The sequence below is a fragment of the Kitasatospora sp. NPDC058032 genome, assembly GCF_042885845.1.
Classification (GTDB): Bacteria; Actinomycetota; Actinomycetes; order Streptomycetales; family Streptomycetaceae; genus Kitasatospora.
In genome coordinates this window covers 359,175-401,058 of the sequence record NZ_JBHVRK010000007.1, presented here as the reverse complement: position 1 = coordinate 401,058, position 41,884 = coordinate 359,175, and the positions used below count along the sequence as shown (strand labels likewise).

Below are 41,884 nucleotides of genomic sequence, written 5' to 3'. Positions count from 1 at the left end.
GAGGTTGCCGAGTTGTACCTGACGGCGACCAGCGCGGACAAGGCGGAGGTGTCGCGGGTGGCGACGGCGCTGCTGCGTCTGGGGCAGCTCGGGGCGGCGCTGGGCGTGCACCTGGTCATCGCCGGCCAGCGGTTCGGCTCCGACCTCGGTCCGAGTGCGACATCGTTGCGGGCGCAGTTGGCGGGGCGGGTGTGCTTTCGGGTCGCTGACAAGGGCACGGCGGAGATGACCCTGGGTGACCTCGACCCTGGCGCGGTGGACGCGGTGCAGGCGATCCCGCTCTCGATGCCCGGTGTCGCGGTGGCTTACGGTGCGGCTGGCGGCGGTTGGATGCGGGCCCGCTCCCACCTGGTGACCCCGGAGCAGGCGCAGGAGACTGCGCGGCGGTTCGCCCATCTGACCCCGGCCGTCGGCCAGTTGTACGCCGGGGGTGCCGCGTGAACTTCGCGATCCCGTTGACGGCGTTCCTGTTCGTGATCGTCGTGATGATGGTCCGCTCGCGTGAGCTGAAGATCTGGCAGGTGATCTTGGTGGCGGTGTTCGGGTTCTTCCTGGCCCGCACCAACCTGGCCGATCCGATCGAGGCGGCGGTGCGGTGGTTCGTCACCGGCCTGACCCACTCCGGCGACCCGTCGACGCCCGTGGTCCCCAACGGCCCGGCCATCACCATTGAACCCGCCGTGCCGCCCGCTGCCCCGCCCGTTGTCCCGCCCGCCGTCGTCGGTCCTCCGACAGCCTGACCCGCCGCCGCCCGCTTCTTTGATCGAACTGGAGTTCCCATGGATCGACCACGACCACAGCCCTCCGCGTCCGCGTCGTCCGTTGCCCTCGGTCATGCCGGGTTCTGCCCGGTGTGGCCGGGGCGGCCCGTCTTTCCCTGGAGCCATCCCCCATGAACAGCGGTCTTCTTGGTGATCCTTCGGCCCGTCTCGCCTACCTCGGTCTGGACGAGCGGCTGCGTGCCCTCAATGAGGTGGACCGGGACTTGGTTCGCCTTGGGCAGATGCCGGGCTTGTCCCGGTGGTTGGAACAGGTGGCGGCGACCGGTGGGTGTGCCCGGCCGGTGTACCTGAGGGGCATGTCGGAGACGTTCGACGTCGTCTCGGGTGAGCTGGTGCGCCGGTACAGCACGGAGGGTGAGCCCGGGGAACGCCTTGCCTTGCGGTGCAGGAACCGTCGTTCCTCGCGGTGCGGGCCGTGCTCGTGGCTGCATCAGGGTGACAGCTGGCACCTGGTGCACGCCGGTCTCGCCGGAGGCAAGGGTGTGCCGGCGGAGGTGCGTTCGCACCCGACGGTGTTCCTGACGCTGACGGCGCCGTCCTTCGGCCGGGTCCACCGTGCGGGCCGCTGCCACCCGCAGCGCCCTGGGCTCTGCGCTCATGGGCAGGCGTTGGGGTGCGGGCGGGTCCATCCGGAGAACGGCGCTCTCGTGGGTGGGCCGTTGTGTGTGGAGTGCTACGACTACCCGGGGCACGTGCTGTGGAACGTCCACGCGGGGGCGTTGTGGAAGGCCTTCACCGACAACGTGTATCACCACTTGGCGGCGCTGGCCGGGGTGGGCCGGTCGGCGGTTCGGCGCTTGGTGCGGGTGTCGGCGGTCAAGGTGGCGGAGTACCAACGCCGTGGCGTCGTGCACTTCCACGCGGTTGTTCGCCTCGACGGCCCGGCCGGCCCGGCTGACTGGCCGCCCTCGTGGGCAACGGCTGGTGTCCTGGTGGAGGCGGTCCGTACGGCGGTCGGGGCGGTCGCGCTGACGGCTCCGGCCTCGGCGGCCTACGGGGAGCGGCGGCTCCGGTTCGGCGTGCAGGTGGATGTGCACGAACTCCGCGGTGAGGTGGATTCCCCGGAGACGGGTGAACGGGTGGCCGCTTACGTGGCGAAGTACACCACGAAGGGTGCTGAGGCTGCGGGCGCGGTCGACCGGCGGGTGACGAGTGCGGCGGAGATCCGGCTTCTGCGGGTGTCGGCGCACATGCGGGCGCTGGTCGGGGCCTGCTGGCGGCTGGGTGGTCTGCCGGAGTTGGCGCACCTGCGGTTGAGGGCCTGGGCTCACATGCTCGGCTTCCGGGGTCACTGTCTGACCAAGACCCGGTCCTACTCGACGACGTACCGCAGTTTGCGGGCGGAGCGGGGGGACTATGTCCGTGGTGCGCCTGCTCCCGAGGGTGAGGTGACCGTGGGCTCCTGGCGGTTCGCCGGAACAGGGCACCGGCCCGGGGAGGCTCTGATCGCTGAGCAGATCGCCGCTGACCTTGAGCGGACCCGAGAGATCACCCGCGACCACCTGCCCCCAGGGTGGGTGGGTGGGGCGCGGAGAGAGCCCCCAGGGGCTGACACGGCGGGGCACACGGGGGTGGATCATGGAGGGTGAGGTGGTGGGGCGCGCCTCGGCCCTCGTCCGTGGCGATCAGGCGCTCTGGCATATCTCCGATCTGACGGCGGCTTCGGCCGCAGAGGTGGTTGGTCTGCTCGGCGGCGTACCGTGCGAGGGCTCGGCCGGCTGGGACGTGGTCACGGCTTCAGCAAGGCTGCGAGCGGAGGTGATCGCGGCCGATGACAATCGACTGCGGTTCTGCCTGGCTGGAGCGACGGGGTTGGGTCCGTTCGAACTTCGGCTTTCTCCTTGGGGGCTGGCCGGCGTTCTCGGCGATCGAGCAGCCAGGCTTCTGGCGGTCCTTCCTGTGGCGGTGCACCTCTCCTTGAAGGTGGCTGAGTTCACCACCCTGACCGGTCGGATGGTGCGGCTGGCTGCGCCACTTCTGGAACTGGCCGTGTGAACAAGAGAGGGGCCCCGCCGGATACATTGATCGCGGGGCACCCCTCGCTGTGTGCTAGGAAGCGAAGCTGTACGGGTTGTTTCCGGTGATCACCAGCCGGTTCTTGGCGCCCCGGGGGTTGAGTACCACCTGAACGCCAAACTCGGCCAGCAACTCGCGCTTTGCCACGTCATCACTGGCCACCTGCCATACATCGGCAATGCGGCGGCCGGTCGGCATCATCCGCATGCCCGGCTCACGATCGGGAAGGGCTGCAAGCTCCTTGATCTGCTCGCCGAGCTGCCGGTTGCGCTCGTAGAACCACGCCTCCCGCTCCGGGTCGTCGTAGACGCCGGCCTCGCGGTCCTTCAGCAAGCGATTGCGATCCGCCTTGAGCGTTACGATCTGTGCTGCGAAGCCGGTGCCCGGGTCATAAATCCGCTTCACCTCCTCCAAGTCCCCGTAGGTATTCAGGAACCATTCCTCAGAACGGCTGTCCATCTGGTGGAGGGCCATCGTGGGTGCGGGCCTGCAAGCTTGGCTCTGCGGTAGACCTCGGACACGTCCGGTGCAGCCGTAGGCGACTGCCCCCTTCTGTCCGACGGTGTACAGCCGGGTGGCGCAGTTCCCGCAGGTGGACAGACCCGACATCCGGCGGACGCTCTTCGGCGCGCGCGTACGGTTACCCTTCGGGGCGGTTTTGGCGACCAGCGCGTTGTGGGTGGCCTGATCCCACAGGGGCTCCGCCAGTCGCACCGGACGGCCGTTCGGCCCCAGGACCGGCCTGCCCCCGTGCATGAGGTAGCCCAAGGCTGCTTCGCTGGTAAGGATCTTGAGGAGGCTCTTGGGGACCCAAGGGGCCCCATTCGGCTTACGGCCGTACAGCTCCGCTCGTCGGTCACTCGGTGACGGAATCCTGTTCCGGCTGAGTCGTGCTGCCTCCGTGGTGTAAGTGATCATGCCGGTCTCGTCCGACAGGATCCGCTTCGCCACATCGCGAATGATCTCCGCCGCGATGGGGTCGATCTCGACGTGATCGACCTTGCCCATGGGGACCAGCCGGATGTACAAGTAGCCGTACGAGGGCATCTGCTTGGGCTGGCCGGCCTCGCGAGCCCGAACGGTCTCCTCGCGGTTGCGCTTCTGGATCGCCCGTAGCTCCAACTGCGATCCCCAAGCCTTGAGCATCCAGTCGTTCTCCTGGTTGGGGTCGCTGAAATCCCAGATGCCGTCATGATCGCCGGTCACGATCAAGCGGCCCTGCTCGGTCAAGAGCGCTTGCGTGTTGAGTACGCACCGCACGTTGCGTCCGATGCGGTCCACGGTGGCGGCTGCGGTCCCCGAATACGGACCCATCTCGCCCCGGAGCCACGGACCGAGTTGCGGTCGCGTCATGGGGTCCGTGGCGCCGGACACCTCCCAGTCATCAGCCCAGCCGATGACGTGCCCTCCCACCGATGCGACGGTCCGTAGGATCTGGCTCTGCTGCCTCTCCGGGCTGCTCGTCTTGTCGGTCTTCCTGCTGAGCCGACGTGCCCCCACGAAGCACAACCCGCACCCGTCGTACTCGGTCGTCGTCACAGTCTCCATGACACATCCGTTCTATGGATTACGGAAGTGCCTGAGCAGCGAGTCCAGGCAGTCCGCCAGCTGTTTCTGCTGGTCATAGGCGGGGATCACGACGCTGATCAGGGGTGAGGGCATGACGCGGGAGCGTAGGAGCGCCTGCGGACGGTCGCAAAGCCCTGACGGTCCGTAGGTCGGGCAATACCCATCAAATCGTACGGACGTACGCCATATCTTCACCGGCTGCCCCGGGCGCGTCCACGTCACGACGTCCGTTCCGACGCACGCCCCGGCGCGCGCCGCGCCCGGCAGGCGGGCAGGCAGGCAGGAGGTGTCACCACGGCGGGACGCGGACGGAGGCGGGCCTTGGAACAGCCGGCGCGGCCGGGGGTCGTTCAGACCGCGTGGGCAGCCGCCGTCCTGGCCCCGGCGGGTATCTCGGCCAGCTCGCGGACGTACCGGTCGAGCGGGATCCCGGGTGGCTCCGGCAGGTGTCCGACGTACCGGAAGCCGGCCCGCCGGGCCACGGCCGCCGAGGCGAGGTTCTCCGGGTCGACCCGGATCACGCCCTCGCGCGCGCCCTCCTGCACGGCGTACCCGCACACCAGGCGCACCGCCCTGGTCACCAGTCCCCGCCCGCGCCAGGCCGGGTAGAGGCCGTACGCGATGTTGACCTGCCCCGGGCCGAGGCACGGCATCGCGAAGCGCAGGTCTATCGTGCCCGCCAGCACCGGCTCCGGCCCGGTCCGGATCCCGAACACCCGGGCCGGCCCCCGGTACACCCACTGCGCGGTGCACCGCCGCACGTACTCCTCGACGCCCGCGCGGGTGCTCGGCCCGCCGTTCAGCCACCGCACCAGCAGCGCGTCCTCGCCGGCCAGGTGCGCGTCGATGTCCGCCGGCCCGAACGGCGTGAGCGTGACGACCCCGTCGGAGAGCCTCACATGATCCATGGGCTCCACTCTTCCGCCCGGGAGGCGTCCGGGGCCATCAGGATTTCGGCCAGGAACGCCGCCGGCCCGCAGGCCGGTGGCCTGCAGGCCCGGGGGAGTGGAAGGGCGGATCAGTACCAGTGGTGCGACTGCCAGAACGCCCAGGCGCCGCACGGGCTGCCGTAGCGGGAGTTCATGTAGTTCAGGCCCCACTTGATCTGGGTGACCGGGTTGGTGCGCCAGTCGGCGCCGGCCGAGGCCATCTTGGAGCCGGGCAGCGCCTGGACCAGGCCGTACGCGCCCGAGGAGGGGTTGGTGGCGGTGACGTTCCAGCTGCTCTCGCGGGACACGATGTTGTTGAAGCACTGGAGCTGGCCGGCCGGCACGATCTGGGCGGCGATCTCGCGCGGGCTGCCGGAGTAGGACGGCTTGCTGTTCAGGGTGGAGCGCTCCTGGGAGCGGGAGGCGGCGGCCTCGGCGTCGGCCCTGGCCTTCGCGTCCGCCTGGGCCTTCGCCTGGGCCTCGGCCTGCGCCTGCGCGGCGGCCTGTGCCTGGGCGGCGGCGTCCGCCTCGGCCTGGGCCTGCGCGGCAGCGGCGGCGGCCTGGGCGTCGGCCTGGGCCTGGGCGTCCGCCTGTGCCTGCGCCGCGGCGGCCTGCGCGTCCGCCGAGGTGTCGCCGGCGGTGCCGACCACCGCGGCGGCGGGGGCCTCGGCGACCGCGGTCCCGCTGTCCGGGATGGCGAGGGCGGCGGTGGCCGCGCTCGCCACCACCAGCGTGGTGATGCCGGTGATCAGCGAGTTGCGGCGGGCATGGCTGAGCTGCATGGAGCGGACGATCCTTTTCCGTCGGGGTGCCGTCGGGGGCTCCGTCGGAGCCCCGACGGCCGTCGGGGCGTGCCGGCCCCGGGCGGGGCGGTGGCACGGGCGCCGGGCATCGTGCGGGGCCGGCTCGGGGGAGCGGCCCGCGGCGGCGTACGGGACGGCCGTGGTGCGTGCCCCGGTACGGCCGTGGTGCGTGCCCCGGTACGGAGGGCGGGGCGGGACGGGAAACGCGGCGGGGGAACCGGCCGCGCTGCCTGGCGACGGGCCATTCTTGGCAGAGCCCGGCACGGGCGGCAAAGCCGTCCGCTACGACGGGCGGTAGTGGAGCGAGCGGCCGGAACGGCGAAGCGCCCGGCCGAGGGCGGGCGCTTCGTAGGGATATGTCCGTTTTTAGGGATGGCGGGGCGGATCGCGGCGATCGTCGGCGAACAGGCGGCCCGAACCGGCCCGCCGCCTGCGTTCTTCCGGCCCGCCGCCGCCCGGCCGGCCGCACCGCCACCTGGCGGAGGGCGCCCCGCGGACCCCCGGCGGCGCCCCGCCGCGCGGGCGTCCACTATCGGCGGCAGTAGACCGCCCGGCCCCTGTGGGGGGCCTCACACGCGGACGGGGCCGGGCCCGACGCAGGGTGACGGTCCGGTCACGCGCCCCGGTACGGGTTGGGCTCCACCGGCTGCGGGGCGCCGGCGTACGGGTTGCCCGCCACGGGCCGCAACGCGTGGTACTCCGGCAGCTCCGGGACGGCCTCCGCCTCCGGCCCCTGCTCGTCGTCCTCGCCCGCCGGCCCGGCCTCCACCGGCACCAGGTCGCGGGCCAGCAGGGTGGCACCGGCCACCGCGCCCGGCATGGCGAGCACCGTCACCAGCGGGACCAGGAACCCCAGCACCAGCGGCACGCCGAAGCCGAGGGCCAGCCCGAGCCGCCCGCGCAGCAGCCGCAGCCGCTCGCGCTGCGGCACCCCGCGCCGCTGCAGCGCGACCGAGGTCAGCTCCAGGGTGAGGAAGAAGCCGGAGACCGCGAAGCCCAGCACCGGCACCACGGTCTGCCCGACCACCGGGATGAACCCGGCCGCGAACAGCAGGACGCCGAAGCCGCCGGCCCGCACCAGGACGAAGAGGCTGTCCCGGGCCGCCACCACCAGCTCGCGCCAGAGCGGCACCTCCGCCGGGGCCGGTGCGCCGCCCTCGGTCTCGTCGACCTTCGCGCACAGCTCCTCGTAGAACGGCTGGCCGACCAGCAGCGTGACCGCGGTGAAGGTGAGCAGGGACAGCAGCAGCCCGCCGACGAAGAGCAGCGCGGCGAGCGTGGTGCGGACCAGGTCCTGCCAGAGCGAGGACCAGGAGTCGGCGAACGGGGTGGCCCACTCGGCGATGGACCCGGCCCAGCCGCCGAGGAGGAACAGCGCCACCGCGTAGCCGGCCAGCGTGATCAGCGCCGGGATCATCCCGAACGCCCACCAGCGGCCGTGCCGCCCCACCCACTTCTGGCCCTTGGCCAGGTACCCCGTCCCCGCCGCAAGATCTCGCATGAGGGGAAAGGGTAGGGGCTGCGGGGTCGCCGGATCATGTCCGGCCCGTCACGGAACGGCACCGGAAGGGGCTGGGGAACAGGGACGGCACCGGAAGGGGCCGGGGAACGGGGGCGGCACCGGACACGGGCCGGGCCCGGGAGCCTCCGCAACGGCTCCCGGGCCCGGTCTCCGCGGACGGTACCGCGCGCCGGCTCAGGATGCCGACGCCACCGCCGCGGCCCGCCGCCGGCGGCCCACCACGGCCGACGCCGCCAGCACGATGCCCGCGGCGACCAGCGACAGGTACATCTGCTTCCGACCGTCGGCGTCGGTGAACATGTACGACACCACGAACCCGATCATGCCGATCGCGGTCCAGGTGAGGTACGGGTACAGCCACATCCGGACGGTCAGCCGCTCCGGGCACTCGCGCTCGATGATCCGGCGCATCCGGAGCTGGGAGAAGCAGATCACGAGCCACACGAAGAGCGCCACCGCGCCGGACGAGTTCAGCAGGAAGGCGAAGACGGTGTCGGGCGAGGTGTAGTTGAAGAACACCGCCACGAAGCCGAACACCACCGAGGAGAGGATCGCCACCCGCGGCACGCCGCGCTTGGTCACCGTCGCGAAGGCCTTCGGCGCGTCGCCGCGCTGCCCCAGCGAGAAGGCCATCCGGGAGGCGGTGTACATGCCCGAGTTGAGGCAGGACAGCACGGCCGTCAGCACGATCACGTCCATCACCCGGCCGGCGCCCGGGATGCCCACGTGCTCCAGCACCGCGACGTAGGGGCTGCCCTTGACGGCGGCGGAGTCCCACGGCAGCAGCGTCACCACGAGCAGGATCGAGCCGAGGTAGAAGATCCCGATCCGCCAGATGACGCTGTTGGTCGCCTTGCTGACCGCCTTCTCCGGGTCCTCCGACTCACCGGCGGCCAGGGTGACGATCTCGCTGCCCATGAAGGCGAAGACCACGGTCAGCATGCCGGTGAACACCGCGCCCACCCCGTGCGGCAGGAAGCCGCCGTGGCCGGTCAGATTGGAGGCGCCGACCGCGTGGGTGCCCGGCAGCACGCCGAACACGGCCAGCGTGCCGATCACCAGGAAGGCGGCGATCGCCACCACCTTGATCCCGGCGAACCAGAACTCGAACTCGCCGTAGGAGGCGACCGAGCCCAGGTTGGTCGCGGTCAGCACGGCCATCACGATCAGCGCGAACGCCCACTGCGGCACGCCCGGCATCCAGCTGTTGAGGATCTTCGCGCCGGCGGTGGCCTCGACGGCCAGCACCACCACCCAGAAGAACCAGTACAGCCAGCCGATGGTGAACCCGGCCCAGCGGCCCAGCGCCCGGTCCGCGTAGGCCGAGAAGGAGCCGCTCTGCGGGTCGGCCGCGGCCATCTCGCCGAGCATCCGCATCACCAGGACGACCAGCACACCGGCCAGCGCGTAGGAGAGCAGGATGCCGGGGCCGGTGGCGGCGATGCCCGCGCCGGAACCGACGAAGAGGCCCGCGCCGATCACGCCGCCGATGGCGATCATCGACAGATGGCGGTTCTTGAGCCCGGCCTTGAGATGGCCGTCGCCGCCGCGGCCGTGCCCGGAGACGGAGGAGCCGGCCGGCGGGGATCCGGCCCGGGTGGTGATGTCCGCACGCATCGTGAGGGTGCCCTGTGCCTTTCCGGCGCGGCCTGACCCTCGGCTCGAACGCCGGAGGGTGGGGGACGGATCCGCGCATTGCGGTGCAACCTAGTCGCTACCTCCGGCTATCGGAACAAGGCGCCGCCAAGTGTTCGGTGAGCGGACGCAAAAGGCCAGGTCAGTGCAGGTGCGACGACCTCGCGGAAAGCTCAAATCTGACGCAGTGGCAGCAAGTTGGGGCCCTCCGGCGGGGTTTGTCAGGCGGCCGTCCATACTTTTCGCGTGATGATCGTCCTTGTGGTGCTCGGCGCCCTCCTCGTCCTGGCCTTACTGGCCGTCGTCCACTGGTACCTCTGGCGCCGGCTGGTGCGCGACGTCTCGGCATCGGGCGGGCTCTGGCGCCGGGCCGGGACGGTGCTCGCCGTCGTCCTGCCGGTGCTCTCGGTCGGCGCGCTGATCGGCGGGAAGGTGTTCCCGATGGCGGTCGAACGCTGGTTCGCCTGGCCGGGCTACCTGTGGCTGCCGGTGCTGCTCTACCTGCTGATCGCGCTCGGCCTCGGCGAACTGCTGCGGCCGCTGCTGCTCCGCCTGCCGACCCGGCGTGCCGTACCGGCCGGCGCGGCCGTGGCGGCCGTCGAGGCCCCGAACACCGCCGACACCACGGTGGGCGCGGAGGCCTCGGAGGCCGCCGAAGCGGCTCCGGCGACGGAGGGTGACGTTCCGTCAAGGCTCGCCGCCCCCTCCCCGGAGCGGCGGCTGTTCGTCGCCCGGGCGGTCGCGATCGGCGCCTCCGGCGCGGCGGCGGCCGTGGTCGGCACCGGCACCTACGGGGTGCTGCGCGGACCCCGGCTCAAGCAGGTCACCGTCCCGCTCGCCAAGCTGCCGGCCCGCGCCCACGGGTACCGGATCGCCGTCGTCAGCGACATCCACCTCGGCCCGATCCTCGGCCGCGCCCACACCCAGCGGATCGTGGACACCATCAACGGCGCGCAGCCCGACCTGATCACCATCGTCGGTGACCTGGTCGACGGCACGGTGCCCGAACTCGGCCGCGACGCCGAACCGTTGGCGCAGCTGCGGGCCCGCGACGGGGCGTACTTCGTGACCGGCAACCACGAGTACATCTCCGGCGCGGCGCCCTGGGTGGACTTCGTCCGCGAGCTGGGCGTCCACCCGCTGCGCAACGCTCGGGTGGAGCTGGGCGGCTTCGACCTCGCCGGCGTCAACGACATCGCCGGGGAGCGGGAGGGCGACGGCCCCGACTTCGGCAGGGCGCTCGGCGACCGCGACCCGGCCCGCACCGCCGTCCTGCTCTCGCACCAGCCGGTCACCATCCACGACGCGGTCCGGCACGGCGTCGACCTCCAGCTCTCCGGTCACACCCACGGCGGGCAGCTCTGGCCGGGCAACCTGATCGCGAAGCTGCCCAACCCCACGGTCGCCGGGCTGGAGCGCTACGGCGACACCCAGCTCTACGTGACGCGCGGCGCCGGGGCCTGGGGGCCGCCGGTCCGAGTCGGCGCGCCGTCCGACATCACCATCGTCACGCTGGCCTCGCTCCAGGCGTGACACACCCCTGGGCCTCGGCGATCTCCAGCAGGACGATCCGCCGCGCGTCCGTCGGCCGCCCGGTGAGCCGGGCGGCCAGGATCGCCGGGATGTCGTCCTCCTGCGAGTACCCGGGCAGCACGGTGACCTCGGTCTGCCGCACCCCCGCCGTGCCGGCCAGCGCGTACCGCACCCGGTACGTCGTCGCGGCCGGCGGCGGGGCCGCTCCGGTGCTCCGTGCCATGCGCCCACCTCCGCCCCCGCCCCTGCGCCGCTACCCGGGCCCCGCCGTCCATTGTCCGCCGGGCCGGCCCGCGAAGGCCGCCCCGGCGGGCATCCTGTGGCCGAACGGGGCAAACCCGGGCAGAGTGGAATCCTCCGGGGCCGGGCGCCCCGGCCAGCGCGAACCGCCGGGACGGCTCCGGGAAGGAGCGACCCCATGCAGACCACCTGGAAGGGGACGATCAGCTTCGGCCTGGTCTCCATCCCCGTCCACCTGTACTCCGCGACGAAGGAGCACGACGTCCCCCTGCACCAGGTGCACGCCAGGGACGGCGGCCGGGTACGCATGAAGCGGTACTGCGAGCAGGAGGAGAAGGAGGTCCCGTACACGGAGATCGCCAAGGGCTACGAGTCGCCGGACGGCCGGACCGTCACCCTCACCGACGAGGACCTCGCGGACCTCCCGCTGCCCAGCAAGAAGATCATCGACGTGCTGGCCTTCGTCGACGAGGGCGAGATCGACCCGCTGATGTTCTCCAAGGCCTACTACGTCGGCGTCGCCGACAAGGCCGCCGCCAAGCCCTACGCGCTGCTGCGCGACGCCCTCGTCGAGTCCGGGCAGATCGCCGTCACCAAGATCGCGCTGCGCACCCGGGAGTCTCCGGCGGTGTTGCGGGTGCACGACGGCACCCTGGTGCTCCAGACCTGCATCTGGCCCGACGAGGTCCGCCCGGCGGCCGGCATCGCGCCCGAGGAACACGTCACGGTGCGGCCGCAGGAGCTGAAGATGGCGCGCTCGCTGATGGAGACGCTGTCCGAGGACTTCGACCTCGACCAGCTGCACGACGACTACCAGCAGGCGCTCCAGCAGGTGATCGAGGCGCGGCTGCAGGGCGTCGAGGTGCCGCACGAGGAGGAGGCGGGAGCGGCGCCGGACAACGTCATCGACCTCATGGAGGCGCTGCGCAGCAGCCTGCGGCAGGCCAAGGACGCCCACCCGGGCCGCACCCGTGCCGAGGAGGCGGAGGACACCGGGGCGGCGGAGGCGTCGGCGGAGACGGCGCCCGCCCCGCGCAAGCGCGCCACGGCGAAGAAGACCACGGCGGCCGGGAAGACCACCAGGGCCGCCGCGAAGAAGACCACGACCCGGAAGTCCGCCACTCCCCGGAAGGCCTCGTGACCTCGGAAGGCCCCGTGACCTCCCCTGACGCCCCCGGAGGCGATTCCCGATGGATCTCATCACCTACAAGGCCCTGGACACCGGCCCCGGCGCGCCGGAGCACCCGAGCCGGGCGCACCGGGCCCTGCACTGGCTGTGCAGCCTCTCCCCGACGGCCGTCGTCCTCATGGTCGGCCTCTCGCTCGGCCTCGGCGCCGTCGCCTCCCAGGTGGTCTGGCTGCCGATGCTGGTGATCTTCAGCATCGTCTGGGGCGCCACCCTGCTCGCCCTGGCCGGCATGTTCGTGCGCTGGCGGACGTCCCTCCCGGCCCGGCACCGGGTGGCCGTCTGACCCCACCCGCAGCCGTTGTCCCCGGCCGTGCCGAACGGCCGGGGACAACGGCGCGTTCTCAGCCCTTGAACAGGTTGTGGCCGACGTCCGAAGGGACGATCTCCTTGACCGGCGTGCTGTCCTCGCCGGGGACCGCCTCGCCCGGGACCGGCTCGTCGCTCTCGCGGTGCAGCAGTACCACCCCGTCCTCGGCCCAGACCTGCCGGTAGCCGTGGGCGAGCAGCAGCTCGATCCGGTCGGCCTGCTCGTCCGAGGTCTGGAACGGGAAGGTCCGGGTGTCGGAGCGGATCAGGACGTAGTCGCGTCCGCGCGGTGTGGCGTCCACCAGGACGACGTCGGTGCGGCCGACCAGCCGGGGCACCACCTGGTTGTCGGCCTCCACCAGCGCGCCGTCCGGGACCTGCGCGGCGCCCCGGACCAGGGCGGCGTTGCTCGCCGACGGCCGCCAGGAGCTCGGCGTGAGCAGGCTGAGCCCGCCCAGCAGCAGGCTGCACACCAGCGAGCCCGCCACCACCACCGCGCCCAGGCCGTAGGCGGCGCGGCGGTGCGTCCCGCCCCGGGCGTACAGGCGGCCGAGCACCTCCAGGCAGGCGGTGAGCAGCACCGGCCAGAGCAGGGCGTCGTAGTGGTGGGCGATCGACCAGTGGTTGGGGTTGTCGGACAGCACGCGCTCGGCGAGCAGCGGCAGCAGGCAGAGCGTGGTCGCGGAGCGCAGCGGCAGCAGCAGCAGGGTGCCGAACAGCCAGAGCAGCAGCAGCGGCTTGATGGTGGCGTTGGTGGCGACCTCGAAGAGCAGCAGCGGGTCGCGGAGCAGGTTGCCGAACGCGGTTCCGGCGTCCGAGCCGATCGGGCCGTACACCCAGTAGTAGTCCGGCTGTCCGCCCATCGCGGGGATCAGCCAGCCGATCGCCAGGGCGGAGGCCAGCGGGCCGCCGATCAGCAGACCGGCGCCGTAGGCGAGGCCGCGCCGGTCCCCGGCCCGCTCGCCCCGGCGGTCGCCGCGCGGGCGGCTGCGCCAGAGCAGGACGAGGCCGTAGACGCCGACCAGCAGGCCGAGGTCCTCCTTGGTGAGGCAGAGCAGGGCGGCGGCGAGGGCGGCGGTGCCGTAGCGGCGGGCGAGGCCGCGTTCGAGCATCAGCAGGGTCAGCGGGACGGCGAAGGCGACCTCGTGGAAGCCGCCGCGCCCGGCGGCCAGCAGCGGCCAGCCCAGGCCGTAGGCCAGGCCGGCCAGGTCGGCGACCAGGCGGACGGCGCGGGTGTGTGCGGCGTCGCCCTCCCCGGCCTCGTCCGCACCGGCGTCGCCCTCCGTGCTCTCCCCGGTCGCCCCGGTGCCGCCGGCCGGGCGGGGGAAGCAGTGCACCGCGATCCGGCGGATCAGCGGCACGCCGGCGGCGAGCAGTAACGCCTGGCCGAGGATCAGCGTGCGCGGGTCCTCCCAGAGCCAGTACAGCGGGGCGAGCGCGGCCAGGATCGGCGAGAAGTGGTCGCCCAGCAGCGAGAAGCCGGGCGGGAACTCGTGGTGGTAGCTCTTGACCGGGGAGATCGGCAGGCCGAAGTCCGCGTATCCGGCCACGCCCTGGTGGAAGATCCCGAGGTCGAAGCCGCCGAGCAGGACCGCCGACCACTGCTGGAGTCCGCAGGCCGCGGTCACGGCGAAGCAGAGCAGGGTCAGCACGGCGGTCCGGCGCCCGGTGAGCGGGCCGGTGCTGCCGGGCGTGGACGGACGGGCGGCGCGCGGCAGCAGCGGCCGGTTCGCGCGGGTGGACGGGCTGAGCCCGGTTTCGACTGGCACGGGATCCCTGAACTGGTCGGAGACGGGGGCTGGTTCGGAGGCGGGCGGACGGCCCGGGGACCCGCCCCGGGCCGGTGCGTGCCCGACCCGGGGCGGCGGGTCAGCCGGCTCCGGGCGTACCGGTTTCGGGTGTCCCGGGCGTGGGCGTACCGGCTTCGGGCGTACCGGGCGCGGGCGGCTCGGCCGCCACCGCGGCGGCGTCGGGTGTGCGTCGCAGCAGCGTGATGCCGTGGTCGCTGCGGACCACCCGGTAGCCGCTGCGCTTGACGCTGGCGACCTCCTCGCGCTCCTTGTCGGGCGGCAGCGGCCAGCCCATCGGCTGGCCCTCGTCGACCACGATCCACTCGGCGCTCGACCAGTTCTGCGGCCAGCCGAACACGATGACCTCGCAGCGGTTGGTCAGCTGCGGCACCAGCCGGTTGGAGGCGGCGACCCGGGCGTCGTCCGGGACGGTGGCCAGCACCGACCGGGCCGCCTCGACCCGGGCCGGCGTGCGCCACAGCTCGAGGGTGAACAGCTGGCTGAACGCGAACCCGGGCAGCAGTGCGAGGGTGATCACCGCGCTGACCGGCGGCGCGGCCCGGGCGAGCCACCTGGGCAGCACGCCGTCCCGCTCCCGCGCCATCACCAGGACGTGCACGAAGGCCGCGAAGACGATCGGCATCAGCACCGCGCTGTAGTGGTAACTGGTGCCCCAGTAGGCCGGGTTGTTGGAGAGCAGCCGCCAGCCGAGGGTGGGCAGCGCGACGATCATCAGCGGTGAACGGGCGGCCAGCAGGAGGGTCGGCGCGAGCAGCAGCAGGACGGTGGTGACCTTCTCGCCCGGGGTGATCAGGTCGAGCGGCAGGGTGAGCAGGTTCCGGCCGCCCGAGCCGCCGCTCAGGTTGTCCCAGTACGCGAAGCTGCCCCCGGGGCTCATCGCCGGCAGCAGCACCAGGAGTTCGAGCAGCGAGGCGCCGATGCCGAACAGCACGGTGGCCGCGCCGACCCGGCGGTCGCCGCGCCACAGGATGTAGGCGCCGACGGCGGCCACGGTGATGCCGAGGTCCTCCTTGACCAGCACCAGCGGCGCGGACCAGAGGGCGGCGGCGAGCCAGCGCCGCTCGCCGAGCGCGCAGACCGCGAAGGCGATCAGCGGCACCGCGAAGGTGATCTCGTGGAAGTCGAAGCCGAGCGCCGAGGCGAGCCCCCAGGAGAACCCGTAACCGAGGCCGGCGGCCAGCGCGACGGCCGTCCCGGCGCCGCGTTGCGCCCAGCGGCAGATCGGTACGGCGGCGACGGCCACCAGGGCGGACTGTGCCAGCAGCAGGGTCTTGGCCGAGGGCCAGATCCAGTAGAACGGGGCGAGGGCGGCGAGGACGGGGGAGAAGTGATCACCCAGCAGATTGAAGCCGGGGCCCTTGAGTTCGACGATCGGGCCGCGGCCCTCGGCGTAGCCGCGCACGCCCTGTTCGAAGATTCCGAGGTCGTACCCGCTGGTGAGCAGCAGGTCGTGACGGCGGACGGTGAAGAACGCGTAAACCAGGAACAGCGCGAGGGCGACCGCCCAGGGGATGAACCGCACCCGCCGATCGGCGGGGGATAACAGGACCGACGGTTCGTCACCCTCCGTCCTGCGATGGAGTGCTGATGTGAGTGTACTAATTGTCACTGAACATCCCCGTCGTTCCGGGTGCGAGTGGTCTTGCGGCCGATTCTGGTCGGCGGCCCGGGGTGGCGGGCCGGTTCGGCCGTGAGCGAACGCCGCCGGGCACAGGCCCCTGGCCCGGCACCGTAGCATGGCGCAGCCCTCCCCGGCGATCGAGGCGCCGGGGAGGGCAGTTCTTGGTCGACGAAGGTGCAGTTCACGGGTGATGAACAGTCACATCATTGACATGAACCGATGATTCTTCGACCTGATGGACGATCAGCGCCACTGCTGGTACGAGCCGCCGTTGCCGCCCAGGGTGTAGACGTTCCCGTTGGCGTTGCTGTCCAGGAACAGGCCGGTGGCCAGGTTCTGGTAGGTGCTGCCGTAGGTGGAGGCCCGCTTCACCCACTTCTGGTAGCTGCCGCCGTTGCCGCCCAGGGCGTAGACGTTGCCGTTGCCGTTGCTGTCCAGGAACAGGCCGGTGGCCTTGTTCTGCAGGGTGAAGGTGTTGTTGCCCAGGTCGTTGGCGTACCAACGCTGGTACGAGCCGCCGTTGGCGGGGAGCGTGTAGACGTTGCCGTTGCCGTTGCTGTCCAGGAGGCGGCCGGTGGCGACGTTCTGGAGGGTGATCTCGGTGGCGGCGGCCGCCGGGGTGGCGTTCAGGACGGTCGTGCCGCCGGCCAGGACGGCCGCCGAGGCGGCGAGGGCAGCGGCGCGCTTGAGGAGCTTCATCGCGTTTCCTTCCCGTGGTGACCGACCCCTCCGGCCGGTCGTCCCAGAAGGTATCCGGAAATGCGCCGCCGTCGAGTTCTCGCCGTTCGGGATATGCCATCGTTCGGCCATCCGCAATGAATCAGTTCAGCTTTTATTTATATGAGCAGAATTTTTCCGCCGGTTTGTCAACGAAGGGATTTCGTGGAGGGCGTGTCCGTGTGATGTGAAGGCCGGTCCGGTCCGTCTCGCGCACCGGTGGCCGAGGATTCGGACAAAGCGGATCAATCGTCTGTCCGGAAACTTGGCCGGATCCGGCCGGGGCGCACGGCCCCGGCCGGGGGCGCGGACGGCTCGCGTACTACGCCACCCAGACCGTGGTGATGTTGCAGAACTCCCGGATGCCGTGTCCGGACAGCTCGCGGCCGAATCCGGAGCGCTTGACGCCGCCGAACGGCAGGGCCGGGTGCGAGGCCGTCATGCCGTTGAAGAACACCCCGCCCGCCTGGATGTCCCGCACGAACCGGTCCTGCTCGGCCGGGTCCTCCGTCCAGACGTTGGAGCTGAGGCCGAACGGGGTGTCGTTGGCCAGCGCGACCGCGTGGTCCAGATCGTCGGCCCGGTAGACCGTGGCGACCGGGCCGAAGGTCTCCTCGTGGTGGATCCGCATCCCCGGCGTGATGCCGGTGAGCACGGTCGGCTCGTAGAACCACCCGCCGTCCAGGCCCCGCGCGTCCAGGCCCTCCGGGCGGCGCCCGCCGCACTCCACCCCGGCCCCGTGCGCCCGCGCGTCGTCGACCAGCTCGGCCAGGTCGTCCCGCCCCTGCCGGCTGGCCAGCGGACCGACCTGGGTGGCCTCGTCCATCGGGTCGCCGACCCGCAGCGCCCGCATGGCCTCGGTGAACGCGGCGGTGAACCGGTCGTAGACCTCGGTGTGCACGATGAACCGCTTGGCGGCGATGCAGGACTGCCCGTTGTTCTGCGAGCGCGCCGTCACGGCGGTGGCGACGGCGGCGTCCAGGTCCGCGCTCGGCAGGACGACGAACGGGTCGCTGCCACCCAGCTCCAGGACGGCCTTCTTCACCTCGTCGGCCGCCGTGGCCGCGACCGCCCGCCCGGCCGGCTCGCTGCCGGTGAGCGTCACGGCGGCCACCCGGGGGTCGCGGATCACGCCCTCCACCGCGCCCGAGCCGATCAGCAGGGTCTGGAAGCAGCCCTCCGGGAAGCCGGCCCGGCGGAACAGCTCCTCCAGCGCCACCGCGGTGCGCGGCACGTTGGACGCGTGCTTGAGCAGGCCGACGTTGCCGGCCATCAGCGCGGGCGCGGCGAACCGCACGACCTGCCAGAAGGGGAAGTTCCAGGGCATCACCGCCAGGACCACGCCCAGCGGCCGGTACCGCACGTACGCGCGGGCCGCCCCGGAGTCGGCGACGTCGGCCGGCTCCGGGTGCTCGTCGGCGAGCAGCGCCTCGGCGTTCTCGGCGTACCAGCGCATCGCCCTGGCGCACTTGGCGGCCTCGGCGCGGGCCGCGGTGAGCGGCTTGCCCATCTCCTCGGTCATCGTCCGTGCGACGGTCTCCCGCTCCCGGTCGAGCAGGTCGGCGGCGCGGCGCAGCAGGCCGGCGCGCTGGGCGTAGGACGTGGTGCGGTACGTCCGGAAGGCCGCCTCGGCGCGGGCCAACCGCTGTTCGAGGCCGGCCGCGTCCAGGGGTTCGAAGGTCTCCAGGGTCTCGCCGGTCGCGGGGTTCACGCTTGCGATGGACATCGGGGCCCTCCCGGGGGTGCGCGGAGTGGGGACGTGTCGGTCCTCCCACCCTCGCCCACCGCCCGTGCCGGGGCACCCCGACACCGCCCGGCGTGTCCCGCCGGGCGGTGGTCCGCGGTCCTGGGGCGTGTCTGACAATTCCCGCCGGGCGGGCGACGCCAGGGCACGCACCTCGCCGCGTTGTCGTCGGTCGCCGATGGCCCCCAGCCTGACGGCCGGGAGGTGCCCCCACCGCATGGACTCCCTCCTCCGCCTTGCGATGCACGCACCCTGACGCCGCCCGCTGATCCGACGCGAATTGTCAGACACGCCCTAGTGCGGCAGCGCCTCCGCCCGGACCGCCGCCGCTCGGGCGCGGGCACCGGCCCTGGTCCGGCCGGCGGTGACCAGGCGGTTGGGGAAGCGGTGCAGGTACTCGGCCTCCAGCTGCCCGGTGCGCAGGGTGTGCCGTTTGAGCGCCTCCTCGGAGCCGTACAGGAAGGTCTCGTGCCTGGTCCGGTGCAGCTGCTCCAGCTCGTGCACCAGGGTGTCGTTGTCCAGGGCGTGCGGGGAGATGCCCTCGGGCCTGGTGTGCGGGGCGTCGGGGTGCCGCATGTCCACTCCCTCCTCGGCGGGAACCGGAAACCCCCCGAGTACCCGGTGCCCCGCCAGCCCCTCCGGTACGCGTCCGGCGGCCTCCGGAATGGACAAGAACTCTCGTACAAGGGCTGTTGCGCAAGAGCTCTTGTGGATACTCTCGCCGCATGACCCGACCCACCGAATCCGGCACGGACGGCGTCCGGCAGATCGCCGACTCCCGCGTCCTGGCCGCCCTCGCCCACCCCGTCCGCCGCCGCCTGCTGGACCTGCTCGCGGTGGACGGCCCCGCCACCGTCGGCCTGCTCGCCGAACGCACCGGCCAGGCCGTCGGCAGCATCAGCCACCACCTCAAGGTGCTGGCCGGCGCCGACCTCGTCGAGGAGGCCCCCGAGCGGGCCCGCGACCGCCGCGAACGCTGGTGGCGCCCGACCGCCGGCACCCCGCGCTGGCGGCGCGCCGACTTCGCCGGCGACCCGGTCGGCGAGGCCGTCGCCGACGCGGCCGGCTCGCTCCAGCTGGAGCGCCAGGCCGCCCTGGTGCGCGGCTGGTCCGCGGCCCGGCACGACTACCCCGGGCCCTGGCGGGAGGGCTGCGCCGTGGCCACCGAGACCTGGCTGCGGCTCACCCCGGAGGAGGCCCGCGAGCTGGCCGGCGAACTGGTCGCGGTGCTGGCCAGGTGGGCCGACCGGCCGGTCCCCGAGGACGGCCGCGAACGGGAATCGGTCTTCGCCTTCGCCCACAGCGTCCCGGCCCGGCCATGACGGACACCGAGCTGCGGGACGCCCCCCGGTTACCCGCCGGGCTGTTCGCGAGCCGCGACTTCCGGCTGCTCTGGGCGGGCGAGACGGTCAGCCGCCTCGGCTCCGCCGTCACCGCCGTCGCCCTGCCGCTGGTCGCGGTGGTCGCGCTGGACGCCGGACCGCTCGCGGCCGGGCTGCTGAGCGCCGCCGTCTGGCTGCCCTGGCTGCTGATCGGCCTGCCGGCCGGGGTCTGGATCGACCGGTGGCGCCGGCGCACCGTGCTGGTCCGGGCCAACCTGGTCTCGGCGGCGCTGTACGCCTCGGTGCCGGCCGCCGCCCTGTTCGGCGTGCTGACCCTCGCCCAGCTGATGGTGGTCGCGCTGCTCGCGGGCACCGCGGCGGTCTTCCTGAGCGCGGGCCACCAGGCCTACCTGCCGGATCTGCTGCACCCCGAGCGGCTCACCGAGGGCAACGCCAAGCTCCAGGGCGGTGCCTCGGCCGCCCAGGTCGCCGGGCCGGGCGTGGCCGGGCTCACCGTGCAGGCCTTCGGCGCCGCCGCCGGACTGCTGGTCGACGCGGTGAGCTTCCTGGCCGCCGCCGCGGCGCTGCTGCTGATCCGCGACCGGCGGGCCCAGGCCCCGGCGGCCGACCCGGCCCCGCTCGGCCGCCGGGTCCGCGAGGGGCTGGCCTTCGTCCGCCGCGACCCGTACCTGGGCGCGCTGCTGCGCTACGGGGCGGTCGCCAACCTCGCGCTGGCCGGCTACCAGGCGGTGTCGGTGCTCTTCCTGGTCGAGGAGCTGGGCGTGGCCCCCGCGGCGGTCGGCTGGCTGGGCGCCGCCGGCGCGCTGGGCGGGGTGGCCGGCGCCGCGCTCGTCCGCCCGGTCACCCGGCGGTACGGGACGGCGCGCGGCGTGCTGCTCGCCCTGCTCACCGTCACCCCGTTCGGCCTGCTGCTGCCGAGCGCCCGGCCCGGCGCCGGGGTGCTGCTGTACGCGGCGGGGCTGGCGGTGATGGTGGCCGGCGTGGTGCTCGCCAACGTCGTGATCGGCAGCTTCCGCCAGCGCTACGCGCCGCCCGAGCTGCTCGGCCGGGTGGTGGCCACCTCGATGGCGGCCAACCAGGCGACCATCCCGCTCGGTGCGGTGACCGGCGGCGTCCTGGGGGAGGTGCTCGGGCTGCGTCCGGCGATGTGGATCACGATCGCGCTGCTGACGGCCTCGGCCGGGCTGCTGATCGCCTCGCCGCTGCGGCGGGTGCGTGACCTGCCCGATGCGTGGTCGGCGGAGGCGAAAAAGTAGGATGACCACTTCGTATTCGTACCGCTCTCCCGGACAGGCACCGATGCCCCTCCCCAAGGCCGAACTGCACCTGCACATCGAAGGCACCCTGGAGCCCGAGCTCGCTTTCGCGCTCGCCGCCCGCAACGGCGTCACCCTGCCGTACGCGGACACCGAGGAGCTGCGGCGCGCCTACGCCTTCACCGACCTGCAGTCCTTCCTCGACCTGTACTACGCGCTGATGGCCGTGCTGCGGACCGAGCAGGACTTCGCCGAGCTCGCCGAGGCCTACCTGGCCCGGGCGGCCGAGCAGGGGGTGCGGCACGCCGAGATCTTCTTCGACCCGCAGGCGCACACCGCGCGCGGGGTGCCGCTGTCCGTCGTCGTGGACGGCCTCGGCCGGGCGCTGGACCGCAGCGAGGAGCGGCACGGCATCAGCACCCGGCTGATCATGTGCTTCCTGCGGGACGAGTCCGCCGAGTCCGCGCTGGAGACCTTCGAGGCCGCCCGCCCCTGGTTCGGCGGCCGGATCACCGGCATCGGGCTGGACTCCGCCGAGGTCGGCCACCCGCCGGCCAAGTTCCGCGAGGTCTACCGGCTCGCCGCCGAGGCCGGCCTGCACCGGGTCGCCCACGCCGGCGAGGAGGGCCCGGCCGCGTACATCACCGAGGCGCTGGACGTGCTCGGCGTGGAGCGGATCGACCACGGCCTGCGCTGCCTGGAGGACCCGGCGCTGGTCGAGCGGCTGGTCCGCGAGCGGATCCCGCTCACCCTCTGCCCGCTCTCCAACGTCCGGCTGCGCTGCATCGACACCCTCGCCGACCACCCGCTGCCCGCCATCCTCGACGCCGGCCTGCTGGCCACCGTCAACTCCGACGACCCGGCCTACTTCGGCGGCTACGCGGGGGACAACTACGACGCCCTCGCCGACGCGCTCGGCCTCGCGGACGAGACGCTGCGGCTGCTGGCCGCCAACTCCTTCCACGCCTCGTTCCTGGACGAGGACCGCCGTGCCGCGCTGCTGGCCGAGGTCGCCGCCTACGAGTTCGCGCCGCGGGCCGCCGCCCGGGCGTAGCGCAGCAGGACCACCCCGTTGCCGAAGACGCGGGTGGTCAGCAGCTCCAGGTCCTCGGGCGGGCCGTCGGCGGGGAACAGCCGGTGGCCGCGCCCGAGCAGCACGGGGTGGATCAGCAGGTGGTACTCGTCGACCAGGTCGAGGGCGCGGAAGGTCGCGGCCAGGCCGGCGCCGCCGAGGGCGAGGTCCCCGGTGGTGGCCGCCTTGAGCGCGGCGACCGCCTCCGGGGTGACCTCGGGGAGCACGGTGGTGTTCCAGTCGGCCTGCCGCAGGGTGCGGGAGAAGACCGTCTTCGGCATCGCCCGCCAGATCCGGGCGAACTCGGCGATCCAGGGTTCGACGGCCGGGCCGCGGTCGGCGTCGGGCCAGAAGTCGGCCAGCAGCTGGTGGGTGATCCGGCCGGAGACGAAACCGCCCATCCGGCCCAGCTCGGCGTTGAGGTAGCGGTGCACCTCCTCGTCGACGCGGTTCCAGGAGATGTCCCGGTCCGGTCCCTCGAAGCAGCCGTCCAGCGAGACGGACATGAAAAGGACGATCTTCGACATCGGCGCCTCGCCCGGGATCGGGGTGCGCCCGCCCCCGGGCCGAGGCGGCTCCGGAGGCGGGCGGCGGTGGAGGTCAGGGGTCTCAGATCAGTGTGGACCAGTAGTACCAGAACCGCTTGAGGACCAGCAGCACGATCACCGCGTACCAGAGCGCCGGCACCACCCAGTGGTAGCGCGCCGCCTCCCGCACCGCCGGGCGCAGGCCGCGCGGCACCGGGATGATCCCCGAGCGCAGGTTGTGCAGCGTGGTGTACCAGAACAGCGGGATCATCGCCGCCCACACGACCATGCAGTACGGGCAGAGCGCCCCGATCCGGTACAGCGCCTGGTACATCAGCCAGGTCACGAAGCCGATCCCGAACACCGTCCCGGCCTGCAGGCCCAGCCAGAACCAGCGCCGGTAGGACGCGCCGGCCAGCAGCCCGGCGCCGACCGCGAGCACCACCGCGAACCCGACGAGGCCGAGCAGCGAGTTCGGGAAGCCGAAGGCCTCGGCCTGGTCGCTGCGCATGACCGAGCCGCAGCTGATGATCGGATTGATATTGCAGTTCGGGACGTACGACGGGTCCTTCAGCAGCCGGATCTTGTCCAGCGTGAGGACGGCCGAGGCGAACAGCCCCAGCGCGCCGCCGATCACCAGCAGCAGGGCGTACGGGCGGCTCGCGCCGTAGGTGCGGCGGGTGACGGGGGCGGTCATCCGGTCACCTGCTTGACCATCGCGGTGAACTTCTCGGGCGAGGCGGGCACGCCGCCCGCGAAGACGTCCAGCTTCTGGCCGTCCAGGCGGACGGTCGGGGTGCCGGTGACGCCGCTCTTGTCGAAGTCCTTGTTCACCTGCACCGCCCACGGCACGTAGGTGCCCTCCTGGACCGCCTTGACGAAGCCGTCGGTCTTCAGGCCCGGGACCTTGCCGGCCAGGTCGAGCAGGTGGTTGACGTCGGAGAAGGCGTCGTCGCGCTCGTCCGGCTGGTTGGCGTAGAGCACGTCGTGGAACTGCTTGAACTTGTCCACGCCCTCGTTCAGCGCCGCGCCGGCGGCGGCCAGCGCGGTGCGCGAGCCCTTGCCGCCCAGGCCCTGGTCGAGGAAGGTCGCCAGGTGGTACTCGATCTTGTACGTGCCGGCGTCGGCGAGCTGCTGGACGGTCGGGCCGGTGGTGGTCTCCAGCTGCTCGCAGTACGGGCAGCGGAAGTCCTCGTAGACCTCCAGGGTGTGCGGGGCGTCGGCCTTGCCGTAGGTGATCACGGTGCCGTCCGCGCCGCTGGTATTGGCCGGCACGACCAGCGGGCCGGAGGCCGCGGCGTCGCCGGAGCCGGAGGAGCCGCCGACGGCGAAGGCCACGCCCGCCACCAGGGCGAGCACGGCGGCGGAGGCGGCGCCGACCACCACGCGGCGCCGGATCCGGGCGGACCGGTCGGCGCGCTCGCGCTGCTCGCGCATCCGCTCGGTGGCGGCCCGGCGGGCGGCCTTGCGGTCGGCGGCGGTGGCCTTGGGGGTCTTGGGGGTCTGCGGGGACTTCTCGGGGGAGGTGCTCATGGGAAAGGTCGTCCTGGTGCTCGTGGAACGGCGTGCGGGCGCTGGGCGGCACGGCCGGCCGAGGACCTCGCGGCTGATCGCCGCGGCTCTGCTCAGCGGGCCGGCGCGAGAACCGGCGGGCCGCGCCGGACGGCGGGGCGCAGGACGACGGATTCGGCGGGCACCCGCACGCGGCTGGCGCGTGGGAACGGCACCCGGGCCACCGGGCGGGCCGGCAGCGGGGCGGCGAGCAGCAGCAGCCGACGGCCGGCCGAGGCGGCGAAGCGCTGCGCGAAGTCGCCGAGGATCCGCACCGAGCGGGCCAGAGCGCACAGCGCGGCGTCGGCACCGCGCAGCCAGGCGGCGGCGGCCAGGGCGAGCGCGGTGTGCAGGAGCAGCAGCACCACCAGCCCGAGCGGCCGGGAGAGGCCGTGGCCGAGCAGCAGCCCGCCGAGCGAGCCGCCGCCGCAGAGCAGCGGTTCGAGGCCGCGGCCGGTGCCGGGCGGCAGCGAGGGACAGGTCGCCTGGGCGAGGCCGAAGAGGGCGCTCAGCCCGAGTTCCAGCGGCAGGAACACCGCCACGACCGAGCGGTAGCCGCGCTCGCGGCCCGCCAGGGCGAAGGCCACCGTGAAGACGGCGGCGCCGGCCAGGGCGAGCGTGCCGAGCGCCAGCGGACGGCCGGTGACCAGGACCTGGCCGAGCCCCGCGAGCAGCACGAGCAGCGCGGCGAAGATCGCCGCGCGCAGCGTCCTGGGGAGCGGGGCCGTGCTCATGGGACCCGAGTGTGCCACAGGTGGAAGGCCGGACGACGGGTCCGGCGGGACTGCTGTGAAGATCCTCACCGCCCCCCTGAGCTGCGCTTATATGCCGTTTACGTCCACGATCCGGGGCGGCTCGACGACCGGCGGGGGCGGCTCGGCGGCGGCCTCCACCCGGGCCTCGACCAGGTCCCGGAACAGCGTCAGGTCGGTGCGGACGGCGCGTTCGACGGCCCCGGCGAGGGCGAATCCGCGCGGGCCGCCGAGCACCTCGTGCAGTTCCTCCGGGTCGTACTCGACGCGGATCTGCACCCGGGTGTGCGCCCGGTCCAGCGGACGCAGCGCGAAGGCGCCGTGCAGCGGCAGGCCGTCCAGGGTGCGCCAGGTCATCACCCGGCCGCGCCCCCGGTCGGTGATCTCGGTCTCGACGTCCCGTTCGGCGCCGGCGATCTCCACTTCGAGATGGGCGAGGTTGCGGCCGTGCGGCTGGGCGCTGCGGACGCCGTCGACGAAGCGCGGGTACTCGTGGACCCGGTGCAGCTGCTGCCAGGCGGCCAGCACCGGGGCGTCGATGTCGATCTGTTCCTCAAGCGTGCTCATGGCGGGCCCGACCTCCTCGGCTGGCGCGCGGTCGCCTCCTCCAGCCTGCGCCGGGGCGCGGTGGACGGCAAAGGCGGCGGACGACGCGAGGGAGGGCGGGCGGCGGGCGGCTGCGCGAGACTGGGCGCATGCCGGAACTGCCCGAGGTCGAGGCCCTGACCGCCTACCTGTCGCAGCGGCTGACCGGGCGGGTGATCGCCGAGGTCCAGCCGGTGGCGATCAGCGCCCTGAAGACCTACGACCCGCCGGTGACGGCGCTGGCGGGCCGGACGGTCGGCGCGGTCGTGCGGCACGGCAAGTTCCTCGACATCGAGGCCGGCGGGCTGCACCTGGTGGTCCACCTGGCCCGGGCGGGCTGGCTGCGCTGGAAGGAGGGCCTGCCCGCGCTGCCGCCGAGGCCGGGCGGGCGCAACCCGCTGGCGCTGCGGGTGCGGCTGGAGGGCCCGGACGCGGCCGGCTTCGACCTCACCGAGGCGGGCAGCAGGAAGGGCCTCGCGGTGTACGTGGTGCGGGAGGCGGCGGAGGTCCCGGGCGTGGCCCGGCTCGGCCCGGACCCGCTGGACCCGGGCTTCGACCTGGCGCGCTTCCGGGCACTGCTGACCGGCGAGCGGCGCCGGATCAAGGGCGTGCTGCGCGACCAGAGCGTGCTCGCCGGGGTCGGCAACGCCTACTCGGACGAGGTGCTGCACGCGGCGCGGATGTCCCCGTACAAACTGGCGGCCGATCTGTCGCCGGAGGAGACGGCGCGGCTGTTCGAGGCGCTCGGCACGACGCTGCGCGAGGCGGTGGAGCGCTCGCGCGGGCTGGCGGCGGGGGAGCTGAAGGCGGAGAAGAAGCTCGGCCTGCGGGTGCACGGGCGGACCGGGCAGCCGTGTCCGGTCTGCGGGGACACCGTGCGGGAGGTGTCCTTCGCGGATTCCTCGCTGCAGTACTGCCCGACCTGCCAGACCGGTGGCCGGCCGCTGGCGGACCGGCGGCTGTCCCGGCTGCTGAAGTGAGCTCCGACGGCGGGCGCGGCCTGCGGGCCGGCCCCGCCCGGTGGGGGTGGGCGGGGCCGGTGGCGGCCGGGTTCCGGGCGGTGGCTCAGGGCTTGCGGGCGACGCCGCCCCAGTAGTACGCCGCGTACGGGTCCTCGGGCTGCTCGCCGTCCGGGTGCCAGGCCATCACCGGGGCGACGCCGGGCTCGATCAGCTCCCAGCCGTCGAAGAACCGGGTGACCTCCTCCTTGCTGCGCGGCACCAGGGTCATTCCGGCGGCGCGGGCGGAGCTGGTCACCTGGGCGACGGCGGCCTCGTTGAAGTCCTGGGTGGGGTGGGTCAGCGCGAGGTAGCTGCCGGAGGGCAGCGCGTCGCGCAGCGCGGCGACCTTGCCCCACGGGTCGTCCTCGTCGGCGATCAGCATCAGCACGGCGATCATCAGCAGGCCGACCGGCTGGGAGAGGTCCAGCGTCGAGTTGAGGGCCGGGTCGCCCAGCAGCTCGGCGGGCTTGCCCAGGTCGGCGTGGATGTAGGTGGTGCGGCTGGCCGGGGTGGAGACCATCAGCGCGCGGGCGTGGGCCAGCACGATCGGGTCGTTGTCCACGTAGACGACCCGGGTGCCGGCGCTGACCGACTCGGCGATCTCATGGGTGTTCGGCGAGGTGGGGATGCCGGTGCCGAGGTCGAGGAACTGGCGGATGCCGTACTGCTCGGCGAGGTGGCGCACGGCGCGCTTCTGGAAGCCGCGGTTCTCCTTGGCCTGCGCCTTCATGGTGGGCACCGCCTGCTCGATGGCCTGACCCATCGCGCGGTCCGGCGGGAAGTTGGTCTTCCCGCCCAGCCAGTAGTCGTAGACGCGGGCGGAGTGCGGAGTGCTGGTGTCGACCCCGTACTTCTCCCACTGACTGAGCTCGGGGTCGTCGTTGTCGGAGCGGTCGGCGAAATCCTGACTTTTCGTCATGGCCACGTCCTCTTAAGACAGATCATCAGACTGGGAGAGGTCAGACTAGCGGGCCCGGCCCGAATCCGGTCAGGGGGTGCGCGAACCGGTCGTGACATGGGCCGTTGGGGTGGTGATCGAGCCCGTCGGGGTAGCCGCCGGGAGGCGGGCCGGTGAACGGGGGAGACATTCGCCATGCTGTCTGATCGTCAGATTACTTCGCGAAGATTGCTGCTGGCCGCAGCGGGGATGTCGTTGCTCGGGCTGGCCGGCTGCGGCCGGGGCTCGGCGGTCGTGGAGGCCGCCCGGGCGCTCGACGCGGCGGGCCCCGACGCCGTCCCGGACCTCCCTTCCGACCCCCCGAGCCCGTCCTGGGCCCCGAGTCCTTCCGCCGCCTTCACCCCGTCCGCGACTCCGACTCGGACGCCGACGCCGACCGCCACCGCGACCCCGACGGCCGTCCGCTCCGTGGCCGGGACCCCGTCCGCGACTCCGACGGCGGCCGGGACGCCGTCCGCCGCGGCGAGTCCGTCCGCGGCGCCCTCCGCGTCCGCCCCCGCCTCGGCCGCGCCGTCGCCCGCGCGGGCGCCGTCCTCCTCCGACAGCAAGCCGGTCTACGAGCTGGACCCCGGGCACAAGGTGGTCGCGCTCACCATCGACGACGGCCCCGACCCCCGGCACACCCCGACCGTTCTGGCGCTGCTGGAGCAGTACGGCATCCGGGCCACCTTCTTCCTGATCGGCGAGAACGCCGTGGAACACCCCGACCTGGTCCGCGAGATCGCCGCCCGCGGCCACCACATCGCCAACCACACCTGGACCCACCCCGACCTGCGCAGCCTCTCCGAGGGCAAGGTGCGCGACGAACTGGAGCGCACCTCCGACCTGCTGCACCGGACCACCGGCAAGGTGCCGACCTGGTTCCGGGCGCCGGGCGGCGACTGGTCCTCCACCGCCCTGCGGGTGAGCGCGGAGATGGGCATGCGGCCGATGGCCTGGTCGGTCGATCCGCGGGACTGGGCCCGGCCCGGGACGGGCGTGATCACCGACCGGGTCCTCAAGGACGTCCGCCCCGGCTCGATCGTGCTCAACCACGACGGCGGCGGGGACCGCTCGCAGACGGTGGCGGCACTGAAGGCCTATCTGCCGGTGCTGATCGACTCCGGCTACTACTTCACCGCCCCGCCCGGATGAGTGTGTCGGGAGTGGAACAGGGAAACGGAAAAGTCGCGGGAATAGCGCTTAAACCACCTGAAAGGGTGGATTAGCAGAATCGTTTCCCTGGTTTTTGGGCCTCTAGGGTGATCTCGCACCAATTCACCAGGTACCACCGAGTACCGCCTGAAAGGCCACCCGCCATGCGTCTGCGCAACGCCGTGCTCGCCGCCATCAGCGCGATCGCGCTCGTCCTCGCCGTCCCGCTCTCCGCCAACGCCGCCGCCGGGGAATTCCGCTACAAGTACGGCCCCGACTTCACCGGCGCGCTGATCGAGCCGAAGAGCCACGCGTGCGTCGACCTGCCGGAGGCCACCGACGAGGAGCCGGCGTTCGCGCCCTCGAACCGGACCGGCTCGACCGCCACCGTCTTCCGCGACTTCGGCTGCGCGGGCGACACCTACTTCGTGCTGCGGCCGGGTGGTCGGGCCGGTGACCGGCTGCTGGTCCGCTCGGTGGTCTTCGCCTGATCCGCCACGGTGGCGGTGCATGCACCGGCGCCGCTGTCGCGCGACAACGAAGCGAATTCGTACGAAGCACGGGACAAGGCGGCTATTGGTTGAGACCATTCCGGTGAACCGGCCGTGAACAGCGGTCGGTGGAGTGCCTGAAGACACCGGGAGCGGCCGTGCCGATTCGAACAGCCGGGCTCTCCGCCCGGGCCCGCAGAGCGCTGCTCCTCGTCGCCGTCCTGCTGCTCGCCGCGGTCGGCTTCGGGGTGCAGCGGGCGACCGGTGGTGACGACCCCGCCCGGGGCGGGGCCGCCGCGGTACCCGCCGGCCCGCGCACCGCCGACCGGATCATCCCGGTCCCGCTCTCCGTCACCGCCGGCTCCGGTCCCGGCTACCGGCTCACCGGGCGCACCGTCGTCCGGACCGTTCCCGGGGCGGAGGCCGTCGAACGGCAGGCCGGGGAGGTGCGGCGGATCGCCGAACAGCTCGCCGAGGCGCTGCGCCGTCCGACCGGGCTGCCGCTCCCGGTGGTGGCCGACGCCGGTCCGGCCGGAGCGGATCGGACCGCGGCGGATCCGGCCGACGGCATCGGCCTGCTGCTCGACCCCGGGCTCCCCGAGGCCACCGGTACCGAGGGCTACCGGCTGACGGCCGACGCCACCGGCGTACGGATCGCCGCCCGCACCGCCGAGGGGCTCTTCCGGGGCACCCAGACCCTCCGCCAGCTGCTGCCCCCGCAGATCGAGAGCCCGCGCCCGGTCACCGGCGGCCCGGAGTGGACGGTCGCGCCGGTCACCGTCGAGGACCGCCCGCGCTACGGCTACCGGGGCGCGATGCTCGACGTCGCCCGCCACTTCTTCACCCCGGCCGAGGTCAAGGGGTTCATCGACCGTCTCGCCCTCTACAAGATCAACCAGCTGCACCTGCACCTGAGCGACGACCAGGGCTGGCGGATCGAGATCCCGTCCCGGCCCGCGCTGACCTCGGTCGGCGCGGTCAGCGAGGTCGACGGCACCCCCGGCGGCTTCTACACCGCCGCCGACTACCAGGAGATCGTCCGCTACGCGCAGGAGCGCTACCTCACCGTCGTCCCCGAGGTCGACCTGCCCGGTCACAGCAACGCGATCCTCGCCTCCTACCCCGAGCTGGACTGCACCCGGAGCGCCCGCCCCTGGCCGTACACCGGGATCGAGGTCGGCTTCTCCACGCTCTGCCCGACCGGTGACGAGGTCTTCGCCTTCACCCAGGAGGTGATCACCGAGGTGGCCCGGCTCACCCCGGGGCCCTACCTGCACCTCGGCGGCGACGAGGTGAAGAAGATCTCCCCGGCGGAGTACGCGGAGTTCGTGCGGCGGGTCGGCGCCCAGGTGCTCGCCGCCGGGAAGACCCCGGTCGGCTGGAACCAGACCGCGCCGGGCGGGGTCGGGGTGCTGCAGTTCTGGGACGGCCGGGCCGGGCGCGACGTCGAGCTGAAGGAGGCCGCCGAGCGCGGCGCCAAGGTGATCATGTCGCCCTCCGGCCGCACCTACCTGGACATGAAGTACGAGGCCGGCTACCCGCTGGGGCTGGTCTGGGCCGGCACCATCGACGTCCGGTCCGCCTACTCCTGGGACCCGGACACCCTGGTGCCGCTGCCCGCCGGCTCCGTGCTCGGGGTCGAGGCGCCGCTGTGGACGGAGACCCTGGACACCCCGGAGAAGCTCGACCTCATGCTGCTGCCCCGGCTGCCCGCGCTCGCCGAACTGGGCTGGTCGTCGAAGGAGAGCCACTCCTGGGAGCGGTTCAGCACCCGCCTCGCCGAGGAGGGCGCCCGCTGGGAGGCCGCCGGGTACCGCTACGAGAAGCGCGGCGAGGTGCCCTGGCCCGTCACCCGGTAGCCCGGGTGGGGGATCGCCCGGCGGCGGCGTAGCGTGACGAGGGGAGGGTTCGCGCAGGTCCCGAGGCGGGGCAGGAGGAACGATGTCCGAATGGGAACCGGACCCGGCGGGGCAGGAGGAGTTCGCGGGTCGTGTGGTGCAGGTGCTCAATGACGCCTGCCTGGGGTTCATGGCCAGTGTCGGTCACCGGACCGGCCTCTTCGACACCATGGCGGGCCTCGCGCCCTCGACCGGTGAGGAGGTCGCCCGCGCCGCCGGGCTGGACGAACGCTACGTCCGCGAGTGGTTGGGCGCCATGGTGGTCGGAGGGTTCGTCGAGTACGACCCGGCGCGGCGCAGCTACTGGCTGCCGCCGGAGCACGCGGCGTCGCTGACCCGGGCCGCCGGGCCGGACAACCTGGCCGGGATGATGCAGTTCCTGGCCCTGATGGGAGACGTCGAGGAACGGATCGTCGAGGTGTTCCGCAAGGGCGGCGGCCTGCCGTACTCCGCCTACCCGCGGTTCCAGGCGCTGCAGGGCGAGGAGACCGCGGCGGTGTACGACCTGGCGCTGGTCGACGCCATCGTGCCGCTGGTGCCGGGGCTCACCGAGCGGCTGCGGGAGGGCGTCGACGCGGTCGACGTCGGCACCGGGCAGGGCCACGCCGTCAACGTGCTGGCCGAGGCCTTCCCGGCCAGCCGGTTCACCGGCGTGGACATCTCCGAGCAGGGCATCGGCGCGGCCAAGGCGGAGGCCGCCGTGCGGGGCCTGGACAACGCCCGCTTCGAGCTCGCCGACTCGGCCGGGCTGACCGGCTCCTACGACCTGGCCACCGCCTTCGACGTGATCCACGACCTGGCCCGGCCGGACCGCACGCTGCGGGCCGTCGCGGCCGTGCTGCGGCCCGGCGGCGTCTTCCTGATGGGTGACATCGCGGCCAGCAGCCGGCTGGAGGAGAACATCGGGCACCCGCTCGCCCCGGCGCTGTACACCTTCTCGACCTTCTACTGCATGACGGTCTCGCTCGGCGAGGGCGGCGCCGGGCTCGGCACCGTCTGGGGTGAGCAGACCGCCCGCCGGATGCTGGCCGAGGCGGGCTTCGGCTCGGTGGAGGTCGAACGGATCGAGGGCGATCCGCTCAACCAGTACTACGTCGCCCGGCTGCCCACCGCGGCGTAGGCCCCGCCGCGGGTCCGGGTGGCCGTCGCGGGGGGTGCGGACGTAGGTTCGAAGAGTCCCCGCGTGAAGGGAGGGCGGCGATGACCGGCGACGGCTACGCACACCCCGAGGCGCTGGTCGGCACGGAGTGGCTGGCCCACCACCTGGACGACGGCACGCTCCGGGTCGTCGAGGTGGACGAGGACACCGGGGCCTACGAGCGCGGGCACCTGCCCGGCGCGATCGGCTGGAGCTGGACCACCGACCTGCACAGCCCGGTCGGCCGCGACTACGTCGACCGCGCGGGCGTCGAGCACCTGCTGCGCGCCGCCGGGGTCGAGGACGACACCACCGTCGTGCTGTACGGCGGCAACGACAACTGGTTCGCCGCCTACGGCTACTGGCTGCTGCGGCTGCGCGGCTTCGGCCCGGTGCGGCTGCTGGACGGCGGGCGCAAGAAGTGGGAGCTGGAGGGGCGCGAGCTGACCGAGGAGGTCATGGACTACCAGCACAGCACCTACCGGCTGGCCGGCCCGGAGCACCCCGAGGTACGGGCGCTGCGGGACGAGGTGCTGGCGAAGGCGGAGGTCTTCGCCAAGCCGGGCTCGGACGCGGTGCTGGTGGACGTCCGCTCGCCCGCCGAGTACCGGGGCGAGGCGCTGGCCCCGCCGCACCTGCCGCAGGAGCAGGCGCAGGTGCCCGGGCACATCCCCGGCGCGGTGAACATCCCCTGGTCGCGGGCGGCGAACGAGGACGGCACCTTCCGTTCGGCGGAGGAGCTGCGGGCGCTGTACGGCGGGGAGGGCGTCGAGCCGGAGCGCGAGGTGATCGCCTACTGCCGGATCGGCGAGCGTTCGGCGCACACCTGGTTCGCGCTGACCGAGCTGCTCGGGTACCCGCACGTGAAGAACTACGACGGCTCGTGGACCGAGTACGGCTCGCTGGTGCGGGCGCCGGTCGCGCTGGGGTCGCAGGGTGCCCGGCCATACGGTGAATGAGTGATCGTCAGCCGTTCATGACATGCCGTCACGGGTGGGAGGCGGCGTGATGTCGGCCTGTGTCTTCTTATGAACATCTCATAATTCAGGCGTACCGCGAGGGCTGTTGGGACAAGGATCGATCCGACCCGCTGTCCCGCATACCCCGTGGAGGACCACTGTGCGCAAGAGGCTGATCGTCTCTGCCGCCGCCGGCGCGCTCGCCCTGCTCCTGTCCGTTCCCGCCTCCGCCGCCCAGGCCGGACCGGGCGCCGCGGGCATCGGTGACCCCTACTACCCGTCTGCCGGCAACGGCGGCTACGACGTCTCGCACTACGACATCCGGCTGAAGTACCAGCCCGCCACCGACGAGCTGGAGGGCACCACCACCATCCTGGCCACCGCCACCCAGGACCTCACCCGCTTCAACCTGGACTTCGTGCTCCAGGTCAAGGAGGTGCAGGTCAACGGGCGCACCGCGGCGTTCACCACCGCCGGCGAGCAGGAGCTGGTGGTCACCCCCGCCCGGACGATCGCCAAGGGCAGCCCGGTCACCGTCGTCGTCCGCTACGCCGACAAGCCCGGAGAGGTCAAGCGCGGTGGCTACTCCGCCTGGCGCCGCACCCCCGACGGCGGTGTGGCCGCCCAGGAGCCCGAGAGCGCCGCCTGGTGGTACCCGAGCAACGACCACCCCACCGACAAGGCGACCTTCGATGTCTCGGTGCTGGTGCCGAACGGCACCCAGGTGGTCAGCAACGGCACCCTGAGCACCAGTCAGCGGCCCGGCTGGATCCGCTACAACTACCGGCAGGCCAAGCCGCAGGCCACCTACCTGGCCACCCTGGCGATCGGCAGGTTCGACATCCGCCAGGACACCACCCCGGGCGGGCTGCCCGTCATCACCGCCTACAGCCCCGACCTCGGCGCCAACGCCGGAGCGGCGCAGGCCAGCGTCGAGCGCACCGGTGAGCTGACCGACTGGCTGAGCACGATCTTCGGGGCCTACCCGTTCGACACGGTCGGCGGCTACGTGCCCAACGTCCCCACCGGGTACGCGCTGGAGACCCAGGGGCAGGTCTTCTACAGCCCCGCGCAGTTCGCCCGCGGCTCCAACACCTCCGTGGTGGTCCACGAGCTGGCCCACCAGTGGTACGGCGACAGCGTCTCCGTGCAGCGCTGGAGCGACATCTGGCTCAACGAGGGCTTCGCCCGGTACTCCCAGTGGCTCTGGTCGGACCACGAGAACGAGGGCACCGCGCAGGAGCTGGCCGACTTCTTCTACGACTACTACCCGGCCGGCGACCCGTTCTGGTCGATCAAGCCGGGCGACCCGGGCGCGGACAACCAGTTCGCCGGTGCCGTCTACGACCGGGGTGCGATCACCCTCCAGGCGCTGCGCAACACCATCGGCGACGACAAGTTCTTCGCGATCCTCAAGGGCTGGCCGGCCGAGCACAAGTACGGCAACGCCACGATCCAGCAGTTCCAGGCGTACGCCGAGCGGATCTCCGGCAAGCCGCTGGGCGAGCTCTTCAACACCTGGCTGTTCACTCCGGGGAGGCCGGCGGCGGGCACCAACGGCATCGGGACTGCCCCGGCCGCGGCGAGCCTGGCGCCGGGCGTCGCGACCGGCAAGCACCCGGAGCCGAAGTCCTGGAAGAAGATCCAGGAGACCAACAACGTGCACGATCACCAGCGTTGACGACCGGTCGGAAGTGAGTGGCCGGGGCCCGGCCGTCCGGACGTGAGCGGACGGGCGGGCCCCTGCGCTCGCTTCAGGACTGCAGGGAACGCTCCTCGGTGAGCACCAGCTCCTCGATGCCGTAGAGGAATCGCTCCATCGCGGATCGGGGGAGCACCGCCGGGTCGGCGGTCATGGCGAGTTGCAGGGCGGTGGGGGTGCGCAGGGCGTCCAGGGCGTAAGTGAGCCCGGGGCGCGGGTCGAAGTCGACGGGCCAGGAGAGCGTACTGCGCCCGTCCTCACCCCCGGTCGGCGCGGCCTGCGCGGCCTGCGCAGCCAGGCCGCTGGGGAGCAGGTCGCGGGTGTCGTTGAAGACGCAGGAGCGGTCGGCGAGCGGCACCTGCTCGGCGGTCAGGCGCTCGATCTCCGCGTCGAGCAGGCGCCGGTCGTAGTAGGCGTGCCGGTAGGCGGCGATCGAGGCGGCATGGGTGCGGCGCACCGCGGCGCCGAAGCCGCCGTCCGTATCGCCGTCGACGTCGGCATCGGTGAGATGGAGCAGGGCGTCGCCGGCGACCACGCTGACGGCGTCGGTCAGGCCGGACAGGAAGCGGTTGTTGACCACGACCTGGAGCACCGCGTCCGAGCGGCCGGCCAGCCGGGCCGTCATCGCGGCCGCCGCCGCGACCAGGACGGCGGAGGAGCCGGTCCGGTGCGCCGCGGCGACGTTCTCGACCGCGCGCAGCAGCGCGGGTGAGCTGAGCACGGCGTTTGGGAACCGTTCGGCGGCTCCGGAGGCGGCCCCGGACGCGGTTCCGGCCCCGTCCCCGGCAGTGGTCGGGGGGAAGAGCCGGGACGGGGCGGTGCGCAGCTTGCGCAGGGTGTGCGCGCGGGCGTTGGCGTCGCGCTTCAGACCGCGCTCGGAGGTCTGGAACTCGGCTTCCTCCAGGGGCTGTTGGGGAGATCGGGCGGCCCGGATGGCGTCCGGGCCGGTGCCTGCGGCGAGTTCGCTGAGGTCGCGGACCAGCAGGCCCATGCCGGTGCCGTCCACCGCGGTGTGGGACAGCACCAGGGAGATGTACCGCACCTGGCCGTCGGCGACCACCAGGCCGACCCGGATCGGCCACTCGGTCGTGCAGTCGAACGGTCGGCCGGCCAGCTCCGCGTGCAACTCGGCACCGGTGGCGGAGAGTTCGTCCGCTCCGGCATCCGCCGCGCAGTCGCGGACGTGCACGGTCAGCAGGCCGGCCGGGTCGACGCTCTGGCGCAGACCGGTGCCGTCCGGCCCGGGCTGCAGGCGGGTGTGCAGGGAGTCGTGCAGGTGGAGCAGGTGCCCGAGGGCGTCCAGGACGGCCGGCAGCGGCGGGCCCGGGTCGAGCGGGGCGGCGGTGGCGATGTTGAAGCGGGGGCGGTCGGCGGGGGTGAGGCGGTTGACGATGTCCCAGATGGCCCGCTGGCCCCAGGTGGCGGGTCCGCTGCCGGAGCGGCCGTCGGCGAAGGGGATCTCCAGTTGTCGACTCGTAGTCACCGTGGTGGTTCTCCGATGTGCTGGTTCGGACGCGGCGGTTGGTGCGGGTGGGTGCGGTGGGAGCCGTCGTGCAGAGTCTGCTGCACCGCCCGGACACCCGTCGAGACCCCGGGGCCGCCGCCGGGTCTTTGGCCGGTCGGAGGACTCAGGCGACGCCGGGCGGGCGGAGCACGCCGGTCCGGGCGACCCGGGCGTACCAGTGGGCGCTGGACCTGGGGGTGCGGGCGAGGGTGCGGTGGTCGACGTGGACCAGGCCGAAGCGCTTGGTGTAGCCGTACGCCCACTCGAAGTTGTCCAGCAGCGACCAGGCGAAGTAGCCGCGCACGTCCGCGCCTTCGGCGACGGCCCGGTGCACGGCCGCGAGGTGCGCGGACAGGTAGGCGGTGCGCCGCGGGTCGTCGACGCTGCCCCGCGGGCCGGGCCCGTCGGGGTAGGCCGCGCCGTTCTCGGTGACCATGAGCGGCAGCCCGGGGTGGCTGCGGGCGAGCGCGGTGAGCAGCTCGTACAGGCCGGACGGGTCGACCGCCCAGTCCATCGCGGTGCGCTCGCCCGGCGCCTGGTGGAAGCCGACCCGGTCGGCGCCCGGCCAGGGGGAGGCGCTGCCCGCGCCGTGGCCGTCCGCGCGGGCGGGTTCGGCGCCCCCGGGCGTGGCGGAGACCACGGTCGGCGTGTAGTAGTTGACGCCCAGCCGGTCCAGGCGCTGGTGGATCGTGGCCTGGTCCCCGGAGTGGACGAAGGACCAGTCGGTGAGGTGCGCGGTGTCCGCGAGCAGGTCCGCGGGGTAGCCGCCGTCCAGCATCGGGCCGAGGAAGACCCGGTTGCCGACCGCGTCGATCCGGCGTACGGCGTCCCGGTCGGCGGCGGACGCGCTGAGCGGGCGCAGCGCGTGCAGATTGAGCGCCACCGACACCTCGGCCCCGGTGGGCAGCACCGAGCGCAGGGCCGTCACGGCCAGGCCGTGGGCGAGGTTGAGGTGGTGGGCGGCGCGCAGGGCGGCCACCGGGTCCGTGCGGCCGGGGGCGTGCACGCCCGAGCCGTAGCCGAGGAAGGCGCTGCACCAGGGCTCGTTGAGGGTGGTCCACCGGGTGATCCGGTCGCCGAGCGCCTCGCCCGCCAGGGCCGCGTAGGCGGCGAAGTGCTCGGCGGTGCGGCGCTGCGGCCAGCCGCCGGCCTCCTCCAGCTCCTGCGGGAGGTCCCAGTGGTAGAGGGTGGCGACGGGGGTGATCCCGGCGGCGAGCAGTTCGTCGGCGAGGCGGCGGTAGAAGTCCAGGCCGCGCGGGTTGGCGGGGCCGCGGCCGGTGGGCTGGACGCGGGGCCAGGCGATCGAGAACCGGTAGGCGGTGAGGCCGAGTTCGGCCATCAGCCGGACGTCCTCGCGGAGCCGGTGGTAGTGGTCGGCGGCCACGTCGCCGGTGTCGCCGCGGTGGACCTTGCCGGGTGTGCGGCAGAAGGTGTCCCAGATCGACGGGGTGCGGCCGTCCTCGGCGGTCGCGCCCTCGATCTGGTAGGCGGAGGTGGCGGCGCCCCAGTGGAAGCCCGGGGGGAAGCGGAGTGCCGCGGTGTCGGTGTCGGTGCTGGTGTCGCGGGCGGGGGCGGGGTCCGGCAGGGTCATGGTGGTGTGCTCCGGGGGGAAGGGGCGGCACGTCCGGCCGGGCGTCAATGCGGCGGCGGAGTCCGAATTCGATTGGGTGGTTGATGTTCTCGTCCGGGTGATGTCGGTTCCGTCGCGTCGAGTGTGCGCCAAGAGTGGTGCGCCATGACCACTCCAGATGTGAACGTTTCCCCCACGAAGACCCCGACCGCCACCGCCACCCCCACCGCCGGCGACGGGACGCCGGCCGTCCGGCCCTCGCGGCGCTCCGTCGTCACGATGACCGGCGCCTCGGTGCTCGCCGCCGGGCTCACCGCCGCCTCCGTCGCGCCCGCGACCGCGCTCGCCCCCGGCGCGGCGTCGGCCGTCGTACCGGCGGGCACCGATGAGCAGGCCTACACGACGGTGGCCCGCGCGATCGCCGTCCACGACGAGCACGACCGGCCGCTCGTCCCGGGCTACCTGAAGATCGTCCGGGACGGCCTGCCGCCGGCCCGGGCGCGGGCGACCAAGCGTGTGCTGGTCGTCGGCGCCGGACCGGCCGGGCTGCTCGCCGCCGACCTGCTCAACCGGGCCGGCCACGACGTCGTGGTGATCGAGGCCAACGGCAACCGGGCCGGCGGCCGGATCAAGACCTTCCGCAAGGGCGGCCACGAGGACGGCGAGCAGCCGTTCGCCGACCCGAAGCAGTACGCCGAGGGCGGGGCGATGCGGCTGCCCGAGAGCCACCCGCTGGTGATGGCGCTGCTCGACAAGTACGACCTGCCGCGCCAGGAGTTCCTGCTGGTGGACGTGGAGGTGGAGAAGCCGTCGGTGCGGGCCAACCGGGCCTGGATCCACGTCAACGGCCTGCACGTGCGCCGCGCCGACTACGAGGCGGACCCCAGGGAGGTCAACGCGAGCTTCGGTGTCACCGGCCCCGACCTCGCCCGGACCGCCGCCGCCATCTACGCGGTGGCGCTCGAACCCGCGCTCGCGCTGGTCCGCGGCAAGGAGGGTTCGGCGCTCGTCGAGGGCTGGGCCACCGTGCTGCGGCGCTACGGCCACTGGTCGATGTACCGGTACCTCACCGAGGAGGCGGGGCTGGACATCAGGACCGTCGACCTCGTCGGCACCATCCAGAACGTGACCTCGCGGCTGCACCTGTCCTTCGTGCACAGCTTCCTGTCCGCCGCGCTGATCGACCCGAAGACGAAGTTCTGGGAGATCAAGGGCGGCACCGCCCGGCTCGTCGACGCCCTCTACGCCGCCGTGAAGGGCAAGGTGCGGTTCGACCGGCGGGCGGTGCGCATCGACCGGAGCGGCGGCAGGGTCCGGGTGCACACCGTCTCCGAGGAGAGCCAGAGCGGCAGGGGCGGGGTCACCGAGGTCTTCGAGGGCGACGAGGCGATCATCACCGTCCCGTTCGCCGGGCTGCGGCACGTGGCCTTCGACCCGCCGCTCGGCTACGGCAAGCGGCGGGCGATCACCGAACTGCACTACGACGCCGCGACCAAGGTGCTGCTGGAGTTCTCCCGCCGCTGGTGGGAGTTCACCGAGGAGCAGTGGAAGGCGTCGCTGGACGGCATCGAGGCCGGGCTCTACGAGCGCTACCGGTCGGGCCGGGTCGCCGACGGCCGCTACCTGGGCGCGCACGCCTCGGTGCGGCAGCTCGGGGTGAGCGTCCCGGAGGAGCTCAGGACGTGCTTCGCGGACTTCCGCCCCGTCGGGGACGACCCGGAGGCCGCCCACCTCCGCGGCGGCGGCTCGGTGAGCGACAACGCCAACCGGTTCGTCTACTTCGAGCACGCCCACCCGCTGGAGGGCAGCGAGGGCGGCGTGGTGCTCGCCACGTACAGCTGGTCCGACGACGCGCTCAAGTGGGACGCGTACGCCGACGAGGAGCGCTACCTGCGGGCGCTCGCGGGCGTGCAGGCGATCTTCGGCCGGCGCTGCGAGGTCTTCTTCACCACCAAGTGCAGGACGCAGTCGTGGGTGCGCGACCACTACGCCTACGGCGAGGCGTCGGTGCTGCTCCCCGGCCAGCACACGGAGCTGTTCCCGGACATCCCGGGCTCCGAGGGTCCGCTGCACTTCGCGGGGGACCACACCTCCACCAAGCCGGCCTGGGTCGAGGGCGCGCTCGAATCGGCCGTCCGGACGGCGCTGCTGGTCCACCAGGGCTGACCCCGGCGGCTCGTCGGGGCGGGGCGGTCCCCGCGGTGTGCGGGGACCGCCCCGGGCGGTCGGCGGCCGGGCCGGCCGGGGCCGGCGGTCAGCGGCGGGTCGCGGTGACGAGGTGGTAGTCGAGCAGGCCGTCGCGCCAGGCGCCGAGGAAGTTGCGGGTCCAGTGGCCGGGCGGGACGGTGCCCTCCAGGTAGCGGTCCAGCCCCGGCCACACGTCCGCCCCGATGGACTCGGTGCCGACGTCGGTGAACCCGGCGGCGGCGAGGTCGGCGGTGAAGGCGTCGAGCGGGTGCGCGACGTCCAGGCCGTTGGCGAAGCTGCCGAGCAGGATGCTCAACCGCTCGGCGACGTCCGGCCCCTCGGCGCTGAAGAAGGTGGTGACCACCAGCCGGCCGCCCGGCCGCAGTACCCGGGCCGCCTCGCGGGCGAAGCCGGTCAGCTCGCGGAAGTGCTGGGCGGCCTCGACCGAGTACACGCCGTCCAGCGAGGCGTCCGCGAAGGGCAGGTCCTCCGCCGAGCCCAGCGCGTAGCCCAGCCGGTCCGGGAAGGTGGCCAGCGCCTTGGCGTTGACGGCGCGGGCGCGTTCGATCTGGTCCGGGTGGATGTCGACGCCCGTCACCGCGGCGAAGCGGAACTCGCAGAGCGCGAGCGCCGCGCCGAGCCCGCGCCCGCAGCCGACCTCGGCCAGCCGCAGCGGCTCCCTGGGCCCCGGGAAGGCCCGCAGCGCGCGGCGGTAGAGGTCCTCCTGGCTGCGGACGCGGTCCTCGGGAGTGGGCACGGTGGTGCGGATGCCGCTCCAGTCACCGAAGTTGATGTATCCGCCGGCAAAGCCGGCGGTCCGTGACAGGTCGTCGGCGCCGTACGTCTGGCGTACCGGTCCGGGGATGCGGTCCTGGCTCATGGCTCGCTCGGGCTCCTCGTATGTAGTGGCGGCGGCCGGTGGGCGGCGGCGTCGGACGGGAGGGCCGGTGCTCCGGGTCTCCCGCGGGCGGCGCGCGCCGCAGTACGTACCCAAACACGCGCAGGGCGGAACTACCCGAAGGAAGTGGTTTCGCGGGACAACACGCAGGCCAATCGTCCTGTGTGTCATACGAGATGATGAGCTTGCTTGCTGTCGTCGCGCTGGTCCTCGCGCCGGCTCCGTCGCCTCCGAACCCTACCGTTCGGCAGGGGTGGAGGAGTGGACCGGCAGAGGGGCGCGCGGTACCGGTCCGGCGGGCGGAAAAGATCGGCGGGGTGGCCGCCCGCCCTGCGAGACTGGTCGGCGGATCATCGGCACACCGGCGGAAGTGGGCGGCGTCATGGGCATGGACACGGGGGACGGGCGGGTCGCCCCGCCGCTGACCGGCGGTGAGCGGGAGACGCTGCGGGCGTTCCTGGACTTCCACCGCGGCACGCTGGCCAAGAAGTGCGCCGGTCTGACGGACGAACAGCTGCGGCTGCGGTCGAGCCCGCCGTCGACCGTGACCCTGCTCGGCCTGGTCCGCCACATGGCGGAGGTCGAGCGGACGTGGTTCCGACGGGTGATCGACGGGGAGGACGTCCCGCTGGTCTGGTCCCCGGAGGGCGACTTCCAGGCCGCCTACGACACGACCGGCGCCGACCGGGCCGAGGCGTTCGCGGCCTGGGAGGCGGAGGTGGAGCACGCCCGGCGGATCGAGCTGGCGGCGGAGTCGCTGGACGTCACCGGCTACCAGCCGCGCTGGCAGGCGGAGGTCTCGCTGCGGCTGGTGATGCTGCACCTGATCCACGAGTACGCGCGGCACAACGGGCACGCCGACTTCCTGCGCGAGGCGATCGACGGCGAGGTCGGCCCGTAGGCGTACGCGGCGGTCTGCGGTCTGCGGTCGGCGTGCCGGC

Annotated in this window: 38 protein-coding genes and 1 pseudogene; 19 read left to right on the top strand and 20 right to left on the bottom strand. The window is 73.1% G+C overall.

Translation table 11 applies throughout. The features are described from left to right. From ACFVUH_RS15095 to ACFVUH_RS15080, 4 genes and pseudogenes are all read left to right on the top strand, one after another. Positions 1 to 441, top strand: a pseudogene (locus ACFVUH_RS15095) (cell division protein FtsK); the annotation flags it as partial. Next, positions 438 to 740, top strand: a complete 303-nt coding sequence (locus ACFVUH_RS15090) for a hypothetical protein (RefSeq protein ID WP_387913573.1) — start codon at positions 438 to 440, stop codon at positions 738 to 740. The pseudogene ACFVUH_RS15095 and the gene ACFVUH_RS15090, both read left to right, overlap by 4 nt. 152 nt (positions 741 to 892) lie before the next feature. After that, the gene (locus ACFVUH_RS15085) at positions 893 to 2,371 is read left to right on the top strand and encodes a replication initiator (protein ID WP_387913572.1); all 1,479 of its coding nucleotides are present in this window, start codon (positions 893 to 895) and stop codon (positions 2,369 to 2,371) included. Beyond that, complete coding sequence (locus ACFVUH_RS15080; RefSeq protein ID WP_387913570.1) at positions 2,361 to 2,777, top strand: hypothetical protein; 417 nt, start codon at positions 2,361 to 2,363, stop codon at positions 2,775 to 2,777. Before ACFVUH_RS15085 ends, ACFVUH_RS15080 begins: the two co-directional genes overlap by 11 nt. Positions 2,778 to 2,831: 54 nt before the next feature. Here ACFVUH_RS15080 and ACFVUH_RS15075 read toward each other — a convergent pair whose 3' ends face one another. The 5 genes from ACFVUH_RS15075 to ACFVUH_RS15055 form a co-directional block, all read right to left on the bottom strand. Continuing rightward, positions 2,832 to 4,346, bottom strand: coding sequence for a recombinase family protein (locus ACFVUH_RS15075; protein WP_387913569.1), 1,515 nt, complete (start codon positions 4,344 to 4,346; stop codon positions 2,832 to 2,834). Between the two features lie 371 nt (positions 4,347 to 4,717). Further along, the gene (locus tag ACFVUH_RS15070) at positions 4,718 to 5,275 is read right to left on the bottom strand and encodes a GNAT family N-acetyltransferase (protein ID WP_387913567.1); all 558 of its coding nucleotides are present in this window, start codon (positions 5,273 to 5,275) and stop codon (positions 4,718 to 4,720) included. Between the two features lie 110 nt (positions 5,276 to 5,385). Next, positions 5,386 to 6,078 (bottom strand): transglycosylase SLT domain-containing protein, encoded by a 693-nt coding sequence (locus ACFVUH_RS15065; RefSeq protein WP_387913565.1) that lies wholly within the window; start codon positions 6,076 to 6,078, stop codon positions 5,386 to 5,388. A gap of 634 nt (positions 6,079 to 6,712) precedes the next feature. After that, positions 6,713 to 7,600: an EI24 domain-containing protein gene (locus ACFVUH_RS15060; protein WP_387913564.1), complete on the bottom strand. Its 888-nt coding sequence runs from the start codon at positions 7,598 to 7,600 to the stop codon at positions 6,713 to 6,715. Between the two features lie 195 nt (positions 7,601 to 7,795). Further along, complete coding sequence (locus ACFVUH_RS15055) at positions 7,796 to 9,238, bottom strand: amino acid permease (RefSeq protein WP_387913563.1); 1,443 nt, start codon at positions 9,236 to 9,238, stop codon at positions 7,796 to 7,798. Positions 9,239 to 9,505: 267 nt separating this feature from the next. On the opposite strand from ACFVUH_RS15055, the gene ACFVUH_RS15050 reads away from it, so the two are divergent. After that, positions 9,506 to 10,789, top strand: coding sequence for a metallophosphoesterase (locus tag ACFVUH_RS15050; RefSeq protein ID WP_387913585.1), 1,284 nt, complete (start codon positions 9,506 to 9,508; stop codon positions 10,787 to 10,789). Here ACFVUH_RS15050 and ACFVUH_RS15045 read toward each other — a convergent pair. Next, on the bottom strand, positions 10,764 to 11,012 hold the full coding sequence (locus ACFVUH_RS15045) for a hypothetical protein (protein ID WP_387913561.1): 249 nt from the start codon (positions 11,010 to 11,012) through the stop codon (positions 10,764 to 10,766). The two genes, ACFVUH_RS15050 and ACFVUH_RS15045, sit on opposite strands and share 26 nt — an antisense overlap. Positions 11,013 to 11,207: 195 nt before the next feature. Here ACFVUH_RS15045 and ACFVUH_RS15040 point away from each other — a divergent pair, with 195 nt between their 5' ends. Both ACFVUH_RS15040 and ACFVUH_RS15035 read left to right on the top strand, forming a co-directional pair. Further along, the gene (locus ACFVUH_RS15040; RefSeq protein WP_387913560.1) at positions 11,208 to 12,170 is read left to right on the top strand and encodes a Ku protein; all 963 of its coding nucleotides are present in this window, start codon (positions 11,208 to 11,210) and stop codon (positions 12,168 to 12,170) included. Positions 12,171 to 12,219: 49 nt separating this feature from the next. Further along, on the top strand, positions 12,220 to 12,501 hold the full coding sequence (locus tag ACFVUH_RS15035; protein WP_387913559.1) for a hypothetical protein: 282 nt from the start codon (positions 12,220 to 12,222) through the stop codon (positions 12,499 to 12,501). 58 nt (positions 12,502 to 12,559) lie between these two features. On the opposite strand, the gene ACFVUH_RS15030 is transcribed toward ACFVUH_RS15035, so the two are convergent. The 5 genes from ACFVUH_RS15030 to ACFVUH_RS15010 form a co-directional block, all read right to left on the bottom strand. Beyond that, entirely contained in the window at positions 12,560 to 14,293 is a 1,734-nt protein-coding gene (locus ACFVUH_RS15030; protein WP_387913557.1) for a DUF2079 domain-containing protein, read from the bottom strand. Between the two features lie 100 nt (positions 14,294 to 14,393). Then, positions 14,394 to 15,857: a DUF2079 domain-containing protein gene (locus ACFVUH_RS15025; RefSeq protein ID WP_387913555.1), complete on the bottom strand. Its 1,464-nt coding sequence runs from the start codon at positions 15,855 to 15,857 to the stop codon at positions 14,394 to 14,396. A gap of 342 nt (positions 15,858 to 16,199) precedes the next feature. After that, positions 16,200 to 16,655 (bottom strand): RICIN domain-containing protein, encoded by a 456-nt coding sequence (locus ACFVUH_RS15020; RefSeq protein ID WP_387913553.1) that lies wholly within the window; start codon positions 16,653 to 16,655, stop codon positions 16,200 to 16,202. Between the two features lie 340 nt (positions 16,656 to 16,995). After that, complete coding sequence (locus ACFVUH_RS15015; RefSeq protein WP_387913551.1) at positions 16,996 to 18,399, bottom strand: NADP-dependent succinic semialdehyde dehydrogenase; 1,404 nt, start codon at positions 18,397 to 18,399, stop codon at positions 16,996 to 16,998. A 312-nt stretch (positions 18,400 to 18,711) separates the two neighbouring features. Next, on the bottom strand, positions 18,712 to 18,993 hold the full coding sequence (locus ACFVUH_RS15010) for a DUF6158 family protein (RefSeq protein WP_355365461.1): 282 nt from the start codon (positions 18,991 to 18,993) through the stop codon (positions 18,712 to 18,714). A gap of 149 nt (positions 18,994 to 19,142) precedes the next feature. Here ACFVUH_RS15010 and ACFVUH_RS15005 point away from each other — a divergent pair, with 149 nt between their 5' ends. The 3 genes from ACFVUH_RS15005 to ACFVUH_RS14995 are packed head-to-tail and all read left to right on the top strand — an operon-like array spanning position 19,143 to position 22,070. Next, on the top strand, positions 19,143 to 19,739 hold the full coding sequence (locus ACFVUH_RS15005; protein ID WP_387913549.1) for an ArsR/SmtB family transcription factor: 597 nt from the start codon (positions 19,143 to 19,145) through the stop codon (positions 19,737 to 19,739). Further along, positions 19,736 to 21,016, top strand: a complete 1,281-nt coding sequence (locus tag ACFVUH_RS15000) for an MFS transporter (protein WP_387913547.1) — start codon at positions 19,736 to 19,738, stop codon at positions 21,014 to 21,016. Before ACFVUH_RS15005 ends, ACFVUH_RS15000 begins: the two co-directional genes overlap by 4 nt. 43 nt (positions 21,017 to 21,059) lie before the next feature. Further along, entirely contained in the window at positions 21,060 to 22,070 is a 1,011-nt protein-coding gene (locus ACFVUH_RS14995) for an adenosine deaminase (RefSeq protein WP_387913546.1), read from the top strand. Here ACFVUH_RS14995 and ACFVUH_RS14990 read toward each other — a convergent pair. From ACFVUH_RS14990 to ACFVUH_RS14970, 5 genes are all read right to left on the bottom strand, one after another. Further along, a complete protein-coding gene (locus tag ACFVUH_RS14990; protein WP_387913545.1) occupies positions 22,034 to 22,615 on the bottom strand; it encodes a dihydrofolate reductase family protein in 582 nt (193 codons plus the stop codon). The two genes, ACFVUH_RS14995 and ACFVUH_RS14990, sit on opposite strands and share 37 nt — an antisense overlap. 82 nt (positions 22,616 to 22,697) lie before the next feature. After that, positions 22,698 to 23,312, bottom strand: coding sequence for a vitamin K epoxide reductase family protein (locus ACFVUH_RS14985; protein WP_355365446.1), 615 nt, complete (start codon positions 23,310 to 23,312; stop codon positions 22,698 to 22,700). Next, positions 23,309 to 24,148 (bottom strand): DsbA family protein, encoded by an 840-nt coding sequence (locus tag ACFVUH_RS14980; RefSeq protein ID WP_387913543.1) that lies wholly within the window; start codon positions 24,146 to 24,148, stop codon positions 23,309 to 23,311. Before ACFVUH_RS14980 ends, ACFVUH_RS14985 begins: the two co-directional genes overlap by 4 nt. 92 nt (positions 24,149 to 24,240) lie before the next feature. Then, the gene (locus tag ACFVUH_RS14975) at positions 24,241 to 24,900 is read right to left on the bottom strand and encodes a hypothetical protein (protein WP_355365440.1); all 660 of its coding nucleotides are present in this window, start codon (positions 24,898 to 24,900) and stop codon (positions 24,241 to 24,243) included. 87 nt (positions 24,901 to 24,987) lie between these two features. Further along, positions 24,988 to 25,485 (bottom strand): SRPBCC family protein, encoded by a 498-nt coding sequence (locus tag ACFVUH_RS14970; RefSeq protein ID WP_355365438.1) that lies wholly within the window; start codon positions 25,483 to 25,485, stop codon positions 24,988 to 24,990. Positions 25,486 to 25,613: 128 nt separating this feature from the next. On the opposite strand from ACFVUH_RS14970, the gene ACFVUH_RS14965 reads away from it, so the two are divergent. Next, positions 25,614 to 26,483 carry an Fpg/Nei family DNA glycosylase gene (locus ACFVUH_RS14965; RefSeq protein ID WP_387913541.1) on the top strand — a complete coding sequence of 290 codons (870 nt, stop codon included), beginning with the start codon at positions 25,614 to 25,616 and terminating at the stop codon, positions 26,481 to 26,483. Between the two features lie 85 nt (positions 26,484 to 26,568). Here ACFVUH_RS14965 and ACFVUH_RS14960 read toward each other — a convergent pair whose 3' ends face one another. Next, complete coding sequence (locus ACFVUH_RS14960) at positions 26,569 to 27,423, bottom strand: SAM-dependent methyltransferase (protein WP_355365432.1); 855 nt, start codon at positions 27,421 to 27,423, stop codon at positions 26,569 to 26,571. Between the two features lie 207 nt (positions 27,424 to 27,630). Between ACFVUH_RS14960 and ACFVUH_RS14955 the strand changes: the two genes are divergently transcribed. The 6 genes from ACFVUH_RS14955 to ACFVUH_RS14930 all read left to right on the top strand — a co-directional run bounded on the left by ACFVUH_RS14955 (position 27,631) and on the right by ACFVUH_RS14930 (position 34,763). Beyond that, on the top strand, positions 27,631 to 28,596 hold the full coding sequence (locus ACFVUH_RS14955) for a polysaccharide deacetylase family protein (RefSeq protein WP_387913540.1): 966 nt from the start codon (positions 27,631 to 27,633) through the stop codon (positions 28,594 to 28,596). 164 nt (positions 28,597 to 28,760) lie between these two features. Continuing rightward, positions 28,761 to 29,087, top strand: coding sequence for a hypothetical protein (locus tag ACFVUH_RS14950; protein ID WP_355365426.1), 327 nt, complete (start codon positions 28,761 to 28,763; stop codon positions 29,085 to 29,087). Between the two features lie 158 nt (positions 29,088 to 29,245). Further along, positions 29,246 to 30,946 carry a beta-N-acetylhexosaminidase gene (locus ACFVUH_RS14945; RefSeq protein WP_387913539.1) on the top strand — a complete coding sequence of 567 codons (1,701 nt, stop codon included), beginning with the start codon at positions 29,246 to 29,248 and terminating at the stop codon, positions 30,944 to 30,946. An 82-nt stretch (positions 30,947 to 31,028) separates the two neighbouring features. After that, positions 31,029 to 32,105, top strand: coding sequence for a class I SAM-dependent methyltransferase (locus ACFVUH_RS14940; protein ID WP_387913537.1), 1,077 nt, complete (start codon positions 31,029 to 31,031; stop codon positions 32,103 to 32,105). Between the two features lie 80 nt (positions 32,106 to 32,185). Beyond that, on the top strand, positions 32,186 to 33,082 hold the full coding sequence (locus ACFVUH_RS14935; RefSeq protein ID WP_355365420.1) for a sulfurtransferase: 897 nt from the start codon (positions 32,186 to 32,188) through the stop codon (positions 33,080 to 33,082). 160 nt (positions 33,083 to 33,242) lie between these two features. After that, a complete protein-coding gene (locus ACFVUH_RS14930) occupies positions 33,243 to 34,763 on the top strand; it encodes a M1 family metallopeptidase (protein WP_355365417.1) in 1,521 nt (506 codons plus the stop codon). 73 nt (positions 34,764 to 34,836) lie between these two features. On the opposite strand, the gene ACFVUH_RS14925 is transcribed toward ACFVUH_RS14930, so the two are convergent. Both ACFVUH_RS14925 and ACFVUH_RS14920 read right to left on the bottom strand, forming a co-directional pair. Further along, the gene (locus ACFVUH_RS14925) at positions 34,837 to 36,267 is read right to left on the bottom strand and encodes a condensation domain-containing protein (protein WP_387913535.1); all 1,431 of its coding nucleotides are present in this window, start codon (positions 36,265 to 36,267) and stop codon (positions 34,837 to 34,839) included. A 145-nt stretch (positions 36,268 to 36,412) separates the two neighbouring features. Further along, a complete protein-coding gene (locus ACFVUH_RS14920) occupies positions 36,413 to 37,879 on the bottom strand; it encodes a GH1 family beta-glucosidase (protein ID WP_387913534.1) in 1,467 nt (488 codons plus the stop codon). Between the two features lie 144 nt (positions 37,880 to 38,023). On the opposite strand from ACFVUH_RS14920, the gene ACFVUH_RS14915 reads away from it, so the two are divergent. Beyond that, complete coding sequence (locus ACFVUH_RS14915) at positions 38,024 to 40,024, top strand: FAD-dependent oxidoreductase (protein ID WP_387913531.1); 2,001 nt, start codon at positions 38,024 to 38,026, stop codon at positions 40,022 to 40,024. 88 nt (positions 40,025 to 40,112) lie between these two features. On the opposite strand, the gene ACFVUH_RS14910 is transcribed toward ACFVUH_RS14915, so the two are convergent. Continuing rightward, positions 40,113 to 40,925 (bottom strand): class I SAM-dependent methyltransferase, encoded by an 813-nt coding sequence (locus tag ACFVUH_RS14910; RefSeq protein ID WP_387913529.1) that lies wholly within the window; start codon positions 40,923 to 40,925, stop codon positions 40,113 to 40,115. 400 nt (positions 40,926 to 41,325) lie between these two features. Here ACFVUH_RS14910 and ACFVUH_RS14905 point away from each other — a divergent pair, with 400 nt between their 5' ends. After that, the gene (locus ACFVUH_RS14905) at positions 41,326 to 41,844 is read left to right on the top strand and encodes a DinB family protein (protein ID WP_387913527.1); all 519 of its coding nucleotides are present in this window, start codon (positions 41,326 to 41,328) and stop codon (positions 41,842 to 41,844) included. Positions 41,845 to 41,884 lie beyond the last annotated feature (40 nt).

Coding starts and splice junctions, on each gene's coding strand:
- ACFVUH_RS15085 (WP_387913572.1), top strand. CDS start 893: ATGAACAGCGGTCTTCTTGGTGATCCTTCGGCCCGTCTCGCCTACCTC.
- ACFVUH_RS15080 (WP_387913570.1), top strand. CDS start 2,361: ATGGAGGGTGAGGTGGTGGGGCGCGCCTCGGCCCTCGTCCGTGGCGAT.
- ACFVUH_RS15075 (WP_387913569.1), bottom strand. CDS start 4,346: ATGGAGACTGTGACGACGACCGAGTACGACGGGTGCGGGTTGTGCTTC.
- ACFVUH_RS15070 (WP_387913567.1), bottom strand. CDS start 5,275: ATGGATCATGTGAGGCTCTCCGACGGGGTCGTCACGCTCACGCCGTTC.
- ACFVUH_RS15065 (WP_387913565.1), bottom strand. CDS start 6,078: ATGCAGCTCAGCCATGCCCGCCGCAACTCGCTGATCACCGGCATCACC.
- ACFVUH_RS15060 (WP_387913564.1), bottom strand. CDS start 7,600: ATGCGAGATCTTGCGGCGGGGACGGGGTACCTGGCCAAGGGCCAGAAG.
- ACFVUH_RS15055 (WP_387913563.1), bottom strand. CDS start 9,238: ATGCGTGCGGACATCACCACCCGGGCCGGATCCCCGCCGGCCGGCTCC.
- ACFVUH_RS15050 (WP_387913585.1), top strand. CDS start 9,506: ATGATCGTCCTTGTGGTGCTCGGCGCCCTCCTCGTCCTGGCCTTACTG.
- ACFVUH_RS15045 (WP_387913561.1), bottom strand. CDS start 11,012: ATGGCACGGAGCACCGGAGCGGCCCCGCCGCCGGCCGCGACGACGTAC.
- ACFVUH_RS15040 (WP_387913560.1), top strand. CDS start 11,208: ATGCAGACCACCTGGAAGGGGACGATCAGCTTCGGCCTGGTCTCCATC.
- ACFVUH_RS15035 (WP_387913559.1), top strand. CDS start 12,220: ATGGATCTCATCACCTACAAGGCCCTGGACACCGGCCCCGGCGCGCCG.
- ACFVUH_RS15020 (WP_387913553.1), bottom strand. CDS start 16,655: ATGAAGCTCCTCAAGCGCGCCGCTGCCCTCGCCGCCTCGGCGGCCGTC.
- ACFVUH_RS15015 (WP_387913551.1), bottom strand. CDS start 18,399: ATGTCCATCGCAAGCGTGAACCCCGCGACCGGCGAGACCCTGGAGACC.
- ACFVUH_RS15010 (WP_355365461.1), bottom strand. CDS start 18,993: ATGCGGCACCCCGACGCCCCGCACACCAGGCCCGAGGGCATCTCCCCG.
- ACFVUH_RS15005 (WP_387913549.1), top strand. CDS start 19,143: ATGACCCGACCCACCGAATCCGGCACGGACGGCGTCCGGCAGATCGCC.
- ACFVUH_RS15000 (WP_387913547.1), top strand. CDS start 19,736: ATGACGGACACCGAGCTGCGGGACGCCCCCCGGTTACCCGCCGGGCTG.
- ACFVUH_RS14995 (WP_387913546.1), top strand. CDS start 21,060: ATGCCCCTCCCCAAGGCCGAACTGCACCTGCACATCGAAGGCACCCTG.
- ACFVUH_RS14990 (WP_387913545.1), bottom strand. CDS start 22,615: ATGTCGAAGATCGTCCTTTTCATGTCCGTCTCGCTGGACGGCTGCTTC.
- ACFVUH_RS14985 (WP_355365446.1), bottom strand. CDS start 23,312: ATGACCGCCCCCGTCACCCGCCGCACCTACGGCGCGAGCCGCCCGTAC.
- ACFVUH_RS14980 (WP_387913543.1), bottom strand. CDS start 24,148: ATGAGCACCTCCCCCGAGAAGTCCCCGCAGACCCCCAAGACCCCCAAG.
- ACFVUH_RS14975 (WP_355365440.1), bottom strand. CDS start 24,900: ATGAGCACGGCCCCGCTCCCCAGGACGCTGCGCGCGGCGATCTTCGCC.
- ACFVUH_RS14970 (WP_355365438.1), bottom strand. CDS start 25,485: ATGAGCACGCTTGAGGAACAGATCGACATCGACGCCCCGGTGCTGGCC.
- ACFVUH_RS14965 (WP_387913541.1), top strand. CDS start 25,614: ATGCCGGAACTGCCCGAGGTCGAGGCCCTGACCGCCTACCTGTCGCAG.
- ACFVUH_RS14960 (WP_355365432.1), bottom strand. CDS start 27,423: ATGACGAAAAGTCAGGATTTCGCCGACCGCTCCGACAACGACGACCCC.
- ACFVUH_RS14950 (WP_355365426.1), top strand. CDS start 28,761: ATGCGTCTGCGCAACGCCGTGCTCGCCGCCATCAGCGCGATCGCGCTC.
- ACFVUH_RS14940 (WP_387913537.1), top strand. CDS start 31,029: ATGTCCGAATGGGAACCGGACCCGGCGGGGCAGGAGGAGTTCGCGGGT.
- ACFVUH_RS14935 (WP_355365420.1), top strand. CDS start 32,186: ATGACCGGCGACGGCTACGCACACCCCGAGGCGCTGGTCGGCACGGAG.
- ACFVUH_RS14920 (WP_387913534.1), bottom strand. CDS start 37,879: ATGACCCTGCCGGACCCCGCCCCCGCCCGCGACACCAGCACCGACACC.
- ACFVUH_RS14915 (WP_387913531.1), top strand. CDS start 38,024: ATGACCACTCCAGATGTGAACGTTTCCCCCACGAAGACCCCGACCGCC.
- ACFVUH_RS14910 (WP_387913529.1), bottom strand. CDS start 40,925: ATGAGCCAGGACCGCATCCCCGGACCGGTACGCCAGACGTACGGCGCC.
- ACFVUH_RS14905 (WP_387913527.1), top strand. CDS start 41,326: ATGGGCATGGACACGGGGGACGGGCGGGTCGCCCCGCCGCTGACCGGC.